At 45.6% G+C, this 56,510-nt stretch carries 70 protein-coding genes and 1 pseudogene (2 of these 71 running past the window's edge); 3 read left to right on the plus strand and 68 right to left on the minus strand.

Annotated features, from left to right (window positions below):
* From ABCW45_RS01010 to ABCW45_RS01135, 26 genes and pseudogenes are all read right to left on the minus strand, one after another.
* Positions 1–292: the 5' end (the start) of a hypothetical protein gene (locus ABCW45_RS01010; RefSeq protein WP_343220026.1), read on the minus strand. Its footprint begins 452 nt before the window's first position; only the first 292 of its 744 coding nucleotides appear in the window; it begins with the start codon at positions 290–292; its stop codon lies off the left edge, out of view.
* A 48-nt stretch (positions 293–340) separates the two neighbouring features.
* Positions 341–1,105, minus strand: coding sequence for a hypothetical protein (locus ABCW45_RS01015; protein WP_343220027.1), 765 nt, complete (start codon positions 1,103–1,105; stop codon positions 341–343).
* 49 nt (positions 1,106–1,154) lie between these two features.
* Positions 1,155–1,418 carry a hypothetical protein gene (locus ABCW45_RS01020; RefSeq protein WP_343220028.1) on the minus strand — a complete coding sequence of 88 codons (264 nt, stop codon included), beginning with the start codon at positions 1,416–1,418 and terminating at the stop codon, positions 1,155–1,157.
* Between the two features lie 28 nt (positions 1,419–1,446).
* Entirely contained in the window at positions 1,447–2,775 is a 1,329-nt protein-coding gene (locus ABCW45_RS01025) for an IS200/IS605 family accessory protein TnpB-related protein (protein ID WP_343220029.1), read from the minus strand.
* A gap of 58 nt (positions 2,776–2,833) precedes the next feature.
* Entirely contained in the window at positions 2,834–3,298 is a 465-nt protein-coding gene (locus tag ABCW45_RS01030) for a hypothetical protein (RefSeq protein ID WP_343220030.1), read from the minus strand.
* A gap of 17 nt (positions 3,299–3,315) precedes the next feature.
* Positions 3,316–3,690, minus strand: a complete 375-nt coding sequence (locus ABCW45_RS01035) for a hypothetical protein (RefSeq protein WP_215705288.1) — start codon at positions 3,688–3,690, stop codon at positions 3,316–3,318.
* An 18-nt stretch (positions 3,691–3,708) separates the two neighbouring features.
* Positions 3,709–4,170 carry a GNAT family N-acetyltransferase gene (locus ABCW45_RS01040; RefSeq protein ID WP_343220031.1) on the minus strand — a complete coding sequence of 154 codons (462 nt, stop codon included), beginning with the start codon at positions 4,168–4,170 and terminating at the stop codon, positions 3,709–3,711.
* 62 nt (positions 4,171–4,232) lie between these two features.
* Positions 4,233–5,369 (minus strand): AAA family ATPase, encoded by a 1,137-nt coding sequence (locus ABCW45_RS01045; RefSeq protein ID WP_343220032.1) that lies wholly within the window; start codon positions 5,367–5,369, stop codon positions 4,233–4,235.
* Between the two features lie 155 nt (positions 5,370–5,524).
* On the minus strand, positions 5,525–5,803 hold the full coding sequence (locus tag ABCW45_RS01050; protein ID WP_215630732.1) for a hypothetical protein: 279 nt from the start codon (positions 5,801–5,803) through the stop codon (positions 5,525–5,527).
* Positions 5,804–5,814: 11 nt separating this feature from the next.
* A complete protein-coding gene (locus ABCW45_RS01055; protein ID WP_343220033.1) occupies positions 5,815–7,854 on the minus strand; it encodes an amidohydrolase family protein in 2,040 nt (679 codons plus the stop codon).
* Positions 7,855–8,579: 725 nt separating this feature from the next.
* Positions 8,580–10,697 (minus strand): hypothetical protein, encoded by a 2,118-nt coding sequence (locus ABCW45_RS01060; protein WP_343220034.1) that lies wholly within the window; start codon positions 10,695–10,697, stop codon positions 8,580–8,582.
* Between the two features lie 121 nt (positions 10,698–10,818).
* Complete coding sequence (locus ABCW45_RS01065; protein ID WP_343220035.1) at positions 10,819–11,865, minus strand: 5'-3' exonuclease; 1,047 nt, start codon at positions 11,863–11,865, stop codon at positions 10,819–10,821.
* A complete protein-coding gene (locus tag ABCW45_RS01070) occupies positions 11,862–12,497 on the minus strand; it encodes a hypothetical protein (RefSeq protein WP_343220036.1) in 636 nt (211 codons plus the stop codon). Before ABCW45_RS01070 ends, ABCW45_RS01065 begins: the two co-directional genes overlap by 4 nt.
* Positions 12,498–12,509: 12 nt before the next feature.
* The gene (locus tag ABCW45_RS01075) at positions 12,510–13,277 is read right to left on the minus strand and encodes a nucleotidyltransferase domain-containing protein (RefSeq protein WP_343220037.1); all 768 of its coding nucleotides are present in this window, start codon (positions 13,275–13,277) and stop codon (positions 12,510–12,512) included.
* Positions 13,277–13,879, minus strand: a complete 603-nt coding sequence (locus ABCW45_RS01080; protein WP_343220038.1) for a hypothetical protein — start codon at positions 13,877–13,879, stop codon at positions 13,277–13,279. The genes ABCW45_RS01075 and ABCW45_RS01080 overlap by 1 nt, the downstream gene beginning before the upstream one ends.
* A 35-nt stretch (positions 13,880–13,914) precedes the next feature.
* The gene (locus ABCW45_RS01085) at positions 13,915–14,286 is read right to left on the minus strand and encodes a hypothetical protein (protein WP_343220039.1); all 372 of its coding nucleotides are present in this window, start codon (positions 14,284–14,286) and stop codon (positions 13,915–13,917) included.
* A 103-nt stretch (positions 14,287–14,389) separates the two neighbouring features.
* Positions 14,390–15,160 (minus strand): hypothetical protein, encoded by a 771-nt coding sequence (locus ABCW45_RS01090; protein WP_343220040.1) that lies wholly within the window; start codon positions 15,158–15,160, stop codon positions 14,390–14,392.
* Positions 15,161–15,219: 59 nt separating this feature from the next.
* Positions 15,220–15,717, minus strand: coding sequence for a 5' nucleotidase, NT5C type (locus ABCW45_RS01095; protein ID WP_215705276.1), 498 nt, complete (start codon positions 15,715–15,717; stop codon positions 15,220–15,222).
* Between the two features lie 20 nt (positions 15,718–15,737).
* Positions 15,738–16,532, minus strand: coding sequence for a DUF262 domain-containing protein (locus ABCW45_RS01100; RefSeq protein ID WP_343220041.1), 795 nt, complete (start codon positions 16,530–16,532; stop codon positions 15,738–15,740).
* 13 nt (positions 16,533–16,545) lie between these two features.
* On the minus strand, positions 16,546–17,187 hold the full coding sequence (locus ABCW45_RS01105; RefSeq protein WP_215630743.1) for a GTP pyrophosphokinase: 642 nt from the start codon (positions 17,185–17,187) through the stop codon (positions 16,546–16,548).
* Positions 17,188–17,556: 369 nt separating this feature from the next.
* Positions 17,557–17,979, minus strand: a pseudogene (locus ABCW45_RS01110) (Fic/DOC family protein); the annotation flags it as partial.
* A 1-nt stretch (position 17,980) separates the two neighbouring features.
* Positions 17,981–18,304, minus strand: a complete 324-nt coding sequence (locus tag ABCW45_RS01115) for a type II toxin-antitoxin system RelB/DinJ family antitoxin (protein WP_215630745.1) — start codon at positions 18,302–18,304, stop codon at positions 17,981–17,983.
* A 71-nt stretch (positions 18,305–18,375) separates the two neighbouring features.
* Positions 18,376–18,993, minus strand: a complete 618-nt coding sequence (locus tag ABCW45_RS01120; protein ID WP_215705273.1) for a hypothetical protein — start codon at positions 18,991–18,993, stop codon at positions 18,376–18,378.
* A 16-nt stretch (positions 18,994–19,009) separates the two neighbouring features.
* Positions 19,010–19,816 (minus strand): DNA adenine methylase, encoded by an 807-nt coding sequence (locus tag ABCW45_RS01125; protein WP_343220042.1) that lies wholly within the window; start codon positions 19,814–19,816, stop codon positions 19,010–19,012.
* A 207-nt stretch (positions 19,817–20,023) separates the two neighbouring features.
* Positions 20,024–20,614, minus strand: coding sequence for an NUDIX hydrolase (locus ABCW45_RS01130; RefSeq protein WP_343220043.1), 591 nt, complete (start codon positions 20,612–20,614; stop codon positions 20,024–20,026).
* Between the two features lie 41 nt (positions 20,615–20,655).
* Positions 20,656–21,258, minus strand: a complete 603-nt coding sequence (locus ABCW45_RS01135) for a hypothetical protein (protein WP_215705270.1) — start codon at positions 21,256–21,258, stop codon at positions 20,656–20,658.
* A gap of 351 nt (positions 21,259–21,609) precedes the next feature.
* Between ABCW45_RS01135 and ABCW45_RS01140 the strand changes: the two genes are divergently transcribed.
* Positions 21,610–22,419: an AIM24 family protein gene (locus ABCW45_RS01140; protein WP_425518581.1), complete on the plus strand. Its 810-nt coding sequence runs from the start codon at positions 21,610–21,612 to the stop codon at positions 22,417–22,419.
* A 66-nt stretch (positions 22,420–22,485) separates the two neighbouring features.
* Here the strand turns inward: ABCW45_RS01140 and ABCW45_RS01145 are convergent, their stop codons facing one another.
* The 42 genes from ABCW45_RS01145 to ABCW45_RS01345 form a co-directional block, all read right to left on the minus strand.
* Positions 22,486–22,806: a hypothetical protein gene (locus ABCW45_RS01145; protein ID WP_215630751.1), complete on the minus strand. Its 321-nt coding sequence runs from the start codon at positions 22,804–22,806 to the stop codon at positions 22,486–22,488.
* Positions 22,807–22,992: 186 nt separating this feature from the next.
* The gene (locus ABCW45_RS01150) at positions 22,993–23,235 is read right to left on the minus strand and encodes a hypothetical protein (protein WP_215630752.1); all 243 of its coding nucleotides are present in this window, start codon (positions 23,233–23,235) and stop codon (positions 22,993–22,995) included.
* Positions 23,236–23,258: 23 nt separating this feature from the next.
* Positions 23,259–24,026 (minus strand): DNA/RNA non-specific endonuclease, encoded by a 768-nt coding sequence (locus ABCW45_RS01155; protein ID WP_343220045.1) that lies wholly within the window; start codon positions 24,024–24,026, stop codon positions 23,259–23,261.
* A 99-nt stretch (positions 24,027–24,125) separates the two neighbouring features.
* The gene (locus ABCW45_RS01160) at positions 24,126–25,454 is read right to left on the minus strand and encodes an IS200/IS605 family accessory protein TnpB-related protein (protein WP_343220046.1); all 1,329 of its coding nucleotides are present in this window, start codon (positions 25,452–25,454) and stop codon (positions 24,126–24,128) included.
* A gap of 24 nt (positions 25,455–25,478) precedes the next feature.
* Positions 25,479–25,859, minus strand: coding sequence for a hypothetical protein (locus ABCW45_RS01165; protein ID WP_343220047.1), 381 nt, complete (start codon positions 25,857–25,859; stop codon positions 25,479–25,481).
* Positions 25,860–25,889: 30 nt separating this feature from the next.
* Positions 25,890–26,726, minus strand: a complete 837-nt coding sequence (locus tag ABCW45_RS01170; RefSeq protein ID WP_343220048.1) for a transglutaminase-like domain-containing protein — start codon at positions 26,724–26,726, stop codon at positions 25,890–25,892.
* Positions 26,727–26,822: 96 nt separating this feature from the next.
* Complete coding sequence (locus ABCW45_RS01175; RefSeq protein ID WP_215630754.1) at positions 26,823–27,077, minus strand: hypothetical protein; 255 nt, start codon at positions 27,075–27,077, stop codon at positions 26,823–26,825.
* A 226-nt stretch (positions 27,078–27,303) separates the two neighbouring features.
* The gene (locus tag ABCW45_RS01180) at positions 27,304–27,858 is read right to left on the minus strand and encodes a hypothetical protein (protein ID WP_343220049.1); all 555 of its coding nucleotides are present in this window, start codon (positions 27,856–27,858) and stop codon (positions 27,304–27,306) included.
* Between the two features lie 133 nt (positions 27,859–27,991).
* Positions 27,992–29,665, minus strand: a complete 1,674-nt coding sequence (locus tag ABCW45_RS01185) for an LPD1 domain-containing protein (RefSeq protein WP_343220050.1) — start codon at positions 29,663–29,665, stop codon at positions 27,992–27,994.
* A 24-nt stretch (positions 29,666–29,689) separates the two neighbouring features.
* Positions 29,690–30,247 carry a hypothetical protein gene (locus tag ABCW45_RS01190; RefSeq protein ID WP_215630757.1) on the minus strand — a complete coding sequence of 186 codons (558 nt, stop codon included), beginning with the start codon at positions 30,245–30,247 and terminating at the stop codon, positions 29,690–29,692.
* A gap of 1,311 nt (positions 30,248–31,558) precedes the next feature.
* Positions 31,559–31,945, minus strand: a complete 387-nt coding sequence (locus ABCW45_RS01195) for a SipW-dependent-type signal peptide-containing protein (protein ID WP_343220051.1) — start codon at positions 31,943–31,945, stop codon at positions 31,559–31,561.
* A 201-nt stretch (positions 31,946–32,146) separates the two neighbouring features.
* Positions 32,147–32,404, minus strand: a complete 258-nt coding sequence (locus ABCW45_RS01200) for a hypothetical protein (protein ID WP_343220052.1) — start codon at positions 32,402–32,404, stop codon at positions 32,147–32,149.
* 10 nt (positions 32,405–32,414) lie between these two features.
* Entirely contained in the window at positions 32,415–33,287 is an 873-nt protein-coding gene (locus ABCW45_RS01205; protein ID WP_343220053.1) for a hypothetical protein, read from the minus strand.
* A gap of 116 nt (positions 33,288–33,403) precedes the next feature.
* Positions 33,404–34,903 carry an RRXRR domain-containing protein gene (locus ABCW45_RS01210; protein ID WP_343220054.1) on the minus strand — a complete coding sequence of 500 codons (1,500 nt, stop codon included), beginning with the start codon at positions 34,901–34,903 and terminating at the stop codon, positions 33,404–33,406.
* Positions 34,904–35,109: 206 nt separating this feature from the next.
* Positions 35,110–35,604: a hypothetical protein gene (locus ABCW45_RS01215; protein ID WP_343220055.1), complete on the minus strand. Its 495-nt coding sequence runs from the start codon at positions 35,602–35,604 to the stop codon at positions 35,110–35,112.
* A 23-nt stretch (positions 35,605–35,627) separates the two neighbouring features.
* Positions 35,628–35,897, minus strand: a complete 270-nt coding sequence (locus ABCW45_RS01220; RefSeq protein ID WP_215630619.1) for a DUF1653 domain-containing protein — start codon at positions 35,895–35,897, stop codon at positions 35,628–35,630.
* 73 nt (positions 35,898–35,970) lie between these two features.
* On the minus strand, positions 35,971–36,390 hold the full coding sequence (locus tag ABCW45_RS01225) for a hypothetical protein (protein ID WP_343220056.1): 420 nt from the start codon (positions 36,388–36,390) through the stop codon (positions 35,971–35,973).
* 23 nt (positions 36,391–36,413) lie between these two features.
* Entirely contained in the window at positions 36,414–36,902 is a 489-nt protein-coding gene (locus ABCW45_RS01230) for a hypothetical protein (RefSeq protein ID WP_343220057.1), read from the minus strand.
* 14 nt (positions 36,903–36,916) lie between these two features.
* Complete coding sequence (locus ABCW45_RS01235) at positions 36,917–37,708, minus strand: metallophosphoesterase (RefSeq protein WP_343220058.1); 792 nt, start codon at positions 37,706–37,708, stop codon at positions 36,917–36,919.
* A 31-nt stretch (positions 37,709–37,739) separates the two neighbouring features.
* Complete coding sequence (locus tag ABCW45_RS01240; RefSeq protein WP_215630615.1) at positions 37,740–37,907, minus strand: hypothetical protein; 168 nt, start codon at positions 37,905–37,907, stop codon at positions 37,740–37,742.
* A gap of 26 nt (positions 37,908–37,933) precedes the next feature.
* Positions 37,934–38,272 (minus strand): hypothetical protein, encoded by a 339-nt coding sequence (locus ABCW45_RS01245; protein ID WP_215630614.1) that lies wholly within the window; start codon positions 38,270–38,272, stop codon positions 37,934–37,936.
* Between the two features lie 247 nt (positions 38,273–38,519).
* The gene (locus tag ABCW45_RS01250; RefSeq protein WP_343220059.1) at positions 38,520–39,122 is read right to left on the minus strand and encodes a hypothetical protein; all 603 of its coding nucleotides are present in this window, start codon (positions 39,120–39,122) and stop codon (positions 38,520–38,522) included.
* Between the two features lie 36 nt (positions 39,123–39,158).
* Positions 39,159–39,620: a hypothetical protein gene (locus tag ABCW45_RS01255; protein ID WP_343220060.1), complete on the minus strand. Its 462-nt coding sequence runs from the start codon at positions 39,618–39,620 to the stop codon at positions 39,159–39,161.
* Positions 39,621–39,647: 27 nt separating this feature from the next.
* Positions 39,648–40,055 (minus strand): hypothetical protein, encoded by a 408-nt coding sequence (locus tag ABCW45_RS01260; protein ID WP_343220061.1) that lies wholly within the window; start codon positions 40,053–40,055, stop codon positions 39,648–39,650.
* Complete coding sequence (locus ABCW45_RS01265; RefSeq protein ID WP_343220062.1) at positions 40,052–40,372, minus strand: hypothetical protein; 321 nt, start codon at positions 40,370–40,372, stop codon at positions 40,052–40,054. Before ABCW45_RS01265 ends, ABCW45_RS01260 begins: the two co-directional genes overlap by 4 nt.
* Positions 40,373–40,544: 172 nt before the next feature.
* Complete coding sequence (locus tag ABCW45_RS01270; protein WP_343220063.1) at positions 40,545–42,758, minus strand: hypothetical protein; 2,214 nt, start codon at positions 42,756–42,758, stop codon at positions 40,545–40,547.
* Positions 42,755–43,099 carry a hypothetical protein gene (locus tag ABCW45_RS01275; RefSeq protein ID WP_343220064.1) on the minus strand — a complete coding sequence of 115 codons (345 nt, stop codon included), beginning with the start codon at positions 43,097–43,099 and terminating at the stop codon, positions 42,755–42,757. Before ABCW45_RS01275 ends, ABCW45_RS01270 begins: the two co-directional genes overlap by 4 nt.
* Before the next feature lie 3 nt (positions 43,100–43,102).
* Positions 43,103–43,669, minus strand: coding sequence for a hypothetical protein (locus ABCW45_RS01280; RefSeq protein ID WP_343220065.1), 567 nt, complete (start codon positions 43,667–43,669; stop codon positions 43,103–43,105).
* A 15-nt stretch (positions 43,670–43,684) separates the two neighbouring features.
* Positions 43,685–43,870, minus strand: a complete 186-nt coding sequence (locus ABCW45_RS01285; RefSeq protein ID WP_343220066.1) for a hypothetical protein — start codon at positions 43,868–43,870, stop codon at positions 43,685–43,687.
* 52 nt (positions 43,871–43,922) lie between these two features.
* Entirely contained in the window at positions 43,923–44,546 is a 624-nt protein-coding gene (locus tag ABCW45_RS01290) for a hypothetical protein (RefSeq protein WP_343220067.1), read from the minus strand.
* Positions 44,547–44,575: 29 nt separating this feature from the next.
* The gene (locus ABCW45_RS01295) at positions 44,576–45,172 is read right to left on the minus strand and encodes a hypothetical protein (RefSeq protein WP_343220068.1); all 597 of its coding nucleotides are present in this window, start codon (positions 45,170–45,172) and stop codon (positions 44,576–44,578) included.
* Positions 45,173–45,238: 66 nt separating this feature from the next.
* Complete coding sequence (locus ABCW45_RS01300) at positions 45,239–45,538, minus strand: hypothetical protein (protein WP_343220069.1); 300 nt, start codon at positions 45,536–45,538, stop codon at positions 45,239–45,241.
* Positions 45,539–45,672: 134 nt separating this feature from the next.
* On the minus strand, positions 45,673–46,983 hold the full coding sequence (locus ABCW45_RS01305; RefSeq protein ID WP_343220070.1) for a hypothetical protein: 1,311 nt from the start codon (positions 46,981–46,983) through the stop codon (positions 45,673–45,675).
* 55 nt (positions 46,984–47,038) lie between these two features.
* A complete protein-coding gene (locus ABCW45_RS01310) occupies positions 47,039–47,218 on the minus strand; it encodes a hypothetical protein (protein ID WP_343220071.1) in 180 nt (59 codons plus the stop codon).
* Between the two features lie 110 nt (positions 47,219–47,328).
* Positions 47,329–47,634: a hypothetical protein gene (locus ABCW45_RS01315; protein ID WP_343220072.1), complete on the minus strand. Its 306-nt coding sequence runs from the start codon at positions 47,632–47,634 to the stop codon at positions 47,329–47,331.
* 4 nt (positions 47,635–47,638) lie between these two features.
* On the minus strand, positions 47,639–48,016 hold the full coding sequence (locus ABCW45_RS01320; protein WP_343220073.1) for a helix-turn-helix domain-containing protein: 378 nt from the start codon (positions 48,014–48,016) through the stop codon (positions 47,639–47,641).
* Positions 48,017–48,077: 61 nt separating this feature from the next.
* Positions 48,078–49,811 carry a hypothetical protein gene (locus ABCW45_RS01325; protein ID WP_343220074.1) on the minus strand — a complete coding sequence of 578 codons (1,734 nt, stop codon included), beginning with the start codon at positions 49,809–49,811 and terminating at the stop codon, positions 48,078–48,080.
* Positions 49,812–49,828: 17 nt separating this feature from the next.
* Positions 49,829–51,271 carry a DNA cytosine methyltransferase gene (locus ABCW45_RS01330; protein ID WP_343220075.1) on the minus strand — a complete coding sequence of 481 codons (1,443 nt, stop codon included), beginning with the start codon at positions 51,269–51,271 and terminating at the stop codon, positions 49,829–49,831.
* A 212-nt stretch (positions 51,272–51,483) separates the two neighbouring features.
* On the minus strand, positions 51,484–51,864 hold the full coding sequence (locus ABCW45_RS17880; RefSeq protein WP_425518580.1) for a DUF2752 domain-containing protein: 381 nt from the start codon (positions 51,862–51,864) through the stop codon (positions 51,484–51,486).
* A 41-nt stretch (positions 51,865–51,905) separates the two neighbouring features.
* A complete protein-coding gene (locus ABCW45_RS01335) occupies positions 51,906–52,313 on the minus strand; it encodes a DUF4234 domain-containing protein (RefSeq protein ID WP_343220076.1) in 408 nt (135 codons plus the stop codon).
* Positions 52,314–52,431: 118 nt separating this feature from the next.
* Complete coding sequence (locus ABCW45_RS01340; protein WP_343220077.1) at positions 52,432–53,187, minus strand: SipW-dependent-type signal peptide-containing protein; 756 nt, start codon at positions 53,185–53,187, stop codon at positions 52,432–52,434.
* Between the two features lie 54 nt (positions 53,188–53,241).
* Positions 53,242–55,035, minus strand: a complete 1,794-nt coding sequence (locus tag ABCW45_RS01345) for an N-acetylmuramoyl-L-alanine amidase family protein (protein WP_343220078.1) — start codon at positions 55,033–55,035, stop codon at positions 53,242–53,244.
* Positions 55,036–55,262: 227 nt separating this feature from the next.
* On the opposite strand from ABCW45_RS01345, the gene ABCW45_RS01350 reads away from it, so the two are divergent.
* Together ABCW45_RS01350 and ABCW45_RS01355 are read left to right on the plus strand one after the other, a co-directional pair.
* A complete protein-coding gene (locus ABCW45_RS01350) occupies positions 55,263–55,817 on the plus strand; it encodes an HD-GYP domain-containing protein (RefSeq protein WP_215705235.1) in 555 nt (184 codons plus the stop codon).
* A 460-nt stretch (positions 55,818–56,277) separates the two neighbouring features.
* Positions 56,278–56,510: the beginning of a hypothetical protein gene (locus ABCW45_RS01355; RefSeq protein WP_215630591.1), read on the plus strand. Its footprint extends 385 nt past the window's final position; 233 of the gene's 618 nt are visible here — the first part of the coding sequence; its start codon is at positions 56,278–56,280; the stop codon falls past the right edge of the window.

Raw genomic sequence — 56,510 nt, forward strand, 5'->3', positions numbered from 1 at the left:
ACTCATACACTCCGTTATGGAACAGATAAGCACCTTCCGCATCACCGTAATAATGGATTTCGAAGTCCACATCCAAATGTTTCTTCTGGCATGCTTCCGCGATCTTATCAATCTGCTGCTCGATGTCACCGTTGCAGTCATTGAGCTCCAGACAGAATTGTCCATTCGATTCATAAGCATCATCCGAATCAAAACCATACGGATCGAGTTCTTCATGATTTAAAATCTCCACCAGCTTGCTCATATCTTCCATGGTTTTGGTTACAAAAGTTCCCTCATTATAATAAGTCATCGTTTTTCCTCCTGCTCTTTTTTGTACATCTGTCTCTTATGATGGAAATCATGGATTGTTGCCATTGCCTTGCTCAGCAAAGAATTCGTCGTACCCGGTAAAGACCGTACGATCCTGTTCCTTGTAATCTTCCTGGCGGACATCCTGCCAGCAGCGGCATACCAGTACACCCTTTTCAGCTGCCTCCGGGTTTTTGCATTCCGGAAATTCCGTATGTGAAAAGTCGATTAACAAAAGCGGAGCTGACATTACCTTTCCTTCCCGTTCCAAATCCACAAAAATTCCTGGGTAATCCGGATCGGAGGACGGGTAAGCGTGCATAATACCCACCGGCGTTTCCACATATATTACCGGTTCCGGTGTTTTTGCGCTTTTCCCGTCATGTTCTGTTCCCAGCATGAGCACAGCTTTCACCTTATCACTGAAATGATAAAGATCATCATGTTTATGCCACAAAGTGTTGATGATCAATTCGCCAAGTTTTTCATCTGGGTAGGAACTCGTCCATTCTCCGTCTTTCAGATGCTTTTCATCACCAAAGCAAGCAACTGTCTGTCCATTAATACGCACAAGAATTTCCCCCTGTGTTGCACCCATGTTAATGCGGTCAGCTTCAATCACCCACTTGCCACTCGGTTTTGGTTTTCTGTCATAGATTGCTTTTATAACATCATCAGGCAGACTGGATTTTCGGCAGCACCACTCAATTTCCGCTGTATAGTCATTGATGATGGCAACTTCCTTTTCGCCCCAATGCCAGTGCGTTCCGTCTGCGTATGCATAACCTTTCAGATCTTTTTCTGCAACTTTCATCTTTTTTCTCCTTTACTTTAGGCTCAGTTTTCCTGTTCTGCTCGTTTTTTTAACATACCTCGCCACTGCTTTCATTTTTCCATGCTCCGGTATACAGATTTAATCCGTTCTGTCCGTTATTTTCATCGAAATAATACCAGCCTTCCTGATCCATGTAACACGGCACGTGAAGTCGTCTCTCATGACTGAAGCCACGAGCTTCCGGTATCCGGTCGGATCCCGTTCCTGAAAAGCTCTGCCATGAAAGTGTCCCGGTAGCCGGATTTCCTGTCCGGTTGGAGCCTTTAGGGCTCCCGGGCTGCCCTTCCTCCATACAGGCTGAACTCAGTTACTTTGCCGCGTTACGCCGCAAGCACCGCATTCAGCTTAATTAACGAGGATAAGGTACACTGACTTCGATGGGCAAGTTCCGGTACTTTTGCCGCAACTGCCTGCCCTGCCGTTACCGGAAGGGTCTTTAAGAGTTCCCGGATATAATATCGGGAACCGATGTTATAAGATGCGTTCAGGTCGCAGTTGTACTGCTTCCCGGTCGGAAACCGGCAGAGGCTGTAGCTTGGAAGCTCTGCCTCTTTCCCGCGCTGTACGCGGCCGGTACCGTCAAACGCAAGTCTCGATGTATTCCAGGCACAGACCCGGGCGATCCGGATCATGTTCCGGTGGGCCTTATTCACGACCATGGCCTGTATGTATTTCGCCCGCCAGAGGTGGAGCCGCTGCTTCTTGCTGCCGCGCTTCTTTCCGGCGAGATCCAGGTGTTCCATGACGATGCAGTCCACATCATACTTTATGGCCGTATCCACGATGAACCGGGCGGTCTTGACCGCAATGTCATCGTTGATGCCCTTTGCCTGTTTCCAGAGACCTGGTGTTTTATGGGCACAGAGCTTCTGTGCATGCTTGATGTGGCTGATCGCATGCTCCAGGGAGTCGTATTCTCTCGGAAGGGAAAGAAATTCCCTCCCGAGGACCGCGCCCTCCGGAGTCATGATGCTGCACGTACACGCACTGTTCAGTCCCAGATCTACGGCCAGGATGCGGGTATTTTTGATAGAAACTTCCGGGAGTTTGACTGCTGTCTGGAACACGAAATCCAGAAACCATTTCTTCCCGCGTTTCTGTAAGGTCGGCACGCATTCCTTGTAATTTGTACAGTGATGCTTGATATAATCCACATCACTTTTTCGAAGATCCATCAGAACCCAGTCCCAGGTATTACGGATAAAAACTTTCAGCGCCGCCTGATACATCCCGGTACGGACAAACATGCCGGACCGGTACATGGCCGGATACACAAAGCCTGTCTGCGGCAGCGATGGTTTATCTCCGCGTTTCTCCGGATCTGTCGCCTCCCAGTTTGCCAGATTACTGCGATAGGACGAAACCTTACCAAGCGCTTCCGCAATGGCCGCCCGGCGCAGATAACTTGGGAACTTGTAGAATCTCACCGAGAAGTCGTATGGAACAACAAGGTTCTGTTTCGTTTTAACCGTAAGTGATTCCACAAAACCGGAACGGTTCTTCTGTCCCTGAATGACAGAAATATACTTCCATTCTTTCAGGCATACAGCCACGAAGAAGGAGACTGCCTGACGGTACAGACGGACAGTTTCGTCGAAAACGCGGTTAAATCCCTTGGTTCGGACACAGTATGTCATACTGAGCTTCATACGGCAGCCTCCTTTCTGTGGTAATTATGGAGCAAATGCCGCGGAAATTGACAATCGCCTAACTCACGACTGAAGTCACGAGTATGCGACGACTGATCTCCGCTTCTTCAACGGAACATAATCTTTCCATACCGTTTTCAATGATCTTATACATCTCGGCCTCCGTTTTTTTATTTTTTTTGACTTCATCGGCCGCTTCTTTCAGCTGTGTCAGAGCATCTTCACATTTCTTTTCCAGTTCGTTGATTTCTTTCTGGATTGAAGCAATTCGTTCATCATTTTCACCCTTTTCTCTTCGAATCCAAACAATCCAACTCCGTTGACTTTCAATTTCCTGGATGTCATACATGAGATCATAGACTCCAATATCCCGAAGATGCTGAAGTTTGGCCCTGTAATCTTTCCGATCCTGACAGTTGCATCCATCATCCTCCTCAAACAGGCAGTCCCTGCATGGATCTTTTGGAAATCCCTTCCGGATCAATGCCAGTTTTTCTTCTGCTGATTCTATTTTTTTCTCCATAATGCTTCTCCCTTTCCTTACTGCATTTCTTTCAGAACCTGGACGGCGAAATCCGCGTCTTCTACGGCGTCTTCATACAGATAACAAAGAACATCGTGTACGCGGGAATACAGCTCACCCAAAGTAGCATCTTCCGCATTTGCAACATACTCGAAAATACCTCCGTCTCCTTCCGCGAAGCAGTTTTCGTCGTAGTCCCATTCCGACGTCTTATAATCAATGTATCCGTCGTATGGCGTCCCGCTCTCATCCTCATCTCTATCCAGCTGGCTTCCGTCTCCAACCTGCATATATATCACTGCATTTTCGGTTGGAACAAACACTCGCAGTTCCATGGTGTTTGTCTGAATTCCTGCCTTTTCCAAGATTTTCTGTAACTTGTGTTTTGTCATAATTTTTTTCTCCTTGTTCTAAATTTGATTATCGGGCGGAAAAACCATGGTGTGATACCCCATGGCATTGCGGATTTCGTAAAAACCGATCATCCGATAAAATGCCTGTAGTTTTGCATTTAACACCTGTAAAAATACCGGCCGTTTCCCTTCGGATACACAGCGGCCTCTGATCGCTTCCTTGACCATTTTGGAACCATAGCCCCGATGCCGGTATGCTGGTAGGATAAACACATCGCTTAACTGGTATGAATCCGGAGTCCACAGTTCGTGATCGGTGATTACCGGGCATTCGTTATCCGCGTAGCCAATCGTGCAATATCCAATCAGTTTGCCGCCCAGATACAAGCCCCAGCTTTCGTCATTCCATCCGCTGAAGTCTTCTACCCATTCCAATACATGGAATCCTGATAATTTGTCCAGCTCTGAAATTGTTGCCGCATCACTTTTTCCTAATGGTTTTGTTGTTGCTGTTTCCATTGTATCTCCTGATTCTAAGGATGCCGCCCACACGCAGGCAGGCGGCTTTGTACTCGTGCATCTTACAGTTCCATTTGGAACTTTTCCGGTGCGGTAATTTCTGCTGAGAATCCACCGTGCAGGAATCCGTATTCATCAGACAGCCAGTCTGCAATGACATCTGCCAGTGTTTCTGTGTCAATGCCATCTTTAGTTTTGTAATCTGCAATGCGGAAATAATCCGATACGATAATTTCTTCCGGCAGCCTAAGATCCTCGGTATCGTCTTCGCCATCAGCATCATCATCCGATGTATCCCACTTGATATTGGTGATATGAACGGTCAGATACTCCGGAGCCTGTGCTTTCTGGCATGAGTCACACGCATCATGAAAGAGTTTTACAATGAACTGGCCGACTTCAGAAATGGCGAGATGATCTGTATTGATTTCCGCATCCACCTGAAAATCACGGAAGAGTTCTTCGTCCTTCCAGAGACGGTCATCAATCTCTTTTTCTGATGTTCCACGAGCCTCCATCCGTTCTTTTAATACGTCACGGGACGCAGTTAATTTGATTGCGTAAAGCGGACGGTCCTGGTACTGCTGTTTCAGCGTTTCATATCCGCCTGGATCAACAACATACATATTTGCTTCATCCAGCTGCTCCTTTGTTGCTCCATAACGGTATCCGCGGTATTCCATGTATCCCTTGATCTCATCTTTCGGGATTTCATCAAATTCTGCTTCCGTCACAAAACGGTGTCCGATTTCATCCGCGGATCTTCTTGGTCTGGTTGTATAGGATTCCACCTGAAGCCAGCCATATTTTTTATGCAGATATTCCGCCACGCTGGTCTTTCCGGCTCCGGATCGCCCAATCAGAATGATCAGCGGATCAGGACTGAATCGCATATCGCACAAAGTACGTTTTAATCCCTCCGTTTCTTCGAAATCATAACCGTAGTATGTCAGAAGGTTTTCCTGCAATGTAAAATATGGATAAGCGCCACGTTTCGCCAGATAATCTCCGCTTAAAAATTCCTCCTTGACGGCGGCTAACAGATCCGGATCCGGGTGTTCTTCCATCAGTTCGTTCACGACCCATTCCAGTTCCTCCATCACAGATTCCGGGTATTTTTCTTTTCCGAATGCCATTCGTAAAAAGAAATATGCCATGGACGACATCGCTTTTTGTCTTGCTGTTTCATTTTTCTTCATTTTTTTCTCTCCTTTGCTTCTCAAGCGTCTTTTAAAGGTTCGGATAAATTATGGAAATGGAAAGAACGGATAAAGAGGCATGTTTTCTATCGTAAGCTACAAAAAAAATAGGACAGTGCATAAGCACTGTCCCATTCTGAAGGATATTACTTTGGTTATTCCGGCATTTCCTGGTCGTCTTCCACTTTCCAGCTGATTTCCCAATACGGTTCTCTGTCTGGAGTTGATGTCGTGACGGTATATCCATGTTTTTCCAGATATTTTCGGGCTGCTGATGACATTTGTTCACCATCACAGGATACATAGAATTCTCCGCGTGACGCAGCATCCTCAATTTGCCTTGCATAACTTTTGATCTGCTTTTCCAATTTTTCTGCTCTGATCTTTTTCGTGATATTACGCGCCTCTACCGCGCTCATTAAGTTTCCTAACATAGTTTTTCTCCTTATTGCTTATTTGCCGCATTGCCTATAACGTCTCTGACACCAAAACATTTGGCGTTGACATAGGTATTTTCGTGCCATCCACTACCTTTATTGGAATAGACACCACCGAATGAATCAAGGTACTGTTCGCCTGCTTTGGATTTTGTAATGAATACCGGGTTTTTTGCTTTGATCAGCGTCTTTCCCCAGGTTGAGCCAGCGATGGTTGTTTCATATTCTCCTGACACCAGATAGCCACAGCCAAGTTCCTCTGCTTTTTCCATTGCAAACCGGATAATGGCAGATTCAATTTCTATTCGTTTCTTTCCCTGAATGCCAGAATAACACCGTTCCAGGAAAATAATCGGGGTCTCGACAAACGGGGTTGACTGCACAGATGTCTGCGTCTGCTTTACTGCGACATCCGTAAAGGTCAGGCGGTCTTCATCACGTTCTTTCATGCGATTGGCCGTTTTTGTCAGTCGAATCACGGCACGTGCAATGATGGTGCCATTTTTCTTTACATAAATAATTTTTTTATTACCATCGAAATATGCCAGCAGACACTGACGGTACAAACCATCCACATAGTTCATACATGTTCTGGTCGGCACTGCTCCAAGGTTCATAATGCCTTGGAAAGAAGTATCTTCGTATACTTTATATCCGCTGATTGTTACGGCATTGTTGTGAACCCAGTGGTCGTACATACGATCCCGGATCGTCATACAGCATTCTTTGTCCAGATCCGTATACCGCAGCTCATCCAAACAATCACACATGGCGGCTTTGACCACCACTTTGAAAGCCTCCCGTACCGAAGAATGCATATAGGCACGTACATATTTGCCGTTTCCGGAAAGGAAGAATTTCCAGACAGTATCTTTGTTGATCCTGTAAAATTCATCCGGAAGGTCCAGCTGTTTTTTCACTTCCAGCACTGTCTCGTCCTGATTTAAAAACTGCTTCATGCCCTCTTTTAAACCTGTAATACAAAGCGCCGGGTTTTCAAGTACAAACAGTATTTCAGTTTCTGTTTTGGCAGTCTGTAGGACCGATTCCAGGTTGTTTGACGTCGTCATGATTTTTGCGGCTGTTTCCGATGTCACAGGAACGGATACGATCCGTTTTACCATCGTCGGAATGTCACCCTGCTTCAGATGACGGACAACATTACTTACGTCTGCATCATCCAGTGCCTGTTTGGAGTATTTTGCAAACTGACTGATCCTTCTACACGCTTCTTCTGAACGCAGACGGCTTAACAGGATAAAAAAGATTGTAAGTTTCTGAAAGAAACCTTCCGGTGTCGCACAGATACGCTGCAGTGTTTGGATCTCCTGAAATGTATATGGCGTGTTCTTTCCAAATTTCTTTGCCAGATCCAGAATGGTATTGCCGTATTCATCAAACACAGAAAACAGATCTTTTTCTGCAAGCGTGTTGATATCTTTTGCGCTCCATGCATTCAAATAAACCAACCGGCTTACCTTGCAGTGTTCCGTGCATAAATAGGACACTGTGTTTTCTGTCAAATCCCTACCGGCTAAGTAGCGAAGCACTGCTTTTTGGCGTTTTAACACTGCATCAGCCAGAAAATCCCGCACGCAGAATACATCACCATCCAATGTTACGGACGTGGACGTTTCCTTTGGAAAATCAGCGGTAATTTTGTCCACTTCATTACACCTACAAATCCGACCAAGAATCTGCAATGGGGAACCTGAAAGAATATCATCCAGTTCTGTATCCGTAGCTGTCATGACGACGCGGTCCAACTTCTTTAGAAAGCGTGGTTCGCCTCCGCTGTATGCGGTTAAGTTGATCAACCGCTTCATCCGCTGTCTGTGATTTGCATATCGGTCTTTCTCACAAGATTCTTCCTGTATGAAATACTGATTCCATTTCTGAAGGTAACTTGCAACCGATTCTGGATTTTCCAGCCCTTCTGACATCTGCATAATCTGATGCACGGTAAATAACCCATTCATATTCGGATCGCAGCAGAGCAGATTCAGATACACGTCATTGTTTTTATTCTGCATGATTAAAGTGATCATTCTGGCTCGCTGGGAATCTGAGTGCGTTTTGCGAATTACTGGAGTATGCAACATAATTTCACAGTACCATCTTTTTTCTTCCTCTGTTTTTAAATCACAGAATACATGGTTATCCAGACAATGTTCCAGTTCTGTGCGCCAGTAAGAAGAATAGAATAATGGCATAATCTCGTCCGGGGCTACAAATCTGAGAAGCCGGAATATGGTTTTTACCGCTTCCTGATTTTTCGCCAGCTCACTTTTTGCCAATTCCTGCCAGAACAGATCCATTTTACGCTCAAAGAATGGCTTGACCGCTGGTGCGGTATAAGCATTTTTTGATGCTAAACACGGAAGCGCACCGATAAAAGCAGATGCATCCGGGAACATGGAGAAAACCTTTAGACTGCGTGGTATCGTACAGAAAATTTCCAGTGTTGTCAAGACATTTTTGTCTTCTGATACCACTGGATTAAAGTCGCATGTGTCCAGAAGGCAAAGTACATTCCGGGTTCGTGTCAGCCCAATCACTTTTTCCTGTCTGATTGTCCAGTTCATAAGCCAGGATGGAATGTTGCGTTTATAGTATATTGTTCTATTTTTACTTTTTGTGCGGTTTTCTTCCATTTTGTCCCACGTCATTGCAAATTTCATTTGTTCTACTAATCTCATGGTTGTTTCTCCTTTTGTTTGATATACAGGATCCTTTCGGTATCCTGTATTTTTCGTTAGGAAGCCAGCTTCTCTTAAAGTTTACTGTCTTCTGTTTCTGATTCGCCGTTACCTTGGTTTTCGGTTTCCTGAAGCACATGTTTCGCCATCACTTTGAGAAAATACGGGTCTTTCATATTTCTGGCAATCCGACTCATTCGCTCGGAGTATTTATAAAGGCTATGGCCTGCCGCTTGCATGGAAGTACGGAACGTGTCGTCCAGAAGGCTTTCGCTGTTTTCTCCGAAGCGCACTTTCGTCATCTTTAAAAAGCTGATCGTTGTTTCCCAGATCCTTTTTTTACTGTCCAGAATGAACCAGCAATCTTCCAGGAATTGATCAGGATTATGTACCAGATCGCGTACATGTTTTTTCATCAGTTCCTGTACGGATAACAATTCTTTTACCTGCTCCTGCGCTAATGCTTCATTTGCCGCCATCACCTGGTAAGTTTCAAATTCTTCTTTGGTCATTACCATGCTGCGCAGTGTCTCTTCATATTTGGAAAATTCAGGGTTGTTTAATAACAGTTTGGCTAATACTTTCTCTGTTTCGGAATCCATAAATTTTTCAAATGGAATCTGGTTCCGTAACATGTATGTATACATGGACGACAGCGTGTTTAAATTGTAACGAAACCTCATTTCCGCGAACATTGTGAATAAGCGGACGCGCTCTTCCTGTGTAAAACGATCAGGATTTGCATCTGGATATACAGCGGTAAAAAAATCGGCCGTATCATCCCAGGGATTCAGCTCAATCTGTGACTGATCGATACAGTCCGCCAGTATCAAGCTTTTTCCCAGGCGCTTCAACAGCATCCGTATAGTCCATGTATCCAGATCCCGTAGGCCCTGTGGAATTTCCCAGTATTTATCCAGATCTGCCTGGTTACCTAATGTAACAAGCCCGACCTGAATAAATTTTGTGGCATATGCACGGGTGTATTTGATGCAGCCTTCCAGTTTCGATTTCTCATCCACGGTGGCTCCCTGCTTTTTCAACAGCCAGACAATAACATCCATAATTTTTGAAAGCAGTTCTTTCATCTGCTCAGGATGTTCTTTTGCCGAATGCATAGTTGCTGAGGTAGTCCGGTAAACGACTGTGATGACATCTTCATCTGGCAACGCCACCAGACGCTCCCAGGTTGTCGGATCGCTGCAGTCAAATGTCAGAAGTTTATTGAATCCCCAGAAACTAGACTGATAGGCCTTAAGCACAATCTTCTGATACAGTACCATCCAGTTTGCGTTTGTCAGCCCATAGGACCTGCAGAGATTGTAGTTGCTCTGGAAAAATGCCCGCATGCTACTGTATCCATCGATTCTTTTGACAAATTTCCGATTGCAGACATGTGCCAGCATATTCTGTTCAGCGAGTGTATATGGCATGTTTTCATCATTGCCGGATTTGAGAAGATTTTCTACGAATTCAGCACTGATTTTATCCATGACCGCATCTGATACCTTTCCTTGTGCTAAAATCACGTTAAGATAGCGGATTTCACGCTCTGAAAAATAAATTGCCAGTTTTTCTGCATTTTTTGAACCTGGCGTTACATTGTGATTCCGAAGCGCTTTCATTGCAGCCAGTTTTTTGTTTTTTGATGTGCATTGGCAATCAGTGACTAAAGCAATAATACTCTTCGCTGTTTTTGCATCTTTTTCGGAATCCAGCGGGCGCAGATTTTCCAGGAAGGATTCCATTTCCAGCCGGAACACATCCCAGAAAGCATGATATGTTTCCGTCAGTTCCACAAAATCAGTCAGTGGCAAACGATGATCCTGCACTGACTGAAAAAGATGTGTGTGAATCGTTTCCTTTTTCCCAGCATCTGGCTCCTTGCAGATCCCAGCGTTACTTCCGTATACTGTAAAGGCATATTCCAACGCTTCCATGTACGGGTCATTTTCCGCATGTTCATGCATACAGTTCATCCAGCGCTGGAATTGGTCTTCGTTCATGTTGGCATTCAACCGACGCACAATGTTTGGCGATTCCATAGCCAGCGTATGACAAATCCACCGCATATCCTGTTTGTCCAGTCCTTGTATACGGAGTTGGTCCAGAATTTCACCCAGGTACTTTGTACCACAAGTGCCATATTGTGCCGCTATGGCAATATTCTGCATGTCTTTTTCATTCATCATGATTTTTCCTCCATTACTCTATGTCTTTGATAGTTTCGGATAAATTATGGGCATGAATGTCTGACGACAAAAAAAAAATAAGGTCACAAAAGTGTGACCTTATTAAAGATATGAATTGCAGTTACATAGTGATTCGGATGTTTAATTCACGCATATGATCATTGAATACATCTTTGCGGATATCAAAAACTGGATGTTTCAGAAGATCGTAACGCAAGATTTCCGGACATCTTGTCCGAATCGTTGCGAGTTCCCGAAACAGCATTGCCCTGTCATACTGCGCCTTCAGGGCATTTAATGGGCTGCGTGTGATACCAAGCTCATCCTTCCAAAAGGATACCAGTTCTTTTTCCCATTTGGTATCTCCCTGACATGCTTCGATTGCTTTATACAGCCCAGTCACCCCGCCGTACTCCATTACAAGCGGGGCGGCGGCAGAGCTCACTCCTTTGACTCCTGGGATGTTATCCGACGAATCTCCCTCAATCGCTTTCAGATCTGGGACAAGTTTTGGCGTAACGTGCATTCTTCTGCATACGTCATCCTCTGTGTAAATCTGGTAATGCCGGGTATATGCCGGGAACATTTCATTTTCTTCCGGTCTTCCATTACGAAAGGCGTCTGCTTTCCCGGGATTCTCCGCGTTTTTCGCATCCTCAGGCATCCACACCTGGATATTCCGGCTGTCATCGACAAGCTGAAGGTAATCCTTGTCTTTACTGACAAGTACAACCTGCTTGTCTTTAGCGTATTTTTCTGCCATCGTTCCGGCCAGATCATCCGCCTCGTAGTTATCACTGAAAAAAACCGGGATACCGGAATCGGCAAGAATCTTTTCCATAGTCAGGAACTGTTCCTTTAATGGCAAATCTGTTTCCTTTCTCTGCGCCTTATAATCTGCGTAAAGTCTCCGGCGGAAGGTGCTCCTGGTCTTATCAAACATGACCGCCAGATAATCCGGTTTCCAGCCATCCATCAACATTAAAAGCTGTCGGGTCATACCATAAACAGCATTTGTATACGTGCCATTTTTGGCATGAAGGATTTTATCAAAATATCGCGCCCGCTCTTCTGGAACTTTGCAGAAACGGATCTCATTCGGTAACAGCGCATAATATGCGGTTGTTAACATGGAAGAGCCGTCAATAATCAATAATTTCTTTCTCATCTGTGCACCTCCCTAACTGTCTGGTAATATTTCTTCTTGGCATTCCACTCAACCGTAACCGGATTGCCACAGGCGATACACGTTACGTCCAACATAGGTTCTTCTATATTGGTACGGTATCTGGATTTCTGGCCGCATTCGCAGTCTGCCTGAAGAGGTACCAGATTTTCCAAATCCATGACCCTGTTGCAGTTCCGGCACTGATACCGGCTTGTGACGGCCCGGCTGTTGAATGCGTGGATGCGTCCACAGGTTGTGCACTTAATTAGAAGAAACCCTTTATATCCCTGCCGGACTTCTGCTTCCGTTTTGTCTTCGGTCGTCGTGGCCTGCATTGTTGGAATATTTCGCTTTAATGTTTCGCAGTGATCTTCCTTTTGCAGATGTTCTGCTTTTACTGGCATCGGCGTATCATCTACCTTCACCGATTCTTTTGTTATGGGCGATGTTGTAAAATCCTCAAGCATACTATCCGCAGTTTCCGGTGCAGGCAGTCCTGCCGGCTTTGTGGCATATGCAAACAATGTATCTGCCACTTCCCGGAATGCATCCATAAATTTTTCCTCCGGCACTTCCACGTTCAGGGAAAGTCCTGGAGTGCTAAGTCTGATTTTAATTTTTGTATCTCTCACAAAAATATCCTCCTATTCTGTTCGGTCTAACACCACAGACCGGAAGAATTTGTCCAGCGTTCTCAGATCCCGCTCCTCCTGTTCCGGGTGCCCGCTTAACCACAGCCGGATCCGTTCGTCGATACTGGAAGCCAATTCACAGGATAATGTATATTCCGCATCCGGCTGCCCATTTCTGCATAATTCCAGAAGTTTCTCACATTCTCCTGCATCCTGCGTTCCCGGTAGTACGGTCTGGCTGATCAGCGCCTTGATTTCTACTGGTGGTACCGCGTGGTATTGCATGATATAAACTGCCTGCATAGCAACGCGCATAAGACCGAGGGAATTTTTTGCTTGTTTCTTGCCCTGCATAATTTCCTTACGGTAAGACTGAATCAGTCTCATCTGTGCGTGCAGGAGAGGCTTCTCGCGGAAATACGGTTTCGCAACGTCCCGAATTTTCTGAGCAAATCCAAGACGGTCCATGATCACTCTGGCCTGCATCCATTCCCAGAATGTGGCGTTGGATTTGGATGCGTGTGACAGGGCACGTCTTAATTCCCATCCGCAAATATCAAGATCGTCCTCAATGACCGAGATGCTGTCCTGCGGTATTGATAAGCCCAGATACCGTTCCATCGGATATACATAGATCAGTCGGATATCGTAATCGCTCTCATCCGATGCACAGCCATATGCGCGGCTTCCGTATTCTACGGCCAAAAGTATCCGCATCTGGTATTCGGTTTCCAGATTGCTTAATCTGGCCAAGATTTCTGCTTTCTTTCTGTCTTCCATCAGTATCCTCCTGTCTTTGCACCGTCTCTTGTGATGTTATCCAGTTCCAACGGGGTGCCGATCGCAAAATCCTCTTTTGACCAGCAGACGGATTCTTTCAGTCTTTCGTTTTTGAACATGGAAGCTATCACCCGATCCAGTTGCTTCTTTGGAATTTCTGCCTTAACAGCTTCCACTGTACGCACGCCCTTTTCGTATAACAACTTGGAAAGTTTCCATTGCGAAACATGAAATCCGTCTGTGATTTCAAACAGTCCGGCATATCCAGCTTTAACTGCTCGTTTCCAGGCTTTTTCCGTTTCCATCAGGGAAAGCAGATCCGTCATCAGGAATTCCAGTTCGTAATCAAGCGTATATGGGATTCCGTTCTGAGCGACCTTTTCTTCATGCTTTTCCGGATGTGCCGCGATGATCGCCTGACGGAGCCGTGTTTCACTGTATCCTGGTTCCATGTCAAGATTATCCTCGACACAACCATCGGCGTCCTGGCTCCAAAATGCGATCTTTTTGTTTCCGAGGTACAGGTTACCCTGCGCCGCAGTTCCTTCCCTTCCTTCAAAATATTTCAGTTTTTTTACTGTCAGTCCATTGATACTTGCCATTTTTTCTCCTTTTCTTTTGTCCATTTTTTTGTTCCCTACCAGTCCTGTTCCGCACTGCACGCATGATCCGGGATCATTTCCACGTTTTTGCCGCAGTCATCGCAGACCCAGTTACCGTTCTCATCTTCTACCAGGTATGCGCAATCCAGGCAGCGTTCTTTCCGCTGTTTTGCAACACTCTCGGTCAGGATGATGTCCGGATTTAAGATGACGATGGAATCGCAATCCCATGACCGGAGCGCATTTCCGACAGGGCTGCTGCCGGCCTGCCTGAACTCGTCTCCGTACCATGCCAGTTCCACGGCATCAATCCCGAGCCGGACGCATTTTTCGAAGTCCGGCAGGTACATTCCGTATACTGCCGGGTTCGGGTTTTCGCGCATCGGGAGAGCAGTAAGGTCTTTCATCGAGCGGATCGTGTATACGTTCGCATCCGGCAGGAGCGTAAAATCAAAATGCTTCCGGAGCGATGCGGTCTGGTAGTGTTCACATCTACAGAACGGTTCCCATTTAGTTCTCCTCCTTGTCTGCAAATTCCTGCGTAGCCGCTAAGAAGCTCTGTACGAACGGACCAACCAGGAATTTTTCTGTGGCATCATCGTATTTCCCGTTGCCATAGTCATGCCAGTAGTCTTTGTGTCTCTTCAGTAACTCCGTTCCGGTTTTGCGCGACAGCAGGTCACCAGCAGAAACGTACAGACTGACATCGCAGTTATGCTCTGCCCTTTCCGGGTTTTTGATGAAAATGAGATCCTGCTTTTTGTCATAAATTTCGTAGACACTGACCGTGAAATTCCTTAAATACGGTAATTTCTGCAGCAGCAGCTCCTCGATGACTTTTCCGGCAAATCTGGACTGATACGGGCTTGTCATCAGGACGATGGTTCCGTTATCCATCACGGTACGTGACCAGCCGTTCCGGCTTGTCTCCGTAAATTCCGTGCGTGTATGCTTCACGAAACGGATGCCTAAGGACGCTTCATCCCGGTGTCCACGAACTGCAATTTCTTTTGCCATATCGGATTTATCCGCATGGTGTTTGCACGCAGTCAGGATCTCTTTGTCCGAGAAGTAGTTATGCAGATAGTTGTAGCTCGCAAAGAACTCCCGCATGAATGCGGTATTGTAGGTTTTATCCTGCATACGTTCCTTAACGATTGCCTGATGCTCCCGTTCCCTCGCTTCTTCCTGCAGTCCGACTGCATCTTTAACCAGGCGCTCCATCAATTCCTGCTCGGGAATGTCTGTCCATTTTTTGATATACTCTAAATCGATTCTCATATTTTTCTCCTTGTTCGTATTTTTTTTCTGCAATAGTGTTTGCTGATATTTTGGAAATCTTAGGCATCACGTTGCGTGAGCATTACTGCAAGTTCGCCGCTCCACATGATACCACCATGTTTCCATGTTCCGTGAGTTCCGTTAATGCCGTTGTAGCACTTAAGCCCCATACCACCAGCAGCCTTCCAGGCATGCAGGTTTTTGGAATAGTCATCGAACAAGATCCATGTCTCTGGCAGTTTCTCCAAATGAAAAACATCTATGACATAATCTGCTTTGCAGACTCCACAAGGCAGGAGCAAACGGTGCTCTTTCGGAATTTCCGGAAGATACTGATCCAGCCATGCCTGCTTGTCACCATAAGCGTAGCCTTCCACCAGACAGTGGCTTAAGATATAAACATTTTCAGGATGCTCCTTCGCGTATTCGCGGAAAGGATTCACGAATTCTGTCGGTTTTAAGTTCCGGAAATATCCTTCGCTCAATAATTCCGCCTCACATCCTACTTTCCATTCTGCCAGGGTGCCATCCATGTCCAAAAACCATCTTTCGTTCATATTTTTTTCTCCTTGTATATTTATTTGTCGCATTCTTTTAACAGCTCTTCCACAGTTTTTAAATGCTCCGGATCCATATGCTTTCCTGCACGATTTAACATCAGGAAGCATCTCAGGAGCGTTTCTTTATCAGGACGCACCAGGTCTGCGATCGGTACAACCCGTTCCAGAAAAACATGCCTGTCTTTGGCGCTGAGATCATTAAAATACAATCCCTGATATGGATATCGGTTTTCGTAATATCCGCGGATTGCATCCAGGCGCTGTTTGCCATCCAAAATTTCATAGAGACATCCAGATGCCTGCACTTCAGTATGATCCCGTTTCACAAATACGATCTCTCCAATCTTGATATTGGAAAAGATGCTGTCAATCAGCAATTCTTTATCTGCCTGTTCCCAGACATATCCGCGCTGATAGAACGGATCCATGTCAACGCCAAAATGATAATAACGATGCAGAACACCTTCAAGGGTATACGGATTGAACGATAACTGGAGATCCTGGTTCCGTTCCAGAGTGGTACAGTTGACGGGGATTGGGCGAATGTCTGTCCATTGGGCTGCATGATATACCGTTTCCATTTCCTCTGTGTTGTGTTTTCGCACGCTGCATCGGATTACATACAGTTTTCCGCCATGTAATACCTCTTCCACAACACTTTCTTCCATGCTGCCGTACCGCACATGTTCTCCAACACCAAATTGGTAGGTTGGTGTATCCAGATGTGGAAGTGTGTTGCTCAGCCAGTCCATGTCATTTTGGATCTGTTTTGCACGCTGTTCTTTCTGGATTAATACTTTTGCTCTTGCCATACTATTCTTCTCCTTATGCATATTTTGTCTCAGAAGCAATGCGCTTCCGAAATTCCACGAGTTTCCGATCCTGTTTTGCCAGTTCATCTGCCCAGTGCTTTAAATCTTTGTCGATTTCCGCAACTGCGCATGGATTCTTATAAATCAGCTGGTGTTCCAGAGCTGACCAACTATCCATTGCCATGGTACGGATCTGAACTTCGCACTTTTCACGCCGTACTTTACCGTGATGAAATACATCAACGCCGAAAATCAGGTGAAGGCCACGGTAGCCGGAGCGCTTTGGGTTGCGGATGTAATCCTTTTCATACAACAGCGTCATGCCGGCGCTCTGTTTTAACAATCCGGCTGTCTGGTAAATGTCGTCCAGGTACATGACCACGATTCTGACACCAAACAGATCTGCCAGTTCCTGACGGGCAGCTGCGATTGTCGGGTTTAAGCCTTTTTTTACTAGCTTTTTATAAATGCTGTCCGGGCTTTTCATCCTTGCGGATATGGAATGGATCACAGTACGCTTATGGCACAGTTCCAAGTCCCTCCCCGCTGCCTCTGCGCGCTCCTGGACAACGCCGGCTACATTTTTAAACAGGGTCTCGTAGTTTTCGTTCTCCATCTCCTTGCGGATCCGGTTTACTTCTTTGTTTACTTTCATGTCTTTTCTCCTCTGTTTTCTATATTGTTTCGGAGAAATTATGGAAGTGGATGGTGGAGAACTGGTTCGCGGTATAGCATAGCTAATGAGCAAAAGAAAACTGCCTGCTATTACTGCAGACGGTTTTCTTGAAAGAATGATTTGTGGTTTAAGAGCGGTATAGTAAAGAAAAAGACCACTGCGTATAACCGCAATGGCCTTTAGAAGAAGACTTCTATTATTTTTTGTAATACATTTGCTGAAGAGTTTTTCCATATCTGAGTAGTCGCACAGAAAGGATTTTTGACTCGCAAGTACCATTTCACTTTCTGATATCCTATCGAAATGGATCACGTACCCATTTTTCAGAGCCAGGGATCTGATAAATTCCCTCTGGCTGCGTCCGTTACCTTCCCTAAATGGATGCAATGCATTTATTTCTGAAAAATAGTATGCCAATTTTCGAATAAACACATCCTCTTCCAATCCTGCTAAATACTTTTCCTTTTTAAGCTTTGAAAAGATTTCTTCAGCCTGTTCTGGTATAAACCTTACATTACAAAACATATTACCTTTTGCAATGTCTACGGTTCTTACTTTTCCGGCCCAGTCATAGATATCCTGAAAAATATACGCATGGATTTCTTTCAGGTGTCGGAAATCAAACTGTCCACGTATCGGATTATCCATTAATTCTAATAATCTGAGCATCGTCAGTCTTCGTTCAAACGCGTATAGTTTGTCCTGTTCCCTTATATTCAGTTTGTTGATTAACACGTCTGAATTCGGATAACAGTATCTTGTATCCGACATACTACACCTCGCTTAATATTTTTGTTCTTGCTTCATCATAGCTCATGTCGCCGCGCTCAATGCTTCTCAACATACCAAGATCATCATCATTCAGCTGAAGTCCCTCCATTCTCATTGTCGCCACCACTTCTTTAATTTTCTCTTCATCTGTATAAGATGGTTTGGTCAGTTTAACAGAGAACGGGATACCTTCCTGAATGATCAACTGATTCAGCGCCATATTGATATACGTAGACATATTAAGGCCAAGCTTATCCAGAATATTGATTGCTTCATTTTTTACACCCTCAGGTGTTCTTGCCTGAACGATCCCCATTGTTTCCATAATCACAGCTCCTTTCTTATATGTCTATTATATGACACTGTATATACAGTGTCAATAACATCTTGGCATGATTATTTTGTTCTCAAATACTGCGCGTATTCCTCTAAGGTCTTCGCCGTTCTTTCCAGACTGTCGATTTCAGAGATTACATCGCCTTCCACATCCGTACATACGGTAAAGACTTTCCCGATTGTCTGATCCGGTACATAAGCCGGAATCCTCTTTTTCGGTTTCCAGAAGGCGACCATACAGCCGCCTTTTTCCGGATAAGGATATACATATCCATCGCCGACAAACGTATCACGATACTTCTGCGCATCCGCAATACGAATAGGAAAGCATGTACCAATACCGGCATTTAACCCTTCTGTTAATTCTCGGTTCTTTCGATACAACTCTATCGCAACCGGATTTCCAAAGCCGGCGATCCAATTGTACGTCAGATCACGTTCCGTGTCATTCAGAAAATTATGTCTGAGAAGCAATTCCGGATTCATGTATGTTCCATAACTGAACTCCCACGCAAACGGATCATTAAGCACTGGATTTACGATTTTAATTGGAAAATCTTGATCGCCATTTTCCCTAAGTTCCAACCAGCATGTCCTGCAACTTCCCTTGCAGGCCTGCAAAGCCAATAAAGCTTCCTGGTAATTTGTTGTTGCTGTTGTCCAATTTGTTCTGATCATAAGCGCTTCCTCCTCATTAGTCTTTTGTGTTTCGGCTGCAGCCGCAGCTGTAGTTTCTTTGTTTATAAAATTTTCCCACATACGGAAAGTCATAATATTCTTCCGTTTCTGGACAGGCATCATAGGTTACTACGATTTTTGCACATCCCGGATAGGATAATGTCAAATCCTGGATCAGTCCCGCCAAACGTTTGTGATCATCCGTTTCGTACCATTCCCGGTACAGCTGTTTTCCCTGTAAAACGTAAGGTGGATCGATAAACAGGAAATGATCCGCATTCCAATAAAATTCTTCGATCACCTGGAGCGCATCCATATGCATCACCGTGATACGATCCTTGTATGCTGCGATCCTGCGGATTCGGTCTGCCACCTTTTTGTAATTCCATCGGCGCTCATAGTCTCCTGCGATCCCGGCTTTTGTGATTCCGGAAAATGCCAGCTGGTTTGCTATCAGAAATGCCGCCGCTAATTCAACCGTGGGGCGACCGTCCGGCCGGTCGAGTATCCTTTTTGCTTGCAAAAACTCTTCCCGCGTGCCCTGTATGTTGTGAACCGCATTCAGGAGTTCTTCTGTATATTTCAAAACAGATATCCAAAATGCGTATACACCCGGATCCAGATCGTTTAAAACGATCCGATCGGCGCGTCCTGCAAATAGCATAGCCAGGGATGCGGCGGCACCGCCGGCAAATGGCTCGACCATGGTGCCGATATGCTCCGGAAAATGCGGTTCCAACTGCTTGAGCATTTTCCCCTTTCCTCCGGGATAACGCAAGGGGGACAACCTCCCCTGTAAATCACTTTTTACCTGCTCATCCATCTGGCGTTCCCGACAGTCACAGGCCTTTGTTTCTAAGCAAACAGATAGGTCAATGATTCTGGTTATGCCTGCATATGGCGTGAATCTCTCGCATTCCGGGCACCAGAAGCCAGTGCCATGAACATCTTCTTCGATATCATCTTGCGAGGCGAATATCGCCCCGCACACCCTGCACCGAAATGTCTTCAATTCCTCCGCTCCTTATTCTCATTCGCATAATTTGCAAAATTCTGCCGTTCTCGCCAAATGGATACCTGCAATCAAACACTGCATTCTGGAACTGCAGGAATCACCATCTGCGACCATCGCATACAGGCGATTGACATTCGTTCGAATTGGATGAATCTCTTCCTTGCCCTGCATTTCGTAAAAATTTCCACTCACAAGCAGCCCAACAATGGCAACCTTTTCGTCCGTCATGCCGGCGCTGCTGTATCCGCCAGGGATCGTAAAGAGTACCTTCTCGGTATTAAGCCCGGTTTCCTCTTTTAATTCCCGTTTGGCGGCTTCTACCGGAGTTTCGCCAGGATCAATGAGCCCGGCTGGAAATTCGAGGCAATAGCCGTTGATCGCATAGCGGAATTCACGCGTAACCAGGAGATCACCGTTATCAAAGATAGGCACGATGCATACGGCATCTGTTTTGGTACCCAGCCCATGCTCCTGCACCTCTGGCCATCCATGACGGCTTACGATCTCATACGGGATCTCAGCCCCACAATCGTCATATTTTGCCTTATAGGAATGCAGATATTGCCCATTTCCATTTGTCGGTTCCAGTGTTTTTAATTTTTTCATATTTTTTCTCCTTTTCAGTTTTCACAAAAGACCTGTCTGGCTTAACAGTATGCTGAATAATTAAACCTTCCAAGATGGGCGTCCCAGTCGAAATCTTTCGGCAGATACCGTTCCATTTTGTGCCGAAACTCGTTTACGAAATCCTCGTACGAATCGTACGGTCTCTTCACGAAACTCATTGGTCCGTCCAGAGGAATCTCACAGAAGATCATGTAGCTGGTTTCTGCACGCAGATCAATCCAGTCAACAAACTCCGGATTCTCTGTCTCCGCCCCATTCTTCATGTTATGGGGTACATTAAACTTATCATTGACGCGATACGGCATAAAGCGCATACCATCATAAATATCGTCATCCGAAATTCTGACAATGCCGAAGCGTTCCTCTGATTTGGGATCCATGGTTACCTCTGTTCCGGATAAATCGGAAGGGATATATCCACAGTCCGAATAAGCCTCGGTAGTCAGATCAAATGCTTCATCCGGTTCATAAGCGGCACCCGGATCAAATTCCTCGCCGGAATACTCCAGCGCCTTTCCCATTTCTTTCGGATTGCATGCCAGATACTGTTTGAAGAAGTTGATAAATTCCTCTTCGTTTAATTTCAGCCCACTTCCGTAATATGCTGCGTTCCATTCACTCATAGTTTTCTCCTTTGCTTTCTTTCCCGTGTAAATTGGGAGTCATTATTTTTTAGTGCTGTTCAGTTTTTTTGTTCCGTACCGTTACCCTTTGTGCCTGCGACCTGGACGTGGTTCCATTCTGCTTTCCCGCAGATTTTCTTGTCTTCGCATTCCTGGCATTCCAGGTACAATACCGGATACCCTCGGATTGGACACATTTTTGCCATCTTTTCTTCCTCCTTTGCTCAAATGGCTTATACATGGTTTCAGTGAAATTATGGAATGGGATATCTCTCGGCACATCCGTTATCCAAAATCCATGTGAGATTTTCCATAATTCCACTGCAAGAAAAATGTTAAGGAGGCATAATGATGAGAATCGTGAATGTTGAAACATCATGCAGAAAGCTTGTCAAAACAGTTGGCAACTTCCATATCCTGGAATACACCCATGACGCCAGCGTATCCCCGACCAGTGCTGTGAACGAATATTTTATGGGCAAAATGAACGTACGGCGCAGGCAGGCGCTGATCGAAATTGACAAGGATCACTCAGCAGTCATCCAGGCCGGAGCCATGCAGTGGATGGGCGGCCACGTTGAGGCTACAACCGGTGTAAAGGGGATCGGTGATCTGTTTGGCAAAGCTCTCAAGGGCGCTGTCACAAAGGAATCCGCCGTAAAGCCGGAATACATCGGCGACGGATACCTGGTACTGGAGCCGACATACAAACATATTATTCTTCAGGATATTTCATCCTGGGGACCGGTCGGTATGACGATTGAGGACGGGATGTTTCTTGCCTGTGATTCCAGAGTAAAACGCGACATTGTTACCAGAAAAAATCTTTCCTCTGCTGTATTGGGCGGTGAAGGACTGTTTAACATGAGCCTTCGGGGGAACGGCGTAGTTGCTCTGGAAAGCAATGTTCCAGAAGAAGAATTAATTGAGATCGAACTGGAAAATGATGAGCTTAAGATTGATGGAAACATGGCCATGTGCTGGTCTTCCAATCTTGACTTTACCGTGGAACGGACAACAAAAACCCTGGTCGGTTCTGCAGTCAGCGGCGAAGGCCTTGTTAACGTATATCGCGGTACTGGACGTGTTTTAATGAGTCCGATAGCATCGACCTTATCTATGCAGACAGCAGCAAGCTCTATCTCCGGCACAATAAAATAAGAAATCATAGCAATACCGGGGCGTATAAGCCCCGGTGTTCTTTTGCGCTCTTTTATCTTTTTAGCATTATGCCAGTGAGAGCGTGTGCCGGACAGCGTATTGTTTTTCGGACTGTGTTAATGTCCTCTTGCCATCATGACATAGTGTATTTTGTAATTCCACAATTTTCATATCGCATATTCTGTCATGATAACGTTCCAGCAATAGCAGTTCCAATACGGATGTTTTAGATTCCTCCATTACCGTGATGTTCATTTTTGCATATTTATATGCAACTGCAAGGTCTTGCATGGTTATCGGCTCTTTGCGCAGCCTGTTTTTGTAAACTAAATAATTAATTCTCTCTTTCACATCCTGATCAATGTCCGTCAATATGCTTTCCTGCATGTGATCACCTCCTATTCATTTGTTCTGTATGAGAATTATGGTCCATGATGCATTTGATCTCTGGTTTGTGAAGTTATCTCTTATGACTGAAGTCACGAGTATATGGCGATTGATGTTATCAACGGCTTGTTTATATGGACGTATGTGTAAAAAAAAGGAACCTTCCGAAGAAGATTCCTGGAGAAACTATTTTTCGCCTATTTTGTTTGCTGCATCTGTCAATGCAGATTTTGTTAGATTGCGAACAGCTGAATTGATGTTAGTTTTCTGCTCCTGATAGATGCCCGAAACTTTCTCGTACGTTCCCGGGTGGCTTCCGCAATAGCAAGCTCCAATTACGAGGATGGTCAAAGCGGTCATCATCAACCGACGCATGCGTTTTCTGCCAATAATCATCTTGGCAATTCGATAAATTTTCCAGTAAGACATTTTAATTTCCTCCTGTATTGGTATTATGGTTTGCAGCTACCGCATGGTGTATAACCTTCTGCGATCAGTTCTGCGCGATCCGTCTCGCGTTCTTTCTTATTCTGTTTTGATATTTTCCCCACGCTGTCGCAATCAGGAAAATGGAATTTTCTGGTTTTGGCGTTGATCACATACAGCGTTGTTGCGTATTGCGCATGCTCTTCGGTGTCATCGACGATATCTGCCATGCTATTTGCAACCCAGCTGTCTCCGGTTGCATAATCAATTTCGATTCCAGGCTGAATATTATACACAAACACATGGAAGGATGTGCCTTCCCCATTGTCCTCTACAGAATACGCTTCCATTTCCACACCTCTGCAGACCAGGTCATCCCCGACAAAGATCGGTGTGACTCGATACAGTACATGGTTATCCGTTTCCTTCACGTAGTCGGCTATCATATTTTCGAATGGCAGCATACCATCCACGTTCATGTACCGTGTGCCCGTCACAAGATTTTTCTCATTTGCGTTCTCTCCGGCGAGCTGAAATCCAATCAGATGGCAACGATTATAGAGATATTTGTCGCTAATGATGTCATCATACCGGACGGTATGCCAGCCTGTCGGTTTGATCATGCCGATTTCGCCGCGCTTTTCCGTTGGCATCAACTCTTTGCAGATGTTGGCATATGCAGCGCCACAGCGCCCCAGTGTGTCTAAATCAGAATAATGGTGAAGTCGTCTCTCATGACTGAAGTCACGAGCTTCCGGTATCCGGTTGGATCCCGTTCCTGAAAGCTCTGCCATGAAAGTGTCCCGATAGCCGGATTTCCCGTCCGGTTGGAGCCTTTAGGACTCCCGGGCTGCCCTTCCTCCATACAGGCTGAACTCAGCTGTCTTCCGGCACTATGCCGCAAGTGCCGCATTCAGCTTAATAAGCGAGGATAAGGTACATTTGCTTCTATGGGCCAGTTCCGGTACTTTTGCCGTAACCACCTGCCCCGCCGTTGCCGGAAGGGTCTTTAAGAGTTCCCGGATATAATACCGGGAGCCGATATTATAGCTCGCGTTCAGGTCGCAGTTGTACTGCTTCCCGGTCGGAAACCGGCAGAGACTGTAGCTTGGAAGCTTTGCCTCTTTCCCGCGCTGTACGCGGCCGGTACCATCGAACGCAAGTCTGGATGTATTCCAGGCACAGACTCGGGCGGTCCGGATCATGTTCCGGTGTGCTTTGTCCGTTACCATGGTCTGTACATACTTTGCCCGCCAGAGGTGAAGACGTTGCTTTTTGCTGCCGCGTTTCCTTCCGCCAAGGTCCAGGTATTCCATGACAATGCAGTCCACGTCATACTTTATGGCCGTATCCACGATGAACCGGGCGGTCTTGACCGCAATGTCATCGTTGATGCCTTTTGCCTGTTTCCAGAGTCCCGGTGTTTTACGGGCACAGAGTTTTTGTGCGTGTTTGATGTGGCTTACCGCATGCTCCAGAGAGTCGTATTCTCCCGGAAGGGAAAGAAATTCCCTTCCGAGGACCGCGCCCTCCGGAGTCATGATGCTGCATGTACACGCACTGTTGAGTCCCAAGTCCACTGCCAGGATACGGGTGTTTCGGATATCGGTATCTGGAAGTTTTACGGCTGTCTGGAACACGAAGTCCAGAAACCACTTCTTCCCGCGTTTCTGCAGGGTCGGCACGCATTCCTTGTAATTCGCACAGTGATGCTCAATATAGTCCACATCACTTTTCCGAAGATCCACCAGAACCCAGTCCCAGGTGTTTCGGATAAAGACTTTTACCGCCGCCTGATACATACCGGTACGGATAAACATACCGGAACGGTACATGGCCGGATATACGTATCCCACCTGTGGCAGTGACGGTTTCTCTCCGCGTTTTGCCGGATCCGCTGCTTTCCAGTTTGCCAAGTTGCTGCGGTAAGAGGATACCTTACCCAGCGCTTCCGCAATGGCGGCACGTCGTAAGTAACTAGGGAACTTGTAGAACTCAGCTGAGAAATCATAAGATACCACTGGATTCTGTTTCGTCTGAATAGTCAGGGATTCCACCAGGTTGACCCGTTCCTTTTGGAACTGCCCGGCGGAGATAACATCCCATTCCGTAAGACAGACATCCACGAAAAACGAGACTGCCTGACGGTACAGACGAACGGTCTCATTGAAAATGTGGTTAAATCCCTTTGTTCTGACGCTGTAGGTCATACTGAGTTTCATGCGGTAGCCTCTTTTCTGTGGTAATTATGGCAGGAAAATGCCGACTTTTGGCATTTGCGGCGTCTTACTCACGACTGAAGTCACGAGAATGCGACGCCGGAATTTTTCAAACACATCTTCTGTTTTTTCCCTATCCGTAAAATACGGGATATTTCCATTGAGCTCTGTGTATGGTTCGCCTGAATAAACCGGTACCGTTTCCTGCCCGTTCCACGTCGTGAAGGTGGATATCCGTTCCTGTGACTGCGAAGATTCTGCTGTCGCAAGCGATTCCGCTACGCGCTCGATTGCTTCATGAAACTGGCTGGTTTTATCCGTTGGCATTCCAGGACCGGTTATGGAATGGTTACTGCATCCACTTAACAAATATGTTGCGGTTAATAAGCATATAAGAAATTTTCTCATCTTTATCTCCTTTGCGCTTCGATTGCGATCTTAGTAATGCCATTTTTGAGTATCTGCTTGTCCATACAAACTACCACCGAGGATTCCACAGAACGCTGCAGTACTGTTTGGATTTTCTACGGCACCTGACAAATCATAAATCAACCATCTTCCGTTTTCGTCCTGAATAGCGTTCCACATGTGGGCATCATTTTCTATAATGGCCACCTTAATATAATCTGCATTTTGAACATTCCATCCCACAACTCCATCGTGAAATGGAATTGTTTCTATCATGGCACGAAACATACATGAGAAGGCGGTGCATACACCGCTTCCCTCCGTGAGCATATACCAGGCATCCGCTGCATTTTTCTTTGCACTCATCTGTTCCTTTGTGGTAGGATATGCGATTGCGTGATTATAAGTATAATGTTCGCAGATATATTGAATGACAGCAGATATTGCCTCTTCTTTTGAAAGTCCATCCCGTACAATTTCAGGCATATGGAACGCCATCCAGTCCTGAACGTATTTTGTGCGTTCCTGTAACATCTGTGCATCGCTTTTTGATAAGGATACGGAATTGCGATGCAGATACAACTCTTGAATTTCATATCCTGTACATGAACGAGTTGCATTCATGATCGCATCAACAAGTTCCGGTTCCCAATACTCCATATCATTTACATGAACGTAAATTGTATCTTTCATGGATATCATGCGTGGATCATTTGCGAAAACATTTATATTGTCGGCTTGAGAGACCAATTGCATACTTAATATACATACCGTTATGGTAATCATAAATATTAGATTTTTGATTTTTTGCATCATTTGGTGCGAAGGTATTCGTAATTTCAGTTGCAAAAAAATTTCAATACCCACGCTTCCTCCTTCCCTGACTATAATCTTCAGCGTTTTCTGAATCTTACAGAACTTATCCGTTGCCTGTTATGTCATGGACGCCATAATTCACCTCCTTTAGCGAATCAGTTTTGTTCCGCAGTATTCGCAGTGAGCCGGAAATCCAAAGTAATCCGCGTCATCATTCGTGGCAATTTCTTTTCTGCAGTGCGGACAACGAATCACATCATCTGCATCATCGCCGTCTCTGATTACGGACATTCCGTCTGTAAAACGGGACTTTGCGGATACTGGTTTCAGGTAAAAATGTTTTCCGCTATCCGTAAAAATTAACGAACAATCCTGCATGGCTCCATCAATCAGTACCTGCACCGTGGTATTTCTGGTTTTGTGAAGCGGCTGTTTTCCAATTTTCTGGAATCAGCGATACCAGCTGATTGATTTTGATTTTTTCTGAATTTGTTTTTCCATTGTTTCTCTTTCCTCCTGTATCTTAATAATTGTTTCGGAAGAATTATGGAAGAAGATCTGTTGGATTGGTTATGTTGTCGTACAAAAAAAGACCCGCCATGTACGAGCGGGCCTTTCGGATGAATGATTATTCGGGCAATTTGCCGGTGGATACAATTTTTTCGAGTCTTGCAAGCGCTTCTTCTTTTGATCCACGCATATGATCAATGATCATATAACGATCAAAGTTTTCTGCAAGTTCACAACAAAGGTTCCATGAAAATGTGCCGTCCTTGTATGCGCGCCGCTTCAACAGATAGAAATGAAAAAGTCCAGCTCCGATATATGTCGGTTCATACATCGTGCCATGGTCATTTTCTTTGATGGAAACTAAAACGTGACTATCTGTCTCGGTCAGGCAATGATACGATTTCATTAAGCCTTTGAATTGCTCTGCCAGACTATCATAATCGCTACCGTAAATAATAGCCGTGCATTCATTTGGATCCTCTTCCTTTTCAGGATTATCAATTATTACTCCCTTTTCTTCCAAAAAATCTTCGACGATATCAACCATTTGACCGATGAATTCCGGTGTATCGTTTGGCTGTACCGGTACAGTCCGGAATTTAATTCCACGCGTCTCCAATTCATCCAGCAGTGCTTTGGTGCTCATGTTTTGAATTGCATTTTTATCTTTCATAGTTTTCTCCTTCTTTCCTTCTTTCTTTGAAGTCTATCGTTTCCAGCATTTGTATCCGGCTGCAAGCAGTTTCAGTCCTGCCAGAACTGCTGCTGCCGGAATATAATATTCGAATCCAAACATTGTCTCCTCCTTAATTTGTTTCCGACCAGATTTCCTTGATTAGCCGGTCGAACAATTTATTTAGTGTTTCTCGTTCCTGACCTCTCGGATACGCGTAGATTATTGTCCCATCATCCATAGTATATATAAAAGAATCAGCATTTGAGGTCAGGTAATCATTGTGACAACTACATTTTGTCAGCTTATCTTTGATGTAACAATCGAAGGCTCTTGCGAACATCTCACACTGATCTGACCAATATCCATGGCCGCTTTTTCGATACAGCTTGTCAAATTTACAAGAACCCAAATAAAAATCCGTCAGAGTCCCATCTTCATGCCGGATCATATTTTTCAGCAGTTCTTTTAAAACAGGCGGATATGCATTGGAATTGTACACATCATACGATTCTGTAGCCCACACAGCGGAATCGCCGGCGGATACTGCCATAAAATGATCCATTGCGTGTCCCCATTCGTGGGCAAGACAGCCGGCGCCATGGATTTTAGTCAAGTTGATCACCTCAAGCAACGGTTCAAAATGCGCAGATGCCGCTGACTGACCGCCGCGACCCCTGGAGCCGAAGGCAATACTTAACTTCCCACCAAATGTTATATCGGAAGGTTTGATACCAAGCGCTGTTGCCAAATCATAAAATGCCTCATAAGCTAGGTTCAGATGCCGCTGCCGTTCTTCATTTGACAGCCAGTTCCCGAATTCACCGCCGCGAACCTGGAATGTATCCATAAACCGCTCCGGTGAAACATTTTCTTCAGACTGTAGAATCGGTTTGCCGCTTCTGGTAAACTTGTCCAATTTTGTTAATTGGAAGCTCTTTTTCTGTTTCTTTGCGGGTGCTCTCCGTTTTTCATCAGCTGCTTCATCTATATTTTGTGGTTTCGATGCAAGTTCCTCGATTTTTTGCATGGCCGACTCTTTACTTGAAAGATTGTATGCCTCGATCTGTCTGGTAGCGGTATTTACCACGAACCAGGAATCCTGCTTCCATGTCCAGGAATATTCTTCTACTTCTTTTGGATAAAAGTAAACGCTGGAATGTCCGTATTTTATGGTCAGACGCATGGTACCTTTGCGATCAAATTTTTCAAAGAATACCTGCTTTTTATCATAACAGCATGCAGATAATTGGTTTTTACGGATGGCGTATTCCTTATCCTGCTTCGGTACCCCAAAAGTGATATATTCACTTTTGCGTTTATAGCACAGTTCTCCAGCAAAGGTGATTGCCTTTAAAAACTTATTGGTGATGATTCCTTTTGCCCGATCCTGTACATGGACATAACGGCCGGTTTCCGGCGTCACAAATTTACCCAAAATATGATTTTTATAGAATTCTTCTGCCTCCTTTGGCGTCTTGACTCCCATGACCGCATCCCGAATCTGTCCTACAATTTCGACGTAACGATCTTCCTTTTGCTCTCCCGTCATGGAACTGGTATTCGGCGGCAGCGATTTACGTATTTCATTCTGCCAATAGCAGACTGCCTTATCTGACTTTTCTTTTGAAATCTTTGTGACCCAATCCGGTTTCGGCCAGACATTCTCTTTGGTCACGTACTTTTTTGCCTCTGAGTCAGTCAGTTCAAAAAGATCGTCTAAAGATAATCCTCTGGATTTCCATACATCTTTTCTTGCTCCGCCGATTTTCTGACCAAAATCTACTAATTTTGTTTCTTTTGCCATTTTGTTTCCTCCATTCAGAATATTCTATCGCGCTAATCCGCAATACAGATTGATCTCGGTTTTATATGCGGCTCTGCTGATACGCTCCAATTTGCAGGCATACCCACTGTACTTAAATACAAAATAGTCTGCCTGATACCCGGATCTATCTGCTTCTTTCCATGAATAGGATTTCACCGGGGCTAAATCCACAATGGATGCACCTTCCGGAATCACGATTCCCCCACCGTCTGCCCATGCTGCCATACGGTGTACAATCAGGAAATTTCGCGCACTCTTTGCAAGGCTGTCCAAGTCATCTGTCAGCCAGTTTTCCGCATAATCCGTTGGTTTTACGGTACAGATATTGTAGTGTTTTGATTTCGTCAGGTTGATCACTGTTTCTGCCTTTGTTTGCTCAACAAACGTGTTTTCTAAAAATGGAGATACGACGATATTCGTCTTCAATTCCTGCACACTGCCGAATGTTACAGCCACACTGCATACAGCGACCATTGAGACAAGCATAAAACTAGCCACTGTTTTCACAAGCCCTTTCCATATTTTTTCGATCAATACTTCTTTTGCTGTTTTTTCTTCCATGTTTTTCATCCTTTCTCTTATGTCTTTCATCAGTTTCAAGGAAATTATGGCTTTGGAAGGGATGAAATAGACGGCGCCTTGCGTCCAGTTAATTCCGGCGTCTGCATAGCGTTGACTGTGTTAATATTCTTTTTTTTCCGGCCCAGTTGACTTCGCGTATTCGGCCTTATACAATGAATAGCATTATGAAAGGATGCGATTGGAATATCATCGCGAGATTATATTATGAACAAGATAGAAACCTGGGCGGCGGCCAATCGGACCGCCATTGAACAATATGTGAAGGACAGAAATTATCTGGAGTCAATCCAATTTTTTGCATGCGGGACCAAGCTATCCAACGTGAAGCTGGCAGCACTTTTTCGATGTGACCGCCGTTCTCTGCGGCGTTATTTATCCGGTGAACGGCAAGTGCCAATGGAAATTGTTGGGATCATGTTGCGGAATATGGGGATTCCCTATGTTGAATTGACCCTGAAGGATAAGATGGAAGCGCCGGATTGTAATCCGGAAGGTTCTCTGATCTGGTACGGTGGGAATGAATTATTGGCTAATACTTTATATTTTTACAGGACTTTAGAATGGAAAATAAGCCGCTTCGAAATGGCCTGTAAACTGAATATTCGTGAAGATGTTTTATGGGAATATGAACATGGGAAACGGAGGATTCCGTCTGCGATTGTGGAACAGATTGTGCAAAAATTCCACATTACTGTCATGGAACTTTTCCCTACGATCGTTTCTTACGATGGAGGTAAAACGTATTTACAATTAGATACTCGCTATGATTTAACGCTTGGCGGAAAGCACTATAATATTTTTGAGGACGTCATGTATGTTGACCCTAATGGGGAAGAGGCCAGCTTCTATATGCCTGAATGGCCGGCATGGCGTTATGATGCTTATACAAAACCATTGCTGAAATATATGCCCAATGAATTGACGATGGATGAATATTATAATACCGATGATTTGTATTTTGTGAAAGGCGATGACTGGGGCGAAATTTATGAACCTGGAGAATTTCGTGGTCAAAAACTACCGCCATCCTACGAACATATTCGAAAATATCTTACGCCTGGTGCAAGGCGCCGCAAGAACGGGGCGTTTAATTACCAGATTTTGTCATGCATATTATCAGAGCATTATACCGTTTCTATCACACTGTATAGAAAGCCTGCCAGGTTTGATCTATCAGATTATGTGTTTTCTGATAGCGTTTGGTATCAAATGCTGCAGGATCCCGAATATTTCAAAAAGGGAAAATTATGCAGTCACAATCATACTAATTTGGTGGCTGATTGTTACCTTTCATGGCCAGACGGGCAATATGTCAATATTTTTCAGCTTAAACAGATCCTGCGGTTTCTTCTCGCCAATGTTGTTATCAGCATCCAGCTCCGTAAATGTCTCCTGCGGTACCTCCACCCGTAAAAATACCAAGGCATCGTTGTTGCCGGTATTCTCGATCTGGGGATCCTTCACGATCTCCTGGTTCGGGATGATGTTCTTAACAGCATCGCTGTCGTTACCCGGATATCCCGGCTCCTCCAGGTCGATCTTCACCTTACCGACCGTAAAGGTGTTGGTGGCCGTCTCGGCATCCGTCAGATAGGCCACGGTGCCGCCTGCCGCCACGGAGACAACCAGGCCGCAGGCCATCAGCGTCCGAAGCAGCTGCTTCTTCGATTTCTTCATAAAAAGAAAACCTCCTTCCATAAATTTTCTGTCGGGACAATTATGGAAGCTATTAGATTGCTTTTCGCGCCAGCATACACTGTGACTGTGTATTTCATCGTATTTTTCACAAAAACACGCACTGTGACTGTGTGGCTCCTGCTTACTGACTGCGGATATTAAAAAACTCCCCGAAAAGATCGGGGAGTTGCATATATGGAATTAGACTATTTGTGTAGGTACAACTTCGATGATAATCACACCAGCGGGCGGATTTCCTGGCACTGTGCTTTCTTCCACAGTTGTTGTGATGTAAGCGACTTTTGCACGTTTTAGCCATTTTGGCATTTTCTTATCGCCATCGGACGCAAATACCATGGAAGGATTTCCGCAATTCCATGCGCCAAGAGTGGCATCATAAATGCGGAAGTTGCAGTTTACATCAAAATTTTTATTCTTAATCAATTTTTTCAGCTTCATGATCTGCTCCTCACCACTCAGTGATTTCTCTTAGTGCTTCCATACTGTTTTCCTGAAGGTTGTCCTCAGAAATCTCACGGCTGGCATCATTCAGATAATCGGACATCTTATCTACCAAAGTAGCGCATACTGCGGTCGTATTCCACTGTCCGGATTCGGTATCCACGGCTGAATACAAAACGACTTTCGGCCCATCCATGGCTGCCATATCGTAATAGAACGTATCCGGCCTTTCCTCCAGGCCTTCCGCAAACAGCACGTCTTTTCTGGCTTCATCAGACCACATACTCAGCACCGGTACAAATAACAGGTAAGATGTCAGGTTATCCTCATCTTCTTCGTTATCCGTGATCCAACCGACCAGATAGCCTTCAACATTGTCTAAAGTGAATGTGTCTGCGGAAATGATAACGAAATCATTGTCCATTGATTTTAACAAATCAATGGACTGCTGAAACACCTTTCGATGTCCATTCAATAGATCCGTAATACGCGCAGCGTTCATGTTAATACCGCAAAGCTTCAGCCATTTTGTTGCCTCTGCGCATTCCCCGGCGCACCGGATGCTATCTGCGGAATCCGCTGGTAAGGCCTGTAACTCGCGCATACGTTCGATATAGTGGGTAAACATCTTTCTCAACGTACTTCCATTCAGACTTTTTCCCTGAAATGGATTGGCAAGCCTTCTGCCTGTCCCTTCCAGATTTGTCTCTGCCAGGCATTCGATCAGCTCCTGTACATTAGCTCCAACCGCGGCAGCAGTCAGCCCTTTATAATGCGCACCACTGCTCCCTTCTGTGGAAATATACACGTCCAGGGTGTTGTTTGGGAGAATTTGTGTGTCTACCGTGATGCTACTGAGTGTAATTTTTTCTTTTGCCATTTTTATTCCCTCTTTTCATTTTTTTTGCGGCTTTACCATCAGCGCAAGAATGCTCGTGACTTGAGTCATGCAGATGAATTGCGCAAGCGGCAAGGCAGCTTCATACCGCCTACTGTTTATGCTACATATACCAGGCCCTTGTTCTTTTGAACGACCTGTACAGCTTTTGCCGGGAAGTTTTTCTTGTCCTGTCTATAGGCGCGGTAATATGCGCCGCCGGTCAGCTGGCCGGTCATTACAAACCGTTTCCCTCGGTAGATAAATACAGCTCCCGGCATCATCCGGCCTTTCGTATTGTAATGTCTGGTACTTTTCTGTACGGTGACCTTTGACAACATCCGGCTGGCTGTTCCCTGTCCGTACTGTTTTGTCATGTCTGCAACCCAGTCTTCCAGGGAATCCGTCTTCTGGTCCATCCGCTTCTTGCGGTTCTTTGCGATGATCTTCCCGTCATACCGGTAAGTACGTTCCGTCTGATGGTTGATCAAAGCTCTACTGTGTCGTCTAAATTGTTTGATTTCGTACGGCTCTGTCTGCATGACTGGCTGTGCGTCCTCCAGGATACTGGCCGCAATACAGTAAGCGTCAACATCATGGTCCTTCTCCAGTTCATGCTTCTCGCGGAATTCCTTGGTGCTCCATCCGTTCGTCACATGGGCATGTCCCGGATACCGGATCCCAAGTGCCTCCGTGAGGGACGGGATGATCTGGTTCAATACGGACGTTCCACCGTATTTCTTGCTCAGTCCGTCTTTCTTTGACTGAAGCTTCTCAGCGGCAGCCTGGTCTTTATGTATCCGTTCATGACATTTTCCGCAAAGTCCGGCGATATTGCTTATCGTATTACTGCCACGCCTGCTTCTTGGGACGATATGATGGTAATGTTCAATCTCCCGTTCCCAGCATAACAAGCAGAGTCCGTCCTGCTGTAGGCTGACCGCGGCTTTTACGCCGCCGGTCCCGTACAACGGCCCGCGGCAGAAGTCGATGTCCCGCTTTTTCATGTCCGGGTCATCCAGCTGCATGAACGCGAACCGGTTGACCTCCAGGACCACTTCCGTCACCGGGAGGATCCCGGACAGTTTCCGGAAGGCCTCCAGATGGGTCCGTAACAACTGTGTGGCCGTAGGTGTCAGCCACCCTTCCGGACGCAGCCGGTTGTTAAACCTGGCTTCCGTATTGATGATGTCTTTTACTGCCAGCGGCTCCTTGCATCCCGGCAGGATCCTGCCGTTTAAATGTTTGGCCGTCGTATGCAGCTTTTTCGCCAGACGTTTCCTTGCGAGGCGTTCTCCCCTTCTGGATGCCTGTCGGAATGACCGGCGGTCATTCATCAGGGATACGATCTCTTTATTGCGTGTCTCGATATGGGCACGGTACAGTTCCGTTCCATCGGAACGGACAGCGGCCATGCCGATGTTGGTTCTTCCTGGATCCTGTCCGGCAATGACAGGTTGGAGGATCCTGGTTTTAGTTGGTTTTAATAACTGGATCGTGAACGGCAGAGTATCCACCGCTTTTGCCTGTCCGGATTTCAACATCCGGCGGACCTTTCCGTGACGGCAGGTCGGCATGAGCGGCTTCCCGTTCATATCCAGTACGTAAACATATCTCATAGTTCTCCTTTTTTGCTGTAAGCCAGGCACCGCCAGTTCCGGCCCGGTAGATATCCGGTCCTGACGGCTTCTGTTAAGTTTCCATAGCATGGGCATACCTAACCGGAGCGTGGGGCTTGGAGTCACCCGCACGGCGAACGGTATGTCACTGCTCTGCTCGATCACTCAAGCCTCTGTCGCAAGCTTACCGGGGCAAGCCTGTGACTTTAGTCATGGGTGATTGACGGTTGCATTACAATACTGATACGCTCTTCGTGATCACTTCCAAAAGATATGGAAGCCTCATCACTTCCGACATGAAGCGCATCAATCTCCGTATCCGGCGTGCAATTAGCTGCAGCGCCATACATAGTTGCCGCCATTTCAACAGTTTCTACGATATCCAGTTCCACAAGCCTTGCAAGTGTATGCTCTTTCATAGCGATCTGTGCCTGTTCCTTAGTCAGGTTTGTTGCAATCAGAGCCTGCTGCATATACTCATCATTCCAGGAAATCAGGGCGTAGCAGGCATCATTCGAATACATAACCATACGTTTCATAGCCTCATAATATCCTTTTATTCCCATGGCCTGCAAAGCCGCAGGAGCATTAGCAAAAACATTATCATTTCGGTTAATCCATTTTTCGATATTGGATACCGTATAATAAGGATCGCCAAGCTTAGTAATCAGTTCTTTTTCCTTATCCGTAATCTTTACCATATTTTCTCCTTTTGCACATTGACCTAATCTTGTGTCATTTTTTCGAATCTCATCTTCTGCCTGATATCAGGGTATTTCTGATGATCCACCTCTGACATAAACATGGGAAGCGGTCTGGCCCACACAAGACTTGGGTCATCGAAATTCTTGTAGATGACAAGTGGTTCTTCAGTTTCGCTGTGCACGGCAATCGCTGTTACTATATAAACATCGCCTTTGAAGTGACGGTAACGACATCCAATCATCTCCTCACGTGTTTTTTGCAATTCTTTCTGTACTTCGATTCTGCTCATTATTTTTCTTCCTTTCTTATTATTTCGGCAATTTTCCCACATATGATGTCACAACCGTCCCGCAATAAGGTGGTTATTCCCATGTGATGTCGTAATATTCACCAAGGTCAGTTTCTTTGAAAGCATCCTTTTTGAAAACGATCTTTCGGGTTGGGTCTGCAACGTCATAGAGTACCAGCTCGATGTTCTTCACAGCCTGCCCTTCAACGTAAGCTTCTTCGTCTCCCTGCAGAAATAAATCAGTGACAATAGCACCCTCAAGGTCTTCCATTGTTGCTCCGTCCGGAAAATCTTCGTCTTCCAATTCGCCTTCCGTACATTCGATGACGACCGTATGATCGATGATATCAATCGCACGAGTGTCAAAATCAAAGGTATATTCCTTTCCGTCTTTTGTAAGGATGATCTTCCCGACATAAATAGACTCTTTTGCCGGCGTTTGCGTAAGGGTGATTGAAATCACTGCCCTCAATACAACGTCAGTTAGTAACATAATGTTTTCTCCCTTCTCGCTGTTCATAATTTGAGAACATTCCCCGCGGCTTTTAAAACCGCATCGTCTACCGGATATTCCGTTCCATCATCATCCAAAAAGCAGAGTTTCGTGACCGTTAAGGTATCATCTGAGTCTGCGTTTGCCGGTGCCGGCCAATAATCGATGTAAAATTCGCGGATCTCCGTCGCTTTCGCCATCACCTCCGGTGTCAGATCACCCCGGCAGATTCCAAGTGCTATCCAATCTTCCTCGTAACAATCATCGAGTTCGTTTTCTGCGCTGACAGAAAAGATTGTTTTCTCTCCATGGATGACAGTCATAGTTCCATCCTCATTGACGGATGCTGAATAACTGCACCAGTCGAACGGAACGTAAACGGTCTTTCCATGAATTGGCACATCCATTGCAAATCCACCTGGTGTAAAACTACTGTCCTTCATATCGGAAAATTCCTTCAGGCTCTTATTGCAAAGCCGACCTGATAATGTATACTGCATCCTGATTCCCATATTGTATCTCCTCCTTACCATATTCTTTCGATGTTGTCGTAGATGACGGAATCCTTATCCGTCAGCGGCATGTTTCTGTGATGGTGACCAAAAAACCATTTTTTATATACGGCTTCCTGTTTCACTTTATCCAGGTATTGATTTAACGGATCAATCGTCAGTGCACCTCCGCCGAGAATCGCAACGTCTGATGCCGGTCCGTCATGGAAAAAAATAAAATCCACCTGTTTTCCATGTTTTCTCAGGTTCTGCAGGCCGCGCTGCATTTCGTCCTCCGTAGGCATTTCCGCACGCCACCAGTTGACTCCTTCAATGCGAGTAGACGCTCCATAACGATCTAACAGCTGTAATTTTGTCTGGAGTAACGGATCGTCCGGCTGCAAAATCGCAAAAGTGTAATCTTTTTCCAGTGCGCTTTTGTCCGCAATGCCGTTGACGTCATGTGACCTCGCTCCACCGAAGATATACGCAGCCTTTCCGTTTAAATCAAAGATTTCCCCGCGCATCAGGTGAATAACGTTTTCCCGCACCTTGTGAACGCGGCCTCCGTTCCATTCTTCTTCCGGAAGGGTGTTAAGGCGCGTGAAATCTTCATGGTTTCCATCCACGACCAGTGTGGTATACGATTTTTCTGCTAACCAGTCAAGCCACCATTTTTCCCGTTTGCTTTCTTCCTTATCCCAAAGCAGTCCGAAATCCCCGCAGATGACCATATAGTCATTGCGGGTCATTTCTTTCTGTTCTGGGAAATTTTCCATGCTGAACCGTCCAGGATCGGCATGCATGTCTCCTGTTACAAAGATCATGTACGCTCCTTTCCAATAAAACCATCCCGTATTACCGAAGCAATTCCGGATAGAAATCATAGAGATAATCTCCAAAATCTCCATCTTCCTCTAAGCCTGTTCGTGCTATCCATTCCCGTTTCCATTCCTGGCCTTTTGCCGTTTTCAGAAATGCCTCATACTTCGGTTTCAAGTTTTCACGTTCCATGTTCACATTCATCTTTTTTTTCTCCTTTCTGAATACCATCAGTTTCTACGGATCTTCCTGCCGCATTTTGGGCAGAAACAGATTGTTGGATCGAATCCATCTAATCCAAAATCATACCCGCAACAAGTTGTGATACCATCCTCCATAGAGGTCTCTGCGTCTTCGTCCACCGGATGAACACCGCAATCCCAGGTTTCGCCGATTGCAGTCTGTTCATGGGATTTAATCCGCATGACGTACCAGGTAGTTTCCTTCGGATTATGTGGTTCAGCCGCATCACGTAAGTAAGAATCCAGGATGGTAGCGCAATGCCCGGCATCACTTGACTCTCCATCACGAATGTGTTTACGAACCAGGTGAGCACCTTTTAGTCCCATAATATAAGGGACTCCGATTTTTTTCCTGTACCACAAATGTTGGTTTATCATTCCATCCTCGTTCTTTTACGTCCCGAGTCCATATAGCAACCAGATCTCCGACCTTCAGATTATTCCCATTGCTATCATAAAGATCGGTTGGATCTCCGCAGGTTCCCATGTACGCATTTCCGCTTCGTAAGATTTTTTTCATGATTTTTCTCCTTTTTTTGCGAATCCGCAGGCAAAATGCCCGCGGTCATTATACTTAATAATCCATCTGTGTCTGAAAATCTGTTCCTAACATATCCCCGGCGGTTTTTACCGCAAGTTTGGATAAATCCAGGAATCGAATCTCTTTGTTGGTGATGATCGTTGCAATTCCGGCCACATAATTCAGTTTTTCATGTCCGGCTTCCTGCAGGATCATTGCTTCCCCGTTAGGGAGAATCTGCTGGAGTTCCTTGTAAAACGTATCCATGCCGTTGGAATCTTCCGCAAGGTCTTCTTTATCGCGGCAGATGCGGATTTCATAGCCAGAATCTTTTTCTGTGGCTTCCACGATGTATAATTCTTCTCTCTCTGCTTCATCCGGGTCCGCAATCTGCGTCCATACGCCGCTGCCCCATTCCGTTTCCTCGTAAAATTTCACGGGTCGATCATGTGTCGGTTCGTTCATCCATTCCGCAACTGTCTGGGCGCTGCAGTATGACATGGAACCGGTTCCTCCGAATCCATGCATGCCGTTTGAATTTTCGTCATCGAAAATTTCAAGGTCTTCCCCTGCTAATTTGTTGATTAACTTCTGATATTTTTCTTCATCCGTAACCCGGAAATAATTGGTTCGATAAGTACAGATGTAATCTGCCATAGTGTGCTCTCCTTTCTCATCGCTGATTTTTGCTTCTTACGCGGTTTTTGAAATGCCTCCGTTGCAAGGTCTGTATGCGCCGGAACCAAACTCTGAAAACATAGGCTCCGTGAGGTTGAATGCATAGATACTTGCAATTTCATCCTTACTGTCTTCAAGCGTATCTTCAAAACAGTCAGGATCGGATGAAATATACAGGCAATCCAAAATATCTCCATAAGATGCATGATAAAAATATGCATGATACACGAGGATTCCGTACTCTTCTTCCAGCTTTTTGATCCGCTCCTCCCATTCCGGATGATTGGACATCCAGTACAGAATGCCGTCAAACACTTTCGTGGTTCGCTCTGAATAATAAAGCTTTCCTGTATCCGCGAATTCTTTCTGCACATTTTCCAGAAGTCCGAAATTTTTCAGACACTGGCAGGCAATTTCTTTCTGCTGCTGCTTGGTTCTTTCAACGTCATTTCCGTTTGTTTTGTTTAATTCTCCCATCGTTTCTCTCCTTTTTGTGTATTGAAATTATTCCTGACGATTGCCGTCCCGATCCTCAAAATAATAAGAATCGATCCAGCCATTATCAAATGGCTCTTTGACGCTGATTTCCGGGTCGTCGTCCACCTTCCATCCATTAGACACCATATCGATCGCTTTCAGATATGCATCCCTCTGTGTGGCTGCTTCCGATTCCGGGATCCAGACTTTGGAATAAGTGGTTTGCCTGATGCATACCAGACGGCCAGACTCTTTGTGTGCAATTTCCTCCGCTTTTTTAACCGCTCTCGAAAGAACAGTGGCATTGGAATTGATTGAAATGCCAAAATCTGAAATGACGTAACGTCCCGTATAACCCATCTCATCCAGGATCTTAGGAAGAGCTGCCTTGCCTTCTGCTGACATATCGGTTAATTGATAATCTAACATTCTCATAAGAGGGCACCTTTTTTCTCTGCGCTGGCATCCAAAACCTCGACGAAGTCTTTTCCAAGACTGAGTCCAAGTATGGTATCCGCGTTATAATGATCCGTGACGCCCCATCCGTTGTAATAGTCTCCGTCTTCATCAACACCAACGCCAAAGTTTAAGTCCGAAAGAATCACTTCTTCACTAGGAAGATTTGTCTCTTCTGCAGTGTCCTTTCCGGCATCCAGAATCTCTTTGCGTTTTGCTACACATTCAGCAATAAAGGCAGCGACAATCTCTTTGCCTGTTTCCGTAAGTACATACGCTCCATTCTGTGCTTCCATAATCTTTTCCTTTCTCTTATGCCTTATCAACTGTTTCAGGGAAATTATGGTATTGGATAGTTGTAAAAAAAGACCCACTGCACTTAACAATGGGTCTGATTGAAAATAAAAATGTTAAAAATTATAACGAAAAAAGTCCGTCCAGTTTTCAGGATGAGCCTTTGCAGTTTGGTTAGATAAAGTCATAGCGGAAGCGCTGCATCCGGCAGCCTTCCCGTACGCTGATATACGACGCACGCCAGCCAAGATCTTCCATCTGTTTGAATTTGTCCTTATTCCCTTTTACCGGCAGGGTGATTTCCGTATAAATAACGTGACGCTTTCCGGTTACCGGGTCAGCATCCGGATCTTGCCCAAATACGCCAAGTTTAGTTTCCGGGAAAACCTGGTGCAGTTCCCGCTCTGCCTGGATCAGCTCCGCTGCATTGGTATACTGTTCGTACTGGTCACTTGGCTGATACGGTTTTGCCGGAAGCATAGCCTTTTCCTGTTCGGCCATTTTCTTCTTCTTAAGCGCTTCTTTCCTTTCTGTCTCCAGACGCTCAATTTCCGCCCCATATCCATGTGCAGTCAGCCAGTCGTAATACGTTTTCTTCCATCCGGATTTTGAAAACCCGATACATAAACTGTACCCATTAAAGTGCCCGGTAAGAGGACACTCCAGCTCGCCAACCATGTCAACTGCATTCAAAAGCGTATTCCCGTTATAGTTTCTTGCTCCAAACCCCTGGAAGATCTTAGGCAACGGCTCCTCAAGGAATGCTTCCATGGTACGCCAGTCACGTGGATCTAACTGGTAGAAAACGGAACACTTGGCGCCATTGCAGTCATCCAGGATATCATATGAATGCCGGCCGTAATGGTACTTAAGATTCTGGTTATAAATGCGTTCCTGTCTGCGGTACCCCCAGTCTTCCTGCTTAATTGCGTCGAAACAGATCGTATCCTCGCCCCAGTCGGTCTCCGGATGTGAGCTCTGATATGTTTTTTTGCAGATCAGATCAATGAACCGGTCTTTCCTGCTTTTCGCTTTTTTATTCCAATACTCCCAGGCATGGCTGGTGCCAAATTCCTGCAGCTCTTTTTGCATCTGCTGCTTGATATATTCAGCCAACTGTTTGCGGATTTCATAGTATACCTGCTTATCCATCCGGTATTGAGTTCCAATGAATTCCTCCACGTAAGCATCTTCCTGCATATGACTGCATGAAGCCAGTGCGGTTGAAAGATCCGGTTTAAATCCGGTGCCATACAGCGCCACCCATGGCACTGTATGCGTGTTACATTCAAATTCCCGGTTATAGCCTTCGTCCGTCATAATCTTGTCTGTCTCCAGGGTGCAGGTGTACTGACGGTTTCTGATGACAATTTCATTTTTCTCAACCACGGCCAGTTCCGTTTCCGTCATGCCTTTATGCTCCAGATAAAAGTTCTGTTCCATGAGCGTATTTAAAAATAGCGGTTCTGCTTCAAAACGCAGTCCTTCGTACTTATTTTTCAGGATGATCATCGCCACAAGGAGCGGCTGGTATACTTCGACGCCAAGTCTAATGAAATCCAGTTTTTCTTGGTCGATGATATAGGTACCTGCATATCCTTTGTAATCGTAATCTTCATAATGGAAAATATAATCATAAGGAAACAGTTTATCCATGTGTCGGTCTGTCCAGCGTCCGTTCCGTAAATTGCCGTGCTGTCCGATATACACCTCATCCACACGATCATGAAACGCTATCAGGTTTCCGTTATTCTTTAACAGGAATGCGAAATATCCCCCTGCGCTCTGATGGTTGGATATATAACACAGATAGATCGCATCCGGTTCATTGGAAACATGGAGGATGCAGTCTGACATACGCTCAAAGACCAGAATCCTGGTATGGAACTTCTTCACTTCGCTAACCGGCATCCCGCTGTTCTGATAGCAGTCAATCCTCATCTTTTTGATATCCTGGATGACCTGCATCGTGGATTTTAAAAAGTGTTTACGCTCCTCTTCCATGTCCCTGTCGCCGATCATGGCGATTCCCATGGAGTTTTTCAGCGTTTCATTCATGCTGTTTAAATAATGATCCTCCTGTTCCAGAACTTCCGGATCGTTTAACTGCTGCCACATGGTAGCATATCCCTGCATCTCCTGTGTAACCTCCGGGTTCGTCAGCCATCCATACAGGGGAATGTTCGTATTCTGCGCAACTTCCATGACTGCATCTCTCGCCCGCATCGCGGATAAAGCTCCGGACGGGTCATATCCGGAAAGCAGCGTCTCGATATCCTTGCCGGCGCCATGAAACACATAATTGGCGGATAACATATTGAAACGCGTCTGGTTCGGATCGTATTGTATAAACTTTGCGAATTCATCCAGTACTTCTTTAATCGTCATATTTTTTCTCCTTCCATCTCTTCCTGACAGTATCCCGGAATGCTGCATCCGCCTGCACCGTTACCCCACGGGCAATCCATGCATCTGTCATTTTCGCGTTCCTCCTGCATTTTCTGTTTGTATTTCAGTTCGCGCTGATACGCCCATTCTTTCTGACGCTCAGCCTCATCAGCAAACCTGCTGATATCATTCTGAAGCATCTGTGAAAAGAACGGGTGTCTCTTTGCCAGGGTTTTCAGATGATCTGCAACACCCTCCGGCTCACCGCAATGTTCACAGAGATTTTCCAGATATCTTTCTCTGTTAACTATATATCTCATCAGTTCTTTCATTTCTTTCATATTTTATTTTTTCTCCTTTTCCCACATCTGCAGGATTTTCTGAAACTCTTCCCACATGTTATAAAGAACACAAGAAAGACCGTATTTTTTCATCAGGTTCGCAAAATCACTTTTTTTCTGAACGCCTAGCCGGTTTGCAAGTTCTTTTGTATTATCCGTAAATGGACAACGTTTAAAGTCTGCAGCCAGAAGCTTTAATGGACCGATTTTTGGTTTAAAAAATTGTGGATTTACAACATGATAATCTACACGGTAAACTTTTGTCGGCTCCGTAAGTAGCCAGGATTCATGAGACCATTCCGCATCCGGCACGTATCGGGCGACTTCTTTGGTTGGAAGTACCTGCTCCGCCTGCATGTAGTAGGCATGAATGACCAGAGGCACTCCGAGCCGCTCCATGCTTTGCAGTGCCTCCGGCCCGGACGGCATCGCATTGATGCAATCCAGGAGCCGGTTGGAAACGCAGATTCTCGGAATGGTTCCGTCTTCACCGGGAATTCGCTGTCCGGGAATACGTGGAACGAACCGTTCCACGATATCCAGTGATACATGGATATATTTTCGTTCCAAAATGCTTCCTCCTCGTTATTTCTCGGTATTCTCCAGGTATTTCTCCACTTTGGTGGCAATCTGGTCGCACAATATTAAGATGCCACCCGCGCCATCCGGTTCTTCATCATCCCAGACCTCATCGGAACACTGGTTTGCCATATCCGCAAGTTTCTGAAGCTGTTTTCTCATCTCATCTGTGATATACCTGTTTCTTCCCATCGTTTTCTCCTTTAGCAAAGTGCCCCGCTATATGGAGGGGCACTGAACAATTTTAGTTTTCATAAAAAATAAGGTCATCCGCATACGGAAGCGTATGCATCCAGTCCATGAATCCGACGCGCCACTCGTCCAGCTTGTGGCCGGCTCTGGAATGTGCGATGTTCCTCAGGGTTTCATAGCTTAACGTGCAGGTACGCATCTGGTTATAGCTTTCCGGCAGCAACTGGATTAAGTCATACCAGTACGGTTTATCCTTTGTGGCCATGTAACGCTGTCTTACGGATTCCAGGTATTCCACGATCGCGCTTAAATAACGCTCGCTCTCTTCCGTCAGATGATCATGGCTGAAATCCGACAGTTCGATTGGTTTTGCGTGGATCTTATGCATGGTGCTGGTGGAATTTGCCGTAGTGGCGACTTTATAGGTGTCATATTCTTTCCACCAGTACAGAGGCGCCGTGATATTCACGGATACGAAGATCTGGCGCATGAATTTACGGTGGTCGCTTCCGGATTTGATCAGGCGTTTCGCCAGATCCATGTCCTTTGGTCCAAACTGGAATGTGCCATCCGGCAGTTCCTTGCTGTCAGAACGGTCCCAGCTGTTCATCGGATTTCTTGCTCCCAGCATGGCGTTTTTCATGTTCATCACCGTTGTGTTTTCGAATGTAATCATATACTTTTTCTCCTTTTCCTTTTTAATAGCTACTCATAATCGAATCGGATCAGAGCGAACTGTTCCGGATGATCGCAGACATCATGCATCGCCTCATCACTCATGAAAACTCCCTGGCATGCTTTGGTTACCTGGCCGACACGATAACGGAAATATGCAAGGTATGCCGGACTTCCATGAACAAACGCCCCTTCTATTGCAACAATGGACTTTGCAAACTGATACAGGCTTGCTGTTTCCTTGTCATTGAGCAGGTATCCGTTCTTTGACGAAACGGACTGCAGGTAGTCCGACATATGATGAAATCCATTCTTTGCCGTCAGCACTTCCAGTTTCCGCAAATACTCCAAACTGAGCAGCAAATTTCTCTGGTTCCAGGTTTTTGCAATGTCCACAATCTGATCTGGATGCTCCAGGCCAAAAATCGCATCATTACTGTCAGGATCCATATCCAGTATCATATTTGTATCTACACGATGGATCACATCCGGGAACACTTCCGGCAAATCGCAATCCAAACCTTCCAGTAGCGATTTTACTAAAGCTTCACGTTTTTCCGGATCTTCCAGCGTCCCCATTGTCATGCCATCGTACACAGGCATGAGAATTCTCGTGGTTGCAATCATTGTGTGTTCCTCCTCATTCTTCTCTTACTTTCTTAGCGGAACGGTCTCCGTAAAATTGCGCAGTATTTATCCGCAGAACCTATTCCATCGGTCAGGCTCTTCTGCGTATTCGGGTGGTTGCTCTACTGCATCCCCGTTGTTGTCGATCGTGACCGTATACAATGTTTCCGGCAATAATGCCGGAGCATATTTTTCCACACATGACCTACACAACTGTTCCGATCCAAGCATGTAAAGTAAATCTACATCATCATAACCGCACCGGTCGCACACCAGATGGGGCGTATGTCTTCTGCCGCATGATTCGCCAAGGCACGGATATGCTCCAGTTGCGCAATCGCAGCATTCGTTTCTTTCCACTAACATTTTTATTTTTCCTTTCTCTGATATCTGTTACAGTTTCAGGAAAATTATGGAGTCAGATAAGTGTCTGTTACTTGACAGAAATAAAGACCTGCCAAAAGCAGGTCTTTTGTGATGAGAGTCACGAGAGTGCGACGCTAGTTTTTTTCAATTTTCTTTTTCTTTTTATCGCTCCACAAAGCAAGCAGAATGAAACCTGACATTCCCATAATGCATAAAGCTGTTGTTTCAACGTTATCATCGCCCATCTTTGGAACATACTTCTTAATTGTGTCGATTGCTTTGTCAATCGGGTTATCCGGGGATACGGCACCACTCTGACTGGAATCCTTCGTCGGAAGTTCTGGATTTTTCTTTTCTGTTCCCGGTCCATTTCCGTTGCCTGAACCTGAGCCGCCCTTATGACCGCCGGAATGGCCACCTGATCCGCCAGAACTATTCAGCTGTGCCCGGAAAATCCAGGTTGTTTTTGCATTCTCCAGCGCATAAATATTATTCAGTTCTTTTGGAACGCTAACGGTATAAGATAACTGCGTTTCATCTCCGTTATTTAATTTCGCAAGTAAAAGCTCTTCCTTCATGGTATCCGCAAGTTTCCCATCAAAAATTACATCATCCCCATTTTTGATACAGATCTGTAGCTGCTTTAACAATGCATCTTCCGATGCGTTTTCTGTCCGGAAATACAGGCTGACCTGCTTGGCGTAATGATTTGCCAGCTTTACGGTATCCGATACTGTATCGCCTGGCATCAGATGCCCCCAGTTAGAAAAGAAGTTGTCCCCGGTTTTGACCAAACCTTCCGCGCCTCCTTCAAAAGAAATTGAAAATGCCTGGCTCTGATTTGTCTGCCAAACAGTATCTTTTTTTGTGAATGCCTCGATCACGGTTCCAAACCACGGATCGTCTGATTGAAAGTCCGGAGTGAAGTTTGCGGCCTGCACTGCATCCGCACGGATATTGATTTTAAAATCTTTCCCGGCATCTTTAGAACTCCATGTGGCCGGGATCTTAATCTCCCGAATAAATTCCTCGGCCTCCCCTTTTTCAAGCACGTGTGTGCAATACCAGTATTCTCCCCGCTGTATCCAGTCGGACGAATCTGGGGAAATCATGTCATCTGTAAATGTCAACTCACCGCCTTCCGTGTGGTAACCAATCTTGACCCTGGTCCACACATCATTAGCCCGATTTGTAATCCGCACAATATCTTCCACGGTCGCTCCCGGGGTCACCAGCCGTCCATGGGTTGCCCCGATCTCCTTTCTGGATTCATCTGTTTCTGTTTCGGTCAGCATGATATCAACCGCACCGAGCTGTATTTCGCTGGGCACCTGCGTTTCATAACTTCCTGCTGCCATAGCCGGTACTGCAGGAATAGCGCTGAACACAACAATCACCATGGCTGCAGCTGCCGCCAGTCTTTTCTGTTTCCATTTTCTTTTCAATTTTGGAAATCTCCTTTCCCTTACTCTTTACCAACGTTTCCAACATATCCGCTTCCTACCCCGGCCGGTGTATAGCGGGACAGGTAAATAAACGGATCTTCCAGTAATAATCTGCTTCCCATGTTCCTTTTTCTTTTGTCATTACAACAGTCTGCGCTGCCATTGCGGGCATCGCCGAACCCATTGTAAGTGTTGCCGCAAGCATTGCTGCGAAAATCTTTTGTCTTATTACCATGCTTTCCTCCAAAGTGTTGATGTTATTGCGGTACAATTATGGAAGAAAAACATAGTAAAACAGTGCAAACAAAAAAACAGACCCGGGGACCGGATCTGTTTGGGAGTACGTTATTTATGCTCAAACCTTTTGTCATATTTCTTATCATCCAAAAGATCTGAATCTGTATAATTATCGAGACATCGTTCATAATGTCCCTCCTGTTTTGTGATGCCTGAATAAGTCTCATACGGATTAGGCAAACGATGCTTCTTACGGCATTCGTAACAGATGACAAAGCTGCGTGCCTCGTCCTTGCTTCCGTATGGTTCATGATCGGTATGATACCTTGCAAAATTCTGAAAAGGTGTCATGGATAACAAAGTCGCCGTCCGATCACAATCTTTCCCACAAAAATCACAGATCGCATGGATCATATTATTACACCTCCTCCGATTTGCTGTCTGTTTCTCCGGCAACATGCCAGTCTTCTCCGTCATCCGGAATCTCAACCGGGATGGTACGGAAAACCTGCGTATACGTATTTTCTCCGATTTTCCGTCTGGAGCTGAGTACTACATGTAATACTTTGGCGGTAGGTCCCGGTTCATTTGTGAATCCGAGCAGGTAATCGCATGATACGTTCAGTGCCTTGGCCAGTGCCGGTAAATCAGCGGAATTTGGCATACGATCTCCGGAAATATATCTGGAAACACTTGCGTCCGTGATATGAGAGACTTTTGCCAGCTGCCTTGCAGTTTTAAAATCACTTTTCCGCATCGCCTGTTTTAAACGTTCTGCAAATATTTCGTTTCTCATTCTGTTTTCTTCCTTTCCTTTGCAGTCCCGACTGATGTAAAACCTGGCCTGATAAGTGCAGTTACTGCGCCAGCTGATCAAAATTAGTTACGTTACTGACATCCAGGTCTTTGATTGCATCCGGATCCCGGGAACTGCGCCGCGTATCCGCAGTACTTTCAACTCCCTTTTTCTTTAGATCAATCATTTCGATGACATCTTTCTCCTCTTCTTTCTTTTCGCAGGTCACAGTAATCTCGTCGCCGGTACTGAAAAGCATATCGGTATCGTTGAAATATCCTTTGTAAACCCTCCCGGACTCCGCTTTGATGTATGTCCAGAGTTCTCCGTCAACCGGAAGGTAATACATTTCTCTTATGACATCATCAAACGAACTTGTGCTCTCCGTGTCGATCATTTCTTTCAAGTTATAACCATTTTTGCTCATATTGTTCTGGTATGAGCGCATGGCCTCATTTAATGTGTCGCCAGTTCCGATGACTGTATAGTGTTTCTCATTGACAAAAGCATATCCCTTTGTGAGCCCGCTCACGTCCTTCAAGATCATGGCATAGACCGGGTCTCCGCTGACATTGATTAGTGACGGGAAGGATGCCTGATAACCGTAGTTCTGTACTGCGCCTTCTGCCGCCGCCATAGCTGAATGCTCATCTGCTCCGGCTGAGCTGTAGAAAGTAAATTCACCGGTACGGCTGTTTACGATAATAAAACCAATGTTGGAATTATCGCTTGCTGCGGATGTAACGCCTGTATAGATACAAATGTCATTGTCAACAGCCAGATAGCCATAATCATCCGTTGTCCTGGTGCATCCTACCTGGGAGAACACGGAATTCCAGTATCCATTCTGCCACATGCCATACGAGTCATACAGCTGTGCGATGTTATCACCGGTATACACGGAATCAATCCACTCAGGCACACTGTCAAAGTCATACCATTGCGTTTCTCCCGTAACGGCGTTCACAACAATCACACCATCTGTTTTCCATACACTGAAACCTCTTTCGTTGTGATATGTCATTAAGGACCACACTGGATTTCCGTCATCGTCCAACTGGAACATACAGTTTCCGAACATTTTAGTCGGGTATTTTGCCCGTGCGTGACGATAAATGTTTTCGCCGAAAGCGCCGCTCATGGAATAACGGATCGGATTTGGCAGTTTCACGTATTTTGCCGAATTGGTTTCCGGATCCACAATCACGTATCCAGGAATACCATTTTTATGGTTTGAGAACCATTTGAAGATGCCGTCGTATTCCAGAGGAGTTACCTTGACCACTTTTCCGTTATAGAGAATGGTGGAATACTCATTCTGGTTAAGTACATATTGTGATACTACATCGGACAGGTCACCGATTGCACGATTGCCTAAAATAGCGGCTGCATCACTATCCATTAACGGTATTTTCTTTAAGTCCGCGGTTTTTGGAATGTCAGCGTCAAAGTCGCCTTCCTGAACAGTGATGCGGTTTGCGGCAGTCTGGCTTACAAAAAGGACAGAAGACAGAACGTGTCTGGCAGCAAATACTGTAATGATTAGTATGCCTACTACAACCATGCCTTTTTTAACTGCGCTGCTGCGATACATAACATGGTCTATGGCCGCCATGATAAGGTAATAAATAATAAAGATAAGCCATAAGCTGCTGCTTTGCAGATTCCACGGAATAGAGGCAACATAGCAAAATCCATAGCAGAGCAGCGCCAGGAATGCCGCAATTGCCGCAACCTGTGCTGCGTGACCATACATTTTTCTTTGTTCTTTCAGTTTTTCTTTCTCTGCGTACATATTTTTTCTCCTTTTTTCTAAATAGAAAGCGTTGGCCTGGCAGTGAAAAACAGTCTCGACAGGATACTTTTACAGAATCTTGCCGTTGCCGCTGTCACTCCATTGGCTACCATCTGCTGCATTGCGTTTAAACTTCCGTAAAACCGGAAGTGCTTATCCAGGCCCTGTAGTGCCGCTGCTTCCGAAACAGACAATATCCTGTCCCATTGACCGGAATCATCCCACTTTGGCGGACTTAACAGATATTTTCGCCAGTTTGCAATCGCTACGGATGGTTTGTTACGGTTGAGCCGACGATACATATTGGAATGAACACTTTTCGTCCAGTATTCTTCCGGCAGATCCCGCCAGTTCCCACCTTCCGGGATTATGGAAATTTTCCGCTTCACCGTTTCGCTGGATACCGTAATATCCTCCGCATTCGGCCATGAATGATCCACGTTCCGTAAAGCGTCTCCGACAGTCCTCGCCGGTTTAAAAAACAGTTCAGGGATCATCGGTTCTCCAATGCGGCTTCCGATGATGATCGCCCGTTTTCTTTTCGTGTATCCGCCTACATCGCAGTCTGTGATGAGTTTTGATTTCGTGGTGAAGTCCGGCAACATATGTCGAATCAGGTCAAGATAATACCCTCCCTTATCCGAAAGCAGTGCCGGAACATTCTCAATCAGAAACGCCTTCACGCCGCTTTCACGGATCAGTCGCAGGTAATGCTTAAACATGTCGCCCTCCGGATGATTGTCGCCTCTTGCTGAATCATGCCGGTTTGCGGCACTGAATGGCTGACATGGTGGCCCGCCGATCATCAGATCCGCCTTTGGAAAATCACTTCCATGAAGGCTGCGGATATCACATTCGTGGATATGATCCCCGATGTTGCCGCGGTAAGTGGTTACGGCATCGTGGGCATATTCCGCCGCATAAACGATTTCGAAACACGGATCTTTCGCAAATGCGTAATCCAGCATCCCAGCTCCTGAAAACAGGGAAATAGTCCGGATCACATCCGGAATCTCTTTGTGGACTCTTTCATCCGTCCATGGGTGAATGCGTGGAAGTTTTGACTGAACAAATTCTGCCGCTTCACATCCTGCCGCTTTTGCCAGTTGCGGTGCTACTGCAATTTTCCCGATGACTGCGCAGATCTGGTTCTCTGCTTTTGCGATCATGGAAACCTCGATGTAGCCGTCGCAGAATTCAATTTCCATTCGATCCGCTTTGGCCGTCAGTTCGCGGATTTCTTTGCTGCGCAGATCGATCAGCGACTTCATCTGCAGCCCGACCTTCTTTTTGGAAACCGTATTGCCTCCGTCTGTGGACGGAAGAATGACAACCCTGCCTTCATCCGGATAAACTGCATATCGGTAATGTGTGCCCGGTATGAAATCTGTTTCCTGGCTGACAAAAGAAAATGTCAGCCCTCTCCGGCTTCCTTTAATTTTTTGTACCTTGTTTTCCATCTGTAATACATGTCTCTCCTTTCTCTCCAATACCTTATAAATAGATTCAGGAAAATTATGGTTTGGGATGAAGTCGAGAAATGACTCGTAGATCGGTTTTCTTTTGGTGAACTGTCCGCCACTTAGGCTTACACCTTGAAATGTGGGCTTCGGCTCCGAAGACCTTCTGTTTTTCCCGCCTACGAGGATTAAAATTTGTTTGCGATATCCGTTTACCAGCCAAACAGGTTGCGGGAAATGCCAAATGCAAGCAGGACGGCAATGCATCCGTAAGCACACAGATTTTCATGCGGTATGTGCCACTGCTTTCCGGTCAGAATGAACACTGCAGATATGATAAAAACATATAGAATCAAGAATGGCAGCATAAAAAACAGAATCGGATTATACTGCACTGCTTCCTGTAACTGACCGGATAACAGCGCAATGCACATGCGGGTCATGCCACAGCCAGGACATTGGAAACCTGTAAATACGCGAAAAAGGCATGGAATCCTGATTGGCGTGAGACGGACCAATAGATTATACAGGACTGCGGCAGTAAGCCATGGCGCTGCAGCTAATGTTGTTTTGTATAAACGTTGTCTGATCATAAATTGAAAAATCCCGGCATTTCTGCCGGGAAATCCTTTCTTTACATTGTATCATTGTTATCTTCCTGTTTCGGCATTTCCGTAACCGTTTCCTCAACAGATGCGCCCAGCGTATTAAGGTCGTTCTGCAGAATTGCAATGGCAACCAGTCCAAGTCCAAAGATGCTTAACAGCAGGTATACGAGGCTGCGGTTGGATGCCGGAACTCCGTTCTTTGCTTTAATTGCATCCATGGTCTCTCCTGCTCGGAAAATCCAGAACAACCAGTAAATGCTGCATGTGATAAGGCTCAGCAGGAATACAGTTCCTCCGCTTTTTGCATTTTCATCCCCGGAAGCTTTTTTCAGGTCATTTACCAGACAGATCTCCCAATAAATAGCATAAAGCCCGCAGGTCAGAAACGAAAGCAGGATTGCGACTGCAATATTTCGTTTTTTGCTTTCAATCATAATAATCCCCTTTTCTGCACAAACCGTATATAGACTGATCCTGGCCGAACAAAACAGCGGTATCAATGATATCGCTGTTTTGACTGCTGGTTATCAGAATATTATTGGCATCATCTGATTATGCGCGGTTGTTTCCTTCAAGATCCTTTGCGTTGTTGCCATTTGCTTCCGGTACGGTCTGGCCATTGTTCTGCTTGCCGTAGATATCATAAATCTTCTGCAGATTCTCCTTGGTCAGGGTATCGGTCAGGTCGGTCTCCTCGCCCTCCAGCACCTCGGCTGCCTGGATCGCATAAGCAGTAACCTTGATATTCTCGGGATCGGTATCAATCTGTCCCTCGATGATGTTCTGCAGCTGGATGCTGTCAAACAGTGCCGTGGTCTTGGCATCCTTTGCCAGTTTCTCCTTGTAAGCATAAACATGCACGTTTGTATCAGCACCGGTATTATCGCCCGTAAGTTCTACCCAGTTCTTTCCAGCGGTACTGCCGTCAGTTGCCGGATCGATGTCGGTATTCAGCATGGTAAAGAGCTCGGTCACCGCAGTGGTCTTTCTTGTACCGTCCTTTTCCGCCACAATTACGTCCTTCTTCGGCATCTCAACCTTTAAGAATACGATTGCATCGTTGACACCGGTATTCTCCACCTGCGGGTCCTTTGCCACGATCTGGTTCGGTACCAGGTCCTTCTTCTGAGTTTCCGTCAGTTTCGCATACTCCGGCTCCTCCAGATCAATCTTTACCTGACCAATGGTAAAGGTGTTGGTTGCGGTCTCGCTGTCAGTTAAATACGCCATGGTTCCTCCGATGGCCATTACTCCCATCATGGCGCAGGCTGCTGCTGCCATGACCATCTGCTTCTTTGATTTTCTCATATGAAAAATCTCCTTTTATTTTTTTCTTGCAGGACAATTATGGACAGAAATACTTCATGAATCGCAAAAAGTTGAATCTGTTGCTTCGGTTTCCCGGATCATTCCAGGACCATATTCCTGTTCCGGCATCTCAATGGGTGAATCCGGCATATTTTCGGTATGTTCTTCCGCTTCTGCCATTGTTTCAGTCTCAGACAGGGTACTGATAGGGCTGTCCACGGCCTTTGCTGTCCCATTCGGCACTTCCACGGAATTCTCCGTTACTTCCGGTGCCATCTCCGTCGCGCTCTCTAGCGGCTCAGACACGTCTGCGGATATCACTTCGGGTTCAGCTTCCGACGGCGTTGCAACATTCTGTCCTTCCACTTCTGTTTCTTCTTTTGTTTCCGTATCGCTCACATCCTGCTCATGGGTTGTCAGATATTCCTGCCAATCCGTGCTTCTGCTCTGGATTCCACAGGTAAGGACTGAACCTGTGAAAATATTTCCGTGCCATTCCACACCATGTCCGTAAGACCGGACCGTATCCATGGTCATATACCCGTACAGGAGATCTAATGCCATTTCCGGTTCACTGAACCGATACCGTCCGCTTGTTCCTTTACGGACGCGTCCGACCATCTGGTCTGCCAGTGCTGTATTGCGGATATCATAAATCTTACAGATCATTTCTGCATCCGTCATGTCTGGTGAAAGGCTGCGGATGAAAAGATCCGGCTGGTTTCCACAGTTGACATTGACAGAGAATAACGCTGCGCTGACCGCAACGCTGCGGTTGTCCAGATCATATCCTGCTGCATTTAAGCGGCTGCTGAAAGCGTCCCAGTACCGTTCTCTCATAAATTCCAGCTGATCCGTTACGGCACCCTCATAGGAACGGTCCATGGCTGTGCGGAATGCTTCCGCGAGTCCTGCATTTCCGATAAGTACGGCGTCACCGTCTCCATAACCGGTAAATGGGGCAAGCTCCGCCCAGAGTTCCGGATGCTTTCCATACGCCCATCGGATAAAATCCGTCAGATCATAGCGGTAATCCAGCTGGCACATTCCATATGCCCGGCCGCGGTCTCCCATGATGATCTGTCCGCCGGACGTTTCCCCGGCGATAGACAGCATATAAAACTCCACCGGTTTCCCGGCAATGCTTAACCCACTGATGGTTCCCGGCGCTCCGGATGGATCCCCGTGATAGGTAAAGGATGGGAAAACCACAGATGGGTCATAGAGATATCCATCCTGATCCGCCAGTCTGCCATCCGGCGTTTTTACATTGACTGCAAGTCTTCCGTCCTCATAAAAATAAAAATCATTTCCGTCAAGCTCCTGATATCCGGTTAACATGCCGTTTTCTGTCATGTAATACCAGACGTCCTGTTCATAAATCCATCCATCTGCCAGTTTCCCGCTTGGCGAAAAGAAATACCAGACTCCATCTATTTTTTTCCACCCGGCTGTTATCCTTCCGCCCGCCCCGGCATAGTACCAGTGATCTTCTTCATGAATCCATGCATTTCTGACAGTCTCCCCATCTTTCCGATAATACAGGGATTCTCTTCTATCCGTATAAAAACCATCCGGCGGTGTTTCTTTTACGGCATCTGATGGTGTTGCATCGGAAAATGTCGCGTTTGACGGAGTGGCTTCCGGTATGATCTCCATATCCTGTCTTCCTGCCTGATCAGGCACGTTCTGGACCATGGCTGCGAACGCGTTCTCAGCTGGCGGGGCAAACGGAAGCATAGTTCCCATCAGGCATATGGCTGTAACAGCCCTTCGTCCAAGGCGGACACCGCTAAAAATTCCGTGGTTTCTCGAATATAACGGTTGCTGCATTTTCTTTTTCTGCATCTTTTTTCTTCCTTTCATTCTGATTTACCGGGGAAATTATGGATCAAAAATACAGATTTTTGGTTCTGCATGTAAAATACTGTGAAATGTTCCTTGGCAAACTGTGTGGTATACCGCATTGCCATTACAGTGACTCTTATCGTTCTACTCGTGTTTCCATAATTTTCTCAAAGAATTTATGAGGCATTGAGAAATCATTCCGCATGCTTGAAATGGAGGAAAATATAATGAAAAACCATATGTTCACGTGCTGTTGTCGGTTATTGGAATATTTAAGGAAACATGATGAAGAGTCTTATCTGCATAGCGTCCGTGTTGCGGATATTGCTGGCAGGATTGCCGAAGGATACGGTCTGGATGCATCCGCGATGCCGGATTTGCGTGTGACCGGACTTTTACACGATATTGGAAAGCTTGGGGTACCGTCAGAGATTCTTCAGAAACCTGGAAGACTGACTGATGTGGAATATATGACGGTGAAACGTCATACCACGCTCGGTTATGTCATTCTTCAGAAGTTCGACTTTCCAGAACATATCTGCGAGGTTGCACTAAACCATCATGAAAGACCCGACGGAACCGGATATGCGAAAAAAACAGATCTTTCTGTCTTTTCACGCATTATCTGTGCGGCAGACTGCATGGATGTCATGATGCATGGCAGATCTTACGCGGCAGCAAAAAGCACCAGTGAAATACGCGCTGACTTTCTGGCAAACAGCGCCAGGCAGTTTGACCCGGCGGTTGCGGACGCGTGCATTCGTATTTTGGTTCGGGGATGATAAGGAGCGGCTTTAGCTGCTTCTTTTTTTTGCACATTTGTTTCTTTCCTTTTATTTCGCAAGCAAGAGTGTTTCGAAGCGGGAAGCATTCCTTTTATTTTCTAAACACCTGGTGGTATGGGGAGAAAAAAATCCTGCGGTGGTTGGCCGCAGGATTCGTGGAAGCACCCTGATTAGTTTGTTGGTTTGAAGGTACCATATTTACTCCAAGTACCGGTTTGTTTTGTAAATTCTGGATGAGATGAGCAGCCTCCGAACATATCTCCAAAGGAAGTCACATTTATGGAAAATTTTCCTTTTTATTCGGATTGGCTTTTATATATCAAAAATGTTACGTTTCCCTTATCCGCGGCATTTAAAAATCAGTGTTTTTCAGGTAAATTTGTTACAATCTATACATAACGATACATTGCACGTGCAAGCTAAAAATCAATCACAAAAGAAGAAGGGGGTTCCATTTATGAAGTTATTCGATACTGGTTTTAATCTGGAAAACGACGCAGTACAAAAACACATCTTTGCGGTCACAACCATGCCTCAAAAACTCCGTGATACCCTAAAAGTTGTCGAAGTGATGTTTGAGACAGACCCGCGTTTCAGCCACCTTGCTGATGAAGCAGATGCGTTACTGGATTTGTGTGGAGTATGTATCCGGGATACTGCTGCCGAGTTGTCCCAGGAGCTCAATGTCTC

The organism is Pilosibacter fragilis (assembly GCF_032490495.1).
In the GTDB taxonomy this organism is placed as follows: domain Bacteria; phylum Bacillota; class Clostridia; order Lachnospirales; family Lachnospiraceae; genus Pilosibacter; species Pilosibacter fragilis.

Coding starts and splice junctions, on each gene's coding strand:
- ABCW45_RS01325 (WP_343220074.1), bottom strand. CDS start 49,811: ATGTACGCAGAGAAAGAAAAACTGAAAGAACAAAGAAAAATGTATGGT.
- ABCW45_RS01080 (WP_343220038.1), bottom strand. CDS start 13,879: ATGGCAAGTATCAATGGACTGACAGTAAAAAAACTGAAATATTTTGAA.
- ABCW45_RS01295 (WP_343220068.1), bottom strand. CDS start 45,172: ATGATTGCAACCACGAGAATTCTCATGCCTGTGTACGATGGCATGACA.
- ABCW45_RS01205 (WP_343220053.1), bottom strand. CDS start 33,287: ATGGCAAAAGAAAAAATTACACTCAGTAGCATCACGGTAGACACACAA.
- ABCW45_RS01150 (WP_215630752.1), bottom strand. CDS start 23,235: ATGTCTTACTGGAAAATTTATCGAATTGCCAAGATGATTATTGGCAGA.
- ABCW45_RS01285 (WP_343220066.1), bottom strand. CDS start 43,870: ATGGGAAGAAACAGGTATATCACAGATGAGATGAGAAAACAGCTTCAG.
- ABCW45_RS01045 (WP_343220032.1), bottom strand. CDS start 5,369: ATGAAGAAAAATGAAACAGCAAGACAAAAAGCGATGTCGTCCATGGCA.
- ABCW45_RS01105 (WP_215630743.1), bottom strand. CDS start 17,187: ATGAAAGTAAACAAAGAAGTAAACCGGATCCGCAAGGAGATGGAGAAC.
- ABCW45_RS01020 (WP_343220028.1), bottom strand. CDS start 1,418: ATGGAGGAAGGGCAGCCCGGGAGCCCTAAAGGCTCCAACCGGACAGGA.
- ABCW45_RS01025 (WP_343220029.1), bottom strand. CDS start 2,775: ATGAAGCTCAGTATGACATACTGTGTCCGAACCAAGGGATTTAACCGC.
- ABCW45_RS01040 (WP_343220031.1), bottom strand. CDS start 4,170: ATGGAAACAGCAACAACAAAACCATTAGGAAAAAGTGATGCGGCAACA.
- ABCW45_RS01335 (WP_343220076.1), bottom strand. CDS start 52,313: ATGATTGAAAGCAAAAAACGAAATATTGCAGTCGCAATCCTGCTTTCG.
- ABCW45_RS01030 (WP_343220030.1), bottom strand. CDS start 3,298: ATGGAGAAAAAAATAGAATCAGCAGAAGAAAAACTGGCATTGATCCGG.
- ABCW45_RS01085 (WP_343220039.1), bottom strand. CDS start 14,286: ATGAAAGACCTTACTGCTCTCCCGATGCGCGAAAACCCGAACCCGGCA.
- ABCW45_RS01250 (WP_343220059.1), bottom strand. CDS start 39,122: ATGGCAGATTACATCTGTACTTATCGAACCAATTATTTCCGGGTTACG.
- ABCW45_RS01245 (WP_215630614.1), bottom strand. CDS start 38,272: ATGGGACTAAAAGGTGCTCACCTGGTTCGTAAACACATTCGTGATGGA.
- ABCW45_RS01350 (WP_215705235.1), top strand. CDS start 55,263: ATGAAAAACCATATGTTCACGTGCTGTTGTCGGTTATTGGAATATTTA.
- ABCW45_RS01075 (WP_343220037.1), bottom strand. CDS start 13,277: ATGGAAGACAGAAAGAAAGCAGAAATCTTGGCCAGATTAAGCAATCTG.
- ABCW45_RS01185 (WP_343220050.1), bottom strand. CDS start 29,665: ATGGCAAAAGAAACAAAATTAGTAGATTTTGGTCAGAAAATCGGCGGA.
- ABCW45_RS01090 (WP_343220040.1), bottom strand. CDS start 15,160: ATGAGAATCGATTTAGAGTATATCAAAAAATGGACAGACATTCCCGAG.
- ABCW45_RS01055 (WP_343220033.1), bottom strand. CDS start 7,854: ATGATCACTTTAATCATGCAGAATAAAAACAATGACGTGTATCTGAAT.
- ABCW45_RS01225 (WP_343220056.1), bottom strand. CDS start 36,390: ATGTTACTAACTGACGTTGTATTGAGGGCAGTGATTTCAATCACCCTT.
- ABCW45_RS01195 (WP_343220051.1), bottom strand. CDS start 31,945: ATGAAGAAATCGAAGAAGCAGCTGCTTCGGACGCTGATGGCCTGCGGC.
- ABCW45_RS01345 (WP_343220078.1), bottom strand. CDS start 55,035: ATGCAGAAAAAGAAAATGCAGCAACCGTTATATTCGAGAAACCACGGA.
- ABCW45_RS01015 (WP_343220027.1), bottom strand. CDS start 1,105: ATGAAAGTTGCAGAAAAAGATCTGAAAGGTTATGCATACGCAGACGGA.
- ABCW45_RS01120 (WP_215705273.1), bottom strand. CDS start 18,993: ATGATCAGAACAAATTGGACAACAGCAACAACAAATTACCAGGAAGCT.
- ABCW45_RS17880 (WP_425518580.1), bottom strand. CDS start 51,864: ATGATCAGACAACGTTTATACAAAACAACATTAGCTGCAGCGCCATGG.
- ABCW45_RS01265 (WP_343220062.1), bottom strand. CDS start 40,372: ATGGAAGCACAGAATGGAGCGTATGTACTTACGGAAACAGGCAAAGAG.
- ABCW45_RS01240 (WP_215630615.1), bottom strand. CDS start 37,907: ATGAATGTGAACATGGAACGTGAAAACTTGAAACCGAAGTATGAGGCA.
- ABCW45_RS01275 (WP_343220064.1), bottom strand. CDS start 43,099: ATGAAAGAAATGAAAGAACTGATGAGATATATAGTTAACAGAGAAAGA.
- ABCW45_RS01135 (WP_215705270.1), bottom strand. CDS start 21,258: ATGAGTGAATGGAACGCAGCATATTACGGAAGTGGGCTGAAATTAAAC.
- ABCW45_RS01310 (WP_343220071.1), bottom strand. CDS start 47,218: ATGGTAATAAGACAAAAGATTTTCGCAGCAATGCTTGCGGCAACACTT.
- ABCW45_RS01165 (WP_343220047.1), bottom strand. CDS start 25,859: ATGAGAAAATTTCTTATATGCTTATTAACCGCAACATATTTGTTAAGT.
- ABCW45_RS01125 (WP_343220042.1), bottom strand. CDS start 19,816: ATGGATGAGCAGGTAAAAAGTGATTTACAGGGGAGGTTGTCCCCCTTG.
- ABCW45_RS01340 (WP_343220077.1), bottom strand. CDS start 53,187: ATGAGAAAATCAAAGAAGCAGATGGTCATGGCAGCAGCAGCCTGCGCC.
- ABCW45_RS01300 (WP_343220069.1), bottom strand. CDS start 45,538: ATGTTAGTGGAAAGAAACGAATGCTGCGATTGCGCAACTGGAGCATAT.
- ABCW45_RS01220 (WP_215630619.1), bottom strand. CDS start 35,897: ATGAGCAGAATCGAAGTACAGAAAGAATTGCAAAAAACACGTGAGGAG.
- ABCW45_RS01115 (WP_215630745.1), bottom strand. CDS start 18,304: ATGGAAACAATGGGGATCGTTCAGGCAAGAACACCTGAGGGTGTAAAA.
- ABCW45_RS01255 (WP_343220060.1), bottom strand. CDS start 39,620: ATGGGAGAATTAAACAAAACAAACGGAAATGACGTTGAAAGAACCAAG.
- ABCW45_RS01260 (WP_343220061.1), bottom strand. CDS start 40,055: ATGAGAATGTTAGATTATCAATTAACCGATATGTCAGCAGAAGGCAAG.
- ABCW45_RS01160 (WP_343220046.1), bottom strand. CDS start 25,454: ATGAAACTCAGTATGACCTACAGCGTCAGAACAAAGGGATTTAACCAC.
- ABCW45_RS01180 (WP_343220049.1), bottom strand. CDS start 27,858: ATGAAAGATAAAAATGCAATTCAAAACATGAGCACCAAAGCACTGCTG.
- ABCW45_RS01035 (WP_215705288.1), bottom strand. CDS start 3,690: ATGACAAAACACAAGTTACAGAAAATCTTGGAAAAGGCAGGAATTCAG.
- ABCW45_RS01200 (WP_343220052.1), bottom strand. CDS start 32,404: ATGAAGCTGAAAAAATTGATTAAGAATAAAAATTTTGATGTAAACTGC.
- ABCW45_RS01060 (WP_343220034.1), bottom strand. CDS start 10,697: ATGATGAATGAAAAAGACATGCAGAATATTGCCATAGCGGCACAATAT.
- ABCW45_RS01145 (WP_215630751.1), bottom strand. CDS start 22,806: ATGCAGGAAAGCATATTGACGGACATTGATCAGGATGTGAAAGAGAGA.
- ABCW45_RS01330 (WP_343220075.1), bottom strand. CDS start 51,271: ATGGAAAACAAGGTACAAAAAATTAAAGGAAGCCGGAGAGGGCTGACA.
- ABCW45_RS01270 (WP_343220063.1), bottom strand. CDS start 42,758: ATGACGATTAAAGAAGTACTGGATGAATTCGCAAAGTTTATACAATAC.
- ABCW45_RS01235 (WP_343220058.1), bottom strand. CDS start 37,708: ATGATCTTTGTAACAGGAGACATGCATGCCGATCCTGGACGGTTCAGC.
- ABCW45_RS01315 (WP_343220072.1), bottom strand. CDS start 47,634: ATGATCCATGCGATCTGTGATTTTTGTGGGAAAGATTGTGATCGGACG.
- ABCW45_RS01210 (WP_343220054.1), bottom strand. CDS start 34,903: ATGAGATATGTTTACGTACTGGATATGAACGGGAAGCCGCTCATGCCG.
- ABCW45_RS01130 (WP_343220043.1), bottom strand. CDS start 20,614: ATGAAAAAATTAAAAACACTGGAACCGACAAATGGAAATGGGCAATAT.
- ABCW45_RS01065 (WP_343220035.1), bottom strand. CDS start 11,865: ATGAGAAAGAAATTATTGATTATTGACGGCTCTTCCATGTTAACAACC.
- ABCW45_RS01290 (WP_343220067.1), bottom strand. CDS start 44,546: ATGATTACATTCGAAAACACAACGGTGATGAACATGAAAAACGCCATG.
- ABCW45_RS01140 (WP_425518581.1), top strand. CDS start 21,610: ATGAGAATCGTGAATGTTGAAACATCATGCAGAAAGCTTGTCAAAACA.
- ABCW45_RS01050 (WP_215630732.1), bottom strand. CDS start 5,803: ATGTTAGGAAACTTAATGAGCGCGGTAGAGGCGCGTAATATCACGAAA.
- ABCW45_RS01100 (WP_343220041.1), bottom strand. CDS start 16,532: ATGGCAAGAGCAAAAGTATTAATCCAGAAAGAACAGCGTGCAAAACAG.
- ABCW45_RS01155 (WP_343220045.1), bottom strand. CDS start 24,026: ATGGCAGAGCTTTCAGGAACGGGATCCAACCGGATACCGGAAGCTCGT.
- ABCW45_RS01320 (WP_343220073.1), bottom strand. CDS start 48,016: ATGAGAAACGAAATATTTGCAGAACGTTTAAAACAGGCGATGCGGAAA.
- ABCW45_RS01095 (WP_215705276.1), bottom strand. CDS start 15,717: ATGAACGAAAGATGGTTTTTGGACATGGATGGCACCCTGGCAGAATGG.
- ABCW45_RS01230 (WP_343220057.1), bottom strand. CDS start 36,902: ATGGGAATCAGGATGCAGTATACATTATCAGGTCGGCTTTGCAATAAG.
- ABCW45_RS01215 (WP_343220055.1), bottom strand. CDS start 35,604: ATGGTAAAGATTACGGATAAGGAAAAAGAACTGATTACTAAGCTTGGC.
- ABCW45_RS01190 (WP_215630757.1), bottom strand. CDS start 30,247: ATGGAAGAAAAAACAGCAAAAGAAGTATTGATCGAAAAAATATGGAAA.